Below are 57,071 nucleotides of genomic sequence, written 5' to 3'. Positions count from 1 at the left end.
TCTCTTTCTCGTCACCGACGGAGGGGAGCTCTTCAACTTCCTTTTTTCCCAGGGGATCGATCTCACCCGCGACGAGCACGGCTTGAAAGTGATAGAAGGTGTGGCCGATCACTACGGAATGAAGCTGAATGACTGGCAGCTGACCAAAGGGAGCAACCCCGAGGCACTTGCCCGCTCCATCCGGGAAGTCCTCGAAGCCGTCAAAGATGCTTCACTCCTGCTCTGGTATAAGCTGGACCAACGAAGCTCCCTCCATTAGGCCTTCATGACCGGGCCTTCTTGAGCCATCCAGATGCAGGCACCATCGCTGCAGATCCATGAAGATTCACGACCCGACGAGGGCTACCTTCCCGGCCGTCTACTGGGGCAGCGTGATGCTCAGGATGAGCTTGTCCGCATCCTTGCGGCGCAGTCGGATGAGCCCCTGGTGCTTGTGGATGATCATTTTGGCCATGGGCAGGTCCAGGGTCTTGGACCGTTCCGACTGGCTCGTAAAAGGATAGAAGAAATGATCGACATCGTCTTCGGACACCTGGACCCCCTGAAGGATCATTTCCAGGTGGACGTTGTTGTCTCCGGGCGCAGTGCGCACCTGCAGAGTGCTTTCCGGTTTGCAGACGTTCAGGAGGGCCTTCAATACATTTTCCAGGGCGGTTTTGAAGAGAACAGGATCCAGTGAAATGGGGCGAAGATCACTGGCCAGGGCCAGCTCAAAAACCACGGAATGCTCCTCGAAATAGGACTTTTGCTCTTCGAAAATCTGCATCAGGAGATCGTTGAGGGGGAATCGCTCTGAGATGATTTCGAATGGCTTGAGGTAAGCCAGCGTTTTTTCGAGAATCTTCTCCAGTCGGGCCACCTCCTGAACAATGATGCGCACCTTCGCCCGATGGGGATCCTCCTCGGGAAGCGTGTGCAGCAGACGGCGTGCAAACCCTCCCGCAGCCACCAGGGGGTTACGGATTTCATGGGCCAGCCGCGCAGAAACCTCGCTGAGCGTCTTCAATTCTTCCGTCTGAATGATCTGCTTCTGAAGGCAATACCTGTCGGTCACATTGACCAGGTAGCCATCCACTGTCTCCACATTTCCCTTTTCATCAAACACCGGCAGGGCGTGATCCAGCACATAAATGAGCTTCCCGTTGGTGTGGGTGATGCGGTATTCGGCCTTGAACTCCTGACCTTCCTGCAGGCAACGGTCCATGGCCGCCCAGACTCGGGGGCGGTCTTCTTCCCAGACCTTTTCTTTCCAAAAGTGGGGGGAGTCGAGAACCGTCCTGGCCGAGATCCCCATGATTTCTTCAATGAAATGATTGATAAAAATAGTCTTCCCATTCCCCAGGAGCCGATACACGGCCAACGGCACATTCTCCACGAGGGTCCGGTATTTCTCCTCGGACTCCCGCAGAGCACGGGTCCGCAGGTGGACCATCTTTTCCAGATTGTCGGTATAGTCCTGGATCTTTGCCTGGGAAAGCTTCAGGGAGACGAGCATTTCTTCGAGGGCATTGGCCAGCACCCGCAGCTCGCCCGATGGGGAGACCTTCAGAGAACGCACAAATTGCCCTTGAGCGATATCCCGGGCAAAAGTCACCATCTCGCCGATCGGTCTCGTGAAATAGGCGCTCAAGAGGTAAATGGCACCCACCGAGAGGACCATCCCCAGGATTCCCACTCCCAGCATGAGATTGCGGTAGTAGTCCATGACCTTCAGGGTCTGAGTCCGATCCACACAAAATTCCACCAATGCGATGGTTTTGCCCTTGTAATCCTGGACGGTGGCGAGCAACAGGGCGTAGGGGATCCCCGAGATCTCACGGCTGAGGAACCGGGGCGATCTATCTTTGAATACTTCGGCATACACGGGATCCACCCGCTCGAAATTTTCGGGGAAGGTGGTGGCAAAGCTGTAGAAGCCGGTCCCCTCGTCATTGGGATAAAGGAAGGAAGCCTGGACGCCGAACTGGTCTTTCAGCTTCTCCAGGAAAAAAGAGCCGAAATTGAAGCCGATTTCGACGGTTCCCACCATCTGTCCCTGATGGTAAATGGGAGCTACCCCTCGAATGCCATGCCCGGTGAGGCCGGTTTCCAGACCGAAGGTTTCCGTGCCCTTGGAAACGGCATCGAAAATCGTCTGACGGTAGTTCAGCGTGTCTCCAAATTCATAGAGCCTTTGGAGACGCAGAAAATTCCTGGGTGGCAACGTATGGAAATTGAACTGGCTGATGCCGTAGCGTTCTTTCATGAAGATGTAGGCGGGATAGCAGAGGTCGATCAGCCGCAGGCGATCTTTGGCCGCCATGGCGGCGGCTACTTCGGGATTGCGGCCGAAGCTCGACGCCAGGCTGACAGCCCACTTTCCCTGGGATTCCATGTTGTAAAGGAGGGCGCGGTTGTACCCGTTCAGCCTTTCCTGCTCTTCCTGCTGGATGATCTCCTTGCCGCTGAGGAGCGCCAGTAAATCCAGGGAAAAAGTGCCGAGAAAGGCGAGAAGGAAGAAGGGAATGCTCAAACGATACCGCAGGGGCATGTCACGGAGCTTAGCCGAAAGCCAATTCCTGTCTTTGTGCGTCACCATGTCCGCACCTCTGGAAAATGGCCGATGTTCGAGCGCCATATTGCTGCATTGACCCATTGTCGTCATTCCGGCAAAAGCCGGAATCCATAAAAACATAAACGCCTTGGACTCCGGTTTCCACCGGGGTGACGTCAAGTCAGCAACGGTAGCATCAGGTCACACCGACCACTGTTCGTCACTGCAGTTTACTGACTTTTCATGTGCTCCAGGGCGCGCTTCAGGCGTTTCAGAACCGTCTCTTTTCCCAGAACACCGATGATTTCAAAGAGGCCGGGACTCACCGTTCCCCCCGTCAAGGCCACTCGCACGGGCTGAGCGACCTTACCCAGTTTGAGCCCCATTTCAGTCACGACAATCTGATGGAAAGCCTTCTCCAGGTTCTCCTCGTTGAAAACCTCCATGGATTCAAAAACCGGTATGAGCCTGTCAAAAGCCTCCTGCATGGTCGGAGTCAGGAATTTTTTTGCGGCGGCAGGATCGTACTCCACGTCGTCAACGAGGAAGAATTTCATGCCGTCAGCCATCTCTTCCAGGGTGTGCACCCGGGTCTGCAGGGTGCGAACCGCTTCTCCGACATAGCCATCCGGTTTCGCGGGATATCCCCTCTTTTCCAGAAAAGGCTTCAAGAGCGGCACGAGGGTATGCGGCTCCGATTCCTTGATGTAATGGGCATTGAGCCACAGCAGTTTTTCCAGGTTGAACACACTGGGGGATTTACCAATATTTTCAAGGCTGAAATATTGGATGAGCTCTTCGCGGCTGAAGATCTCCTGGTCCCCGTGGGCCCACCCCAGGCGAACCAGTCCATTGACAAGGGCCTCGGGAAGAAATCCCATAGCCTTATACGCCATGACGGACGTGGCCCCATGGCGCTTGGACAACTTCGCCTTGTCCTGTCCCAAAATCATGGGGACATGGCCGAACTGGGGGAGTGGAGCACCCAGCGCCTGGTAAATGAGGATCTGCCGGGGGGTGTTGTTGACATGATCGTCTCCACGAATCACGTGGGTGATATTCATGGTGACGTCATCGATGACCACGACGAAATTGTAGGTGGGAATGCCGTCGCTGCGCTGAAGAACCAGGTCATCGAGCTCGGCGTTGTCAAAGAAGATGGGTCCTTTGATGAGATCGTTCAAAACCGTCGTCCCGCTGTCAGGACAGCGAAAACGGATCACCCGGTTGGGGCCGGGTCCCAGACCCCGATCCCTGCATCGCCCATCGTACTTGGGCTTGCGCCCTTCCGCCATGGCTTCCTTGCGGCGTGCGTCCAGTTCGTCGGGACTACAGTCGCAGTAGTAAGCGTGTCCCATATCCAGGAGCTTTTGGAGATATTCTTTATAGATATCCAACCGCTGCGTCTGATAGTAAGGCCCCTCGTCCCACTCCAGCCCCAGCCATTCCATCCCATCGAAAATCCCTCTGGTGGATTCTTCCGTGGAGCGTGCCACATCCGTGTCTTCAATGCGCAGCACGAACTTGCCGCCATGGTGGCGTGCGAAAAGCCAGTTGAAGAGCGCCGTCCTGGCGCCGCCGATATGGAGAGAGCCCGTAGGGCTGGGGGGAAATCGTGTAATGACCGTTTCCATGAACCATGTGCTCCTTCTTTTCCCGGCACTTTGGTCCCCTCAGGGAGCGAAGGCCACGGGTACGCAATATGAGTCATTCGCCACAAGATGAGCGGCCTTGAAAAGCTTGCCCCCTCGCTTGAGAGAATACACCCTTAACACACTCACCCCCCAAACTCAAGGAGCACAGTCAACCCATTGCCCTTTGGGCAATGAGGCACGGGGATTCAACGAAAGATAATTTTCTAGGCATGCCCCCATAGAAATCTTGCTCAATGGCCGCACCTCTGGCAGTATATCGCAACCGCGCGTGAGGGGAAAAGCGCCTCTGCCAGTGGGGATCACCTCTTCAACCCCGACGCGATCAAAAGCGCTTTTTCGGAACAGGATGGACATGCTCTGTCCCACAGAGAGGAAAGCGACCCATGAAAAACTGGAATAGCCTGGTTGCAGTGTGCCTGTTGATTTTCACCCTTCATGGGTGCGGCGCCACGCGGACACAGACTGAGGACGAGATGGGCACGGTTGTTCCCAAAACCGTCCAGGTCCGCGTCGTGGACGTATCCAACGACACGAAGGAAATCTTCGATGTAGATGCCATCGGCATGCTGTGGACCGCCCTCAATGAATCCTTAAAAAAGCAGGGCATGCTGTGGATGGGCAATACGGCCACCCCTGCGCTGCACCTGGAAGCACACATTACGGAGTACCAGAAGGGAAATATCCTCCTGCGCTACACGCTTCCCATGTGGGGCAAAACCGTCCTGGCCGTCAAGTGCACTATAAAGGAGGGAAGCCGCATCGTGGCAACGGCCGAAACCCGAAAGAGCATTTCCATTATCAACGAGGGAATGACCTTGTCGGCTTATAAAAAGATCTTCTCCCAGGTAGCCGACGAGCTCATCCGGGACCTGGCGAGGAAAATCTGACACCATGCCCCTTCACTTCCGTCTGTTTATTTAAAATCCCTTGACAGCCTATTCGAGATCTTTATACTTAGCAATTTACAAATTTACGCCAAAGAAACAGAGGAAAGTTATGCGGATACGGGTCGACGAAATTCCGGAATCAGGCCGGGTTCTCCATTTGCACTGGAATCAGGGCGAATTGAGCCGGTTCCTCCCCCCGGATGATCCTTTCGAGCTCTCGCTGCCCCGTCCATTGAATGTGGATCTGGAAATCAACAAGCTGGCCGACCACATTCGTATCCAGGGCATGCTTCAGGGGGTTCTCCAGATCAACTGCCACCGTTGCCTGGCTCCGTGCCTCTGGACCCTGGAAGAACCCGTGGACATCAGTCTCTTCAACGAGGCGGAGGCACCCGGGGACGAAGAATTGGAACTGGAGGCCGAAGAGCTGGATTTTGAGTTCTTTGACGGCGAGGTCATCCAAATCGACGACCTCATCGCAGAACAGATTTTCCTCGCTCTACCCTTCAAGGTCCTGTGCTCGGAAAGCTGCAAAGGCATCTGCCCCGGTTGTGGAGCCAACCTCAACGAAGAATTGTGCCGGTGCAACGCGGATGCCAAAGGCAACCCCTTCGCCAGGCTGGCTGAGCTCAAAGAGCGGCTGCCCCAGTGAGGTTTTTCGAGTGCGGAGGGAGCGGCACGACCGGCATGGAGCTCGGCTGAACAATCGGTTTCCCTCCTTCGGCGGGATTCAGATGATTGGAATGCACTATCAAGAAAGTCTTTAAAAACGACAAGTCAAGGAGAATGAAAGATGGGGGTTCCCAAGCGAAAAACATCCAAAGCCAGGCGCGACAAGCGAAATGCTCATAGAGCACTGTCCGTTCCTTCTCTGTCCCACTGCCCTCAGTGCAATGAGCTGCGTTTGCCCCACCGCGTTTGCCCCGGCTGCGGCTATTATCACGATCGCCTCGTTCTCGAATTCGAAGAAGAATAGCGAGAGCTTGCTCAGATCCTGGAAAAAGGATGCGGCGCTCCTCCGCACTTGTGTCAGGGAGGATGTCGCCGCATCTGCCGTGGACCTTCCGGATACGCCGTGGACCGGGGTTTTGAATGAGGGAGCTGAGCCGGGGCGGCCCGGCTCTATGCGATTGCGAATGGAAATGGGCGCAAGATTTTTGTCATAGCGAAGGATCCAGTGCCGGAGGTGTTTTGCCGACGATGGTGCGTACCCACAAAGACCTTTCTGAAACTCCCACAGGTTACCTCGGGGAAACATTCAAACTATCCAAACACACCATGGGAACGCAATTGAAAACGACGTGGGATCTCCACCTTTCAGCAATGACACGGCAGGGCGATGCACGACAGGATGCGTGACCAAAGCTTCCGCAGGCTGCCATTGCGGTTTATTGTCTCCCCGTCGGCATGCAACGGACACTTCAATATATAAAGCACCATGAGCGCATCAATATCGCTCTAAAATTCATACAGACGCGTCAAGAAAATTGCACATAAAGAATGCACGGGCAAGCGTTGGAACAAGGAGAAACCTAAAGTGGATTATTTTCTAACCGAAGAACAGCAGATGATCCAAGAACTGGCTGCGCAGATCACCAAAGAGAAAATTCGACCCGTACGCGCCGAACTGGATGAAAGCGAAGCATTTCCCTGGGAAATCATGAAGGTCCTGGCCCAGTCGGATCTGTTTGGACTTTACATCCCCGAAGCCTATGGCGGAATGGGTGGCGGCATCCTGGAGAATTGTCTGGCGATTGAACAACTGGCGCAGGGCTGTATCGGTATTGCCACCACTTTTGCCGCCAGCGGACTGGGGGCCTATCCCATCCTGCTGTTTGCCAATGAAGCCCAGAAGCAGGCCTATCTTCCCGATATCGCCAGTGGAAAACGCCTGGCAGCCTTCGGCGTCACGGAATCCGGAGCCGGCAGCGATGTTTCGGGCATCCAGACGACGGCGGTCCGCGACGGCGATTACTACATCCTGAACGGAACCAAGCAGTGGATCACCAATGGCGGCGAGGCCGAAATCTATTCCGTTCTGGCCATCACGGACCGCTCCAAAGGGCCTCGAGGCGCGAGCTTTTTTATTGTTGAAAAAGGAGACCCCGGCTTTTCCTTTGGCAAAAAGGAAAAGAAGCTCGGCATCCGGGCTTCGGCAACTCGTGAACTGGTGTTCCAGGATTGCCGCGTCCGCAAAGACCGCCTCATCGCCAAAGAAGGCATGGGGTTCATCGTCGCCATGAAAACCTTCGATAAGTCCCGGCCCGGCATTGGGGCACTCGGGGTGGGCCTGGCTCAGGGCGCTCTGGACATTTCCGTGGAGTACGCTCGCAAGCGAGTTCAGTTCGGAAAGCCCATCATCTCCTTTCAGGCCATCCAGCACAAGCTGGCCAACATGGCCACCAAGACGGAAGCCTCCCGCGCTCTGATTTATTGCATCGCCCGCCACATGGATGCCAATGACGCTCCCGATGCAAGCAAAGTTGCGGCCATGTGCAAGGTTTTCGCAGGGGACACGGCCATGGAGGTTGCCACCGAAGCGGTGCAGGTCCTCGGCGGCTACGGGTACATGCAGGATTATCCCGTGGAAAAAATGATGCGGGACGCCAAGATCCTGCAGATCTATGAAGGAACCAATGAGATCCAGCGCAATATCATTGGCCAGGAATTGAATAAGGAATACAGCCGATTGAAAGAAACTTTCTTTTAAAAGGAAAGATCCATGCATATTGCTGTATGCATCAAGCAGGTTCCAGATACGAAGAACGTGCGGATAGACCCTGACACCCATACCCTGGTCCGTCAGGGCGTTGAAAGCATCATCAATCCGTTTGACCTTTTTGCCGTGGAAGCGGCCCTGAAGATCAAGGACGAAACCCAGGCCACCATCACGGTTTTGACCATGGGCCCCCCCCAGGCGGACGAGGCCCTCCGGGATGCCCTCTCCCGCGGTGTGGACGATGCCGTGCTGTTGAGCGACCGGGCGTTCGCGGGATCCGACACCTGGGCCACCTCCACCACCCTTGCAGCCGCGGTTCGGAAAATGGGGGACGTAGACGTTGTCCTCTGCGGCAAGCAGGCAGTCGATGGAGATACGGCTCAAGTGGGCCCTGAAATGGCAACGTTTCTCGACATGCCTTATGCGACCTTTGTCAAGAAGATCGAAGTGCTCGACGGCAGCGCATTAAAAATTTCCCGTCAAACGGACGAAGGCGTCGAAATCTGGAAATTGCCCACCCCTTGCCTTCTGACGGTGATCAAGGAAGTGGGAGAGCCCCGGCTGCCGTCCCTCAGGCATAAAATGCGCGCCAAGAAGGCGACCATCCCGGTATGGGGAGTCGCCGACCTGGGATTGGCCCCCGAAAATGTCGGCCTCAGTGGCTCCTTCACCCAGGTCGTCCGGGTGTTCAGCCCACCCCGACGGACGGACCGCGTTTTGATCCAGGGCCCCATCGAGGAACAGGTGGAACAACTCTTCCGTCATCTCAAAGAATCCAAGGTGCCAGGTCTATGAAAGCCATTGTCGATCGTCAGAAATGCACGGTGTGCGGGGTTTGTACGGACGTCTGCCCCTTCGGTGCCATCTCCCTCAAGGAAACCTTCATCGAAATTTCCGATGAATGCACCCTTTGTGGCATGTGCGTGGATACCTGTGAGTTCGGGGCCCTCTCCCTCCCGGAAGTCGGAACGGGACCGGCGGAAGATCTGGCCTCCTACAAGGGTGTCTGGGTTTTCGCCGAATGGCGGGAGGGCACCATCCACCAGGTCAGCTACGAACTGCTGAGTGCCGGTCGTAAGCTCGCCGACAAGCGCGGCGTGAAGCTGTCCGCCGTTCTCCTGGGGCATCGGCTCGACCAGTCCATCCAGGAAGAGCTCGTCTCCTACGGAGCAGATGTCGTCTACGTGGTGGATCACCCCGAACTGGCCCATTTCAGGGATGAAGCCTATTCCAAGGCCGTCGTGGAGCTCATCCGGCAGAAGAAGCCGGAAATTCTTCTGGCTGGCGCCACTTCCATGGGGAGGTCCTTCATCCCCCGAGTGGCTGCCCTCGTGAAAACGGGACTCACCGCCGACTGCACGGAGCTCGACATCAGCGAGGAGGGCCTCATGCTCCAGACGCGTCCGGCTTTCGGTGGAAACATCATGGCCACCATCGTGTGCCCCAACCGTCGCCCTCAGATGGCCACCGTGCGCCCCAAAGTCATGAGACCGGAGAAGATGAAGGACCACCAGGGCAGAGTGGAAAGGATGGCTCTGCCCGAGGAGTGCTTCAAGAGCCGCGTCGAGGTCCTCCAAGTCATTCCCGAACAGGACCAGACGGCAAAGCTGACGGAAGCGGACATCATCGTTTCCGGCGGCCGAGGTCTGCGCAAGTCCGAAAACTTCTCCATCATCGAAGAACTGGCCCAGCTCATCAAGGGCGCGGTGGGAGCTTCCCGCGGGGCGGTGGAAGAAGGCTGGATCGCGCCTTCGCACCAGGTGGGTCAGACAGGGCGCACCGTGGCCCCGACCCTCTATATGGCCGTCGGCATCGCGGGGGCCATCCAGCATGTCGTGGGGATGCAGGGATCGAAAGTCATCGTGGCGGTCAACAAGGACCCGCAGGCTCCCATTTTCGATGTGGCAACCTACGGCGTCGTGGCCGATCTGTTTGAATTCATGCCGGCTTTCATACGCAAGATCAAGCAGGAGCGCGGCGAAAGCTCCTGACGAGCTGCCCGCTGCGCAAAACTCTGCCTTGCATCCGCAATGCAAGGACGAATCGCTTTTTCCCGTGCCGCCGTGCCCCCCATGCCCCCGCTCCGACGGGGGCGGCATTTTTTGAGGAACCCGGAGGCACAAGTCGGTCGCTGCAACGATCCCCTGCGTGCGACACCCCCTTGAGTCGAGGAACAGGAGCAAGTCATGAGCGAAAAACGCGTGGCTGTCGTCACGGGAGCCAGCCGGGGAATTGGGCGTGCCATTGCTGTGGCGCTGGCAGCTCCCGGTCGGGATATCATCGTGAACTACCATTCCAGCCCCCAGGCAGCGAAAGAGACTGCGGCCGCAGTGGCATCCAGGGGGGGTGTCCCCCATCTGCATCCCTTCGATATCGCCGATGCCGAGGGTGTGAAGGAAGCTTTCAAGGAAATCATCAAAGCCTACGGACGCGTCGACATCCTGGTCAACAATGCGGGAATCACCCGCGACAATCTGTTGGCCCTCATGAAGCCCGATGAATGGGATGTCGTGCTCAATACCAATCTCAAAGGGGCGTTCCTCTGCTCGCAAGCCGTGGTCAAGACCATGATGCGGCAGCGCTATGGCAGAATCATCAATGTGACTTCCGTGGTGGGAGTCATGGGAAACGCGGGACAGTGCAACTACTCCGCCGCCAAGGCCGGCATCCTCGGCCTGACACGATCCCTGGCCCGTGAGCTCGTTTCCAGGAACATTACCGTCAACGCCGTGGCACCGGGATACATCGAAACCGACATGACCCTCAGCCTGCCCGAAAAAGCACGCGAGCTTCTCCTCACTCAAATCCCGGCGGGTCGCGTCGGAGCGCCCGAAGAGGTCGCCGCTGCAGTGGATTTTCTCGCTTCCGACGCCGCAGGTTACATCACGGGCCAGGTGATTCATGTCAACGGGGGCATGTTCATGGGCTGAGCCTGGGACGCTTTTCGCCACGGCGCGACGGCATGAACCGCGAGTCGCGACGCGCAGCCCTCTTCGGCAGCCAGGCATCGTTCAGTCACTCAGGGAGAATTCTATGGTACCCAATACACAGCGTCGCGTAGTCATTACAGGAGTTGGCTTAGTCTCTCCCATCGGGGTAGGCAATGAAGAAAACTGGGCCAGCCTCATGGCGGGGAAATCGGGAATTGCGCCCATTTCGCTCTTTGACGCCACCAATTTTACCACCCGCATCGCCGGTGAGGTCAAAAACTATCATCCCGAGGAATTCATTCCCAAGAAAGAGCTCCGTAAAATGGATCCCTTCCTGCGACTGGCTCTCGGAGCGTCGCGCTTGGCGTTTGACGACGGCAAGCTGACCATTGCCCCGGAAATCGCCCATCGCGCCGGGGTGTTCATGGGCTGCGGACTGGGTGGTTTGACCACCATAGAAGAGTACCATAAGATTCTGCTGGAGTCGGGCCCCAAGAAAGTCAGTCCCTTTTTCATCCCCATGCTCATCGGGAATATGGCCCCCGGCCTCATCTCCATTTATCACGGCGCCAAAGGTCCCAACCTGGCCGTCCAGACGGCCTGCGCCGCCGGCACGCATGCCGTCGGACAGGCATTCCACATGGTGCGCAATGGCATGGCGGATATCATGGTGACCGGCGGGGTCGAATCGGTGGTGACCCCTCTGTGTGTGGCGGGCTTCAACGCCATGCGGGCACTTTCCACCCGCAACGATGAACCGGAAAAGGCTTCGAGACCCTTCGAACGGGATCGCGATGGATTTGTGCTGGGTGAGGGCGCCGCAGTCCTCATTCTGGAAGAAATGAGCATGGCCCTGGAGCGCGGCGCCAAGATCTACGGTGAAGTCATCGGCTTCGGGGCGTCCGGGGACGCCCACCACATGGCCGCTCCCGCTCCCGAAGGGGAAGGCGCTGCGCGCTGCATGCAGTCGGCACTGGACGATGCGGGCATCCAACCCGAACAGGTACAATATATCAATGCTCATGGGACTTCCACCGACCTCAACGACAAGTACGAAACTCAGGCCATCAAGAAAATCTTCGGGGATCATGCGTACAAGCTGGGAGTCAGCTCCACCAAGTCCATGACAGGGCACCTCCTGGGAGCAGCCGGAGGAGTCGAAGCCGCATTCACGGCGCTCACCCTGGAACGGCAGGTCATGCCCCCCACCATCAATTACGAGAACCCCGATCCAGATTGTGACCTGGACTATGTCCCCAATCATCCCCGGGAAGCGGTCATCGACATTGCCCTATCCAATTCCTTCGGGTTCGGCGGGACCAATGGAACCCTCGTCTTCCGCAGGTGGACGGGGCAATAAACCCCGGCAGGAGCACAGACTCCGACCGGCATCAAGAGCAGGTGTGTTTTATGAAGATCATTGTGGGATGTGACCACGGGGGCTATGAGCTGAAAGAAAAAGTCGTTCCCCATCTGAAAAGTCAGAATTATGATGTGGAGGACGTTGGGACCCACAGTATGGAATCGGTGGACTACCCCGTGTACGCCCTGAAGGTGGCCCGGGCCATTGCAGACGGCAGGGCCGACCGCGGCATTCTCATTTGTGGAAGCGGGATCGGCATGTGCATGACGGCCAACCGGGTTTCGGGGGTCCGCGCCATTCAGATTTCCGAGCCCTATGCCGCCAAGATGAGCCGCCGCCACAACGACAGCAATATTTTGTGCCTGGGAGGCCGTTTTATCGGTCAGGACCTGGCCTTTGAAGTGGTGGACACCTGGCTCAAGGAGCCTTTCGAAGGCGGTCGTCACCAGCGGCGCGTCGATTTGATGGATTCGCTCGCGGCAGAATCCATCAAAGAAGACCGCTGAACAAACATATGCATTGAAAGGTCAGCCTCTGCAGAGGGCTGCAGAGGGATCACACGCTCATTCATTCAGAAAGGTAAAGGGGATGTCGCAGCTCATGGCCGTCGATCCTGAAATTGCTCAATTGATTTCCCGAGAGGAAGATCGTCAGAAGAACAAACTGGAGCTCATCGCATCGGAAAATTTCGTCAGCAGCGCAGTGCGTGAGGCCCAGGGCTCCGTTCTGACCAACAAATATGCTGAAGGCTACCCCGGAAAAAGGTATTACGGCGGCTGCGAATTCGTCGATCACGTCGAGACGCTGGCGCAGGAGAGGGCAAAAAAGCTTTTCGCTGCAGAATACGCCAATGTCCAGCCCCATTCCGGCTCGCAGGCCAACATGGCCGTCTACTTTGCCGCCCTCGAGCCCGGCGACACCATCCTCGGCATGGATCTCAGTCAGGGGGGGCATTTGACACACGGCAGTCCTGTCAGCTTCTCGGGCCGGCTGTTTAAGGTCGTCTCCTACGGCGTGCGCAAGGACACCGAACAGATCGACTACGATCGACTGGCTCAACTGGCAGAACAGCACCGGCCCAAAATGATCATCGCGGGAGCGAGCGCTTATCCCAGGATCATCGACTTTCCCCGCTTCCAGGAAATCGCACGGGGCGTAGGGGCTTATCTCACGGTGGATATGGCTCATATCGCCGGCCTGGTGGGAGCGGGGCTGCATCCCAACCCCATCGATCATGCGGATTTCGTCACCACGACAACACACAAGACCCTCCGGGGTCCCAGGGGCGGTATGATCCTCTCACGCCAGGAATTTGGCAAAAAGCTCAACAGCCAGATTTTTCCCGGCATACAGGGCGGCCCCCTCATGCACGTCATCGCGGCCAAGGCGGTGGCATTCCATGAAGCGCTTCAACCGGAATTCACCAGCTATCAAAAGCGTGTCGTCGCCAACGCCGCACGGCTGGCTCAGAAGATGACGGAATCCGGCTTCCGCCTTGTATCGGGCGGGACGGACAACCATCTTATCCTGGTGGACCTCTCCCCCACCGGGCTGACGGGGAAAGTCGCCGAGGAGACCCTGGATCGGGCAGGCATCACCGTCAACAAAAACGCCATCCCCTTCGATTCCCAGCCCCCCCAGGTCACGAGTGGAATCCGCATCGGAACGCCGGCAGCCACCACCCGCGGCATGGATGAAACCCATATGGACGTGATTGCCGACTTCATCCACCGCGCCCTGAAAGCAGTCAGGGATGAAGCCGAATTGAAGGCGCTGAAAAGTGAGGTCGCGCAGTTCTGCTCCTCTTTTCCAATGTTTAAATAATGAATTGTCCACCTTCTTCTCGGACATCTCCGACGCTGTGGAAACCTCTTGAGTGACAAGACCATGAGCTCAACCATCGACTCCGACGTGGTTTTCATGCGAGAGGCGCTGCGGCTCGCTGCTCTCGGCAGGGGGTGGACCAGTCCCAATCCCATGGTGGGAGCGGTTGTCGTGGTGGACGGCACCATTGTCGGAAAGGGATACCACGAGAAGGTGGGAGGCCCTCACGCTGAAGTGCATGCCCTGCGGCATGCGGGAGCAGCGGCGCGGGGAGGAACGCTTTACGTCACCCTGGAGCCCTGCAACCATTACGGAAGAACTCCGCCCTGTACGGAAGCCGTGCTCCAGGCAGGGATCGCTCGGGTCGTCGTGGGTATGGAAGACCCCAACCCGCTCGTTGCGGGTGGCGGCATGGAACGTCTGAGATCCCGGGGCGTCGAAATCGTCTCACGTGTTCTCGAGAAGGAATGCCGCCTGTTGAACCAGGCCTTCATCAAGCATGTTATCACTGGCACCCCCTATGTGACCCTCAAAGCCGCCGCCACCCTCGATGGTCGCATCGCCACCGGAAGCGGTGATTCGCGATGGATCAGCAACGAAAGATCCCGGCGGTTTGTTCACCAGCTGCGGTGTGCCCTGGACGGAATTCTCGTGGGGATCGGAACGGCGTTGAACGACGACCCCGAGCTGACCGCCCGCATCTCTCGAAGGCCCCCCTTCCGCCAGCCGGTTCGGATCATCCTGGACACGCACTTGAGGCTTCCCCTGGAGAGCAAGCTCGTGAAGACCGCACGCCAGGTAGCGGTCTGGATCGCCTGTGGAGAGGACGCTCCCCGGGAGCGGGAAAATCGTCTCACGGAAGCCGGAGTCGAAGTCCTGCGCCTGCCCACCCAAGAGGGACGGATCGACTTGAAAGCCTTTCTCAAGGTTCTGGGCCAACGCCAGGTCTGCAGCCTCCTGGTGGAGGGAGGATCAAAGGTGTTAGGCGCCTTCCTGGAACAGGGCCTCGCGGATGACTTCCATTTTTTTTATGCTCCGAAGATTCTGGGGGATCCAGAAGGCATTCCCATGATCCAGGGCGGACATCGGGAAAAGATGTCCGAAGCCCTCCCGGTCTACGAGATGCGCACACGGCGTTACGCCGGGGATGTTCTGCTCTCGGGAAGATTCCACGAGCAGCTGTATTGAGACGGAGAATTCATGTTTACAGGATTGATCGAGGGGACGGGGACCCTGCTTCGCATCGACCGCCATGGACCCGATGCCAAAATGGTCCTTCAAGCCCGTTACGCCATGGAGAACCTGACACTGGGGGAAAGCATCGCCGTGGATGGAGCGTGCCTCACGGTGGTTTCTTTCGAGGGAACCGTCTTCACCGTGGACGTTTCGGCGGAAACCCTGAGCTGTACGACCCTCGGCCGCAAACAGCTGGGAAAACGGCTCAACCTGGAACGGGCATTGCGGCTGGGGGATCGCCTCGGCGGACATCTCGTGAGCGGCCATGTAGACGCCATCGGCATTTTGAAAGATCGAGTACGGGAAGGACGTTCCTGGCGTCTCGTTTTCGAAGTTCCCATAGAGATCACCCGGTACATCATCGAAAAGGGCTCGGTCGCCATCAACGGCATCAGCCTCACGGTAAACGGGTGCTCTGAAGGGCGGTTCGATGTCAACATCATCCCCCACACAGCAAAGGAAACCACCATCGAAGAGCTCCAGGTGGGGGACGCGGTCAATATCGAAACGGATCTCATTGGCAAATATGTCGAAAAGATGCTTCGCAGCTGGACTTCCTCGGAGGAGAAGCCTCCCAAAAAGAGCGCTATCGATGCGGCATTCCTTCAACAGCACGGCTTTTTATGAGCCTCTATTCCCTCCAGAGCCTGCGACCGGCTCCTTGTTAAAGGCCGATGTTCATGCTATAGAATCCAGGCTCAAGAATTTTCCCGAGGGCCTTCACGGCCCTCATCATTTTTTCATATGTATATAAGGAGTGCTGCAAAATGCCTGTGGCAAGCATCCCCGAGGCTTTGGAAGACATTCGCCAGGGCAAGATCGTCATTCTGGTGGACGACGAAGACCGTGAGAACGAAGGGGACCTCTGCATGGCCGCCGAGAAGGTCACCCCTGAAGCCATCAATTTCATGGCCAAACATGGGCGGGGGCTGATCTGCCTTTCCCTTTCCCCGGAGTATGTGGAGCGTCTCAAGCTTTCCATGATGGTCACCGACAACCGGTCTCCCTACCAGACCGCTTTCACGGTCTCTATCGAAGCCCGTCATGGAGTCACCACGGGAATCAGCGCGGCGGACCGCGCTCACACGATTCTGACGGCCATTGCAGACGATGCGAAGCCGGAAGACCTCGTGAGCCCCGGGCATATATTCCCGCTCCGCGCCCGAAAGGGCGGCGTGCTTTTCAGGACCGGTCAGACGGAAGGATCTGTTGATCTCTCCCGCATGGCAGGGTTGAGAGCGGCCGGGGTCATCTGTGAAATCATGAAAGATGACGGGACGATGGCCAGAATGCCCGATCTGGAGGTCTTTGCCGCCGAACATGATCTGAAGATCGTCACGGTCGCAGACCTCATCAACTACCGCATGCAGCACGAGATGTTCGTCCGCCGGGCTGCAGAGGCAATGCTGCCCTCAGCCTTCGGCGGTGAATTCCGGTGCATTGTCTACAACAACGCCATCGATGACTACAGCCATATTGCGCTGGTAAAGGGGGAGATCACGCCGGAAGACGAAGTGCTGGTCCGGGTGCATTCCGAATGTCTCACGGGGGATGTCTTCGGATCCCTCCGGTGCGACTGCGGGTCCCAGCTCCGGGCGGCCATGATGCAAATCGACCGGACCGGCAAGGGTGTGGTCCTCTATATGCGCAACCATGAAGGAAGAGGCATCGGGATTGTCAATAAGATCAAAGCCTACGCCCTTCAGGAACAGGGTTACGATACCGTCGAGGCCAACCGGGTGCTGGGCTTCAAGGATGATCTCCGGGATTACGGCATTGGAGCCCAGATCCTGGTGGATTTGGGGATCCGGAAGATGCGCCTCATGACCAACAATCCCAAGAAGATTGTCGGCCTGCAGGGTTACGGCATCACCGTCACGGAACGGGTTCCCCTGGAAATCCCGCCCAATGAATGCAACATCCAATACTTGACCACCAAATGCGCCAAAATGGGGCATCTCATCAGCTGCATTGAAGAAAGGGAAGCCAAGAAATGAAAATCTATGAAGGGAACCTTCTCGCCCAGGATCTTCGCTTTGGTATCATTGTCAGCCGCTTCAACGATTTCATCGGGGAGCGATTGGTGGGTGGGGCCATGGATGCCCTCAAACGCAGCGGAGCGGATGAAAAGGACATCGACCTGTTCAAGGTGCCCGGCGCCTTCGAAATACCCCTCGTGGCAAAAAAGGTAGCCAAGAGCGGTCGGTATGATGCCGTCATTTGCCTCGGCGCCGTCATACGCGGAGCAACACCTCACTTCGACTACGTTGCCAACGAGGTCTCCAAGGGCATTGCCCATGTCAGCCTGGAGACGGATATTCCCATCGCTTTCGGCGTCCTCACGACGGACACCCTGGAACAGGCCATCGAACGGGCGGGCTCCAAGGCGGGCAACAAGGGCTGGGACGCAGCCATGGCCGCCATCGAGATGGCCAACCTCCTCAGGGGCATCAACCCGTAGGGAAGTTTTTATACGCATTAAGGCTTGGAAACTCCCTTTTTGCAGGATGCCGCTCCTACAAAAAACAGGGAACCATCGAAGCGAAAGTTTTATACCTCATCGAGCATAGAAGTGTGTCCAAAAGCTTTTAATGACACACGATCACGATCGATCATGGCATGACGGAAGTCTTTGAAAGGGGTGGGCCTCCAGCCGCCCCTTTGGCTTCTTCGGGGATCAGGAAAAGTGAAATCTAAAGTGAGTCGCAGAAGGCGTTCCCGTGAAATCGCACTCCAGGTGCTATATGCCATGGAGATGAGTGAAACGCCTCCCGAGCAGGCCATGGAACTGTACTATCGACTTTTTGAGGATGACGAGGATCTCGACGTCGATATCCCCATGGAAGTGAGGCCCTTTGCCGAGAAGCTCATCATGGGGGTCGAGCTGCACCAGAGCGAATTGGACGCCTTGATTGGCTCTGCCTCACAGCACTGGCGTCTCTACCGGATGCCCGTGGTGGACCGTAATATTTTGCGTATCGCGCTTTTCGAGATGCTGCACTGCCCGGACATCCCTCCCAAGGTATCCATCAACGAGGCAGTGGAGCTGGGGAAACATTTCGGGAGCGAAGACTCCGGCGCTTTCATAAACGGCATCTTAGACCACATTCTGCCGGAACTGGATGACAAGCGGCCGAAGACCGCCCCCGACGAATAGCAGGGATCAACCGGGAAACTTGATGGTGACCGTCTCCCCTTCCTCGTCCTTCTCCACGTCCACAACAACCTCAAGGCTGCTGTCCCGAATACCGAGAGCCAGGGGAATGCTGCCTTTTTCACCCTCTAAATGAGTGATCCCCTTCACGGCTTCAAAAATCTTCTCACCTATTTCTGCACCCGGATCGGGCAATTCCGACCTGCGGTATTTGGCGACGACATTCACCCTCCCGTCAGACTTCCTGGTGATGGATATTCTTTTGGCATTGTCGTTGACCCCATGGAGAACCGCCAGAGCCAACCATTTCAATGCACCATCCGCCTTATCGGGTTCTGCTTTCACGACCGACATTTCCCTCAAAAAGTCCGTCGTGGCATAGCAATCACAGAATTCTTGAACCTTCTGATGTAAACCGCCCTTATCTTTCATGGATGTATCCCTCCTTTCAGATGGATTTCCAGAGTGTACTCGAGAAATGACAAATCACTCGGACTTTCGTTCATGTACTAAACGATAGGCACGTGACCGATCAAGTCAAGCGGGATGGACAAATTACAACCATGAAAGTCAAAGAGTTTCAATGGGCTGGAGCAGAAGAGCGTATGGGAAATGGGCAGATGCCCGGTGGGAATGCGGGTCTGGACCGACCCGGCCTGGCCAGCCGAGTCGGTCCTCCCTGGATGAGGCGCGGCCTCAACAGCCCCGTGCAACCCGGGTGCTGAGGCTTGGACAAACAAGCTTTAAGAAGGATTCCCGTCTCAAGAAGGCGGCTATTTCTTGTCCGCCTTGTAGCTTTCCTGGAAAACCTGCGGATTGACGTTGGGGGAGCCGGCACCACCGCACTCGGGGATATAGCAGGAGACATCCACGAATTCACACTTCTCTTTGCATGAAGGACAGGTTTCAGGGGGCGCCTGAACATCTATGGTATTGCCACAATTGTTGCACTTAAAAATAGCCATTTTTCGCTCCTTCTGTAAAAAAAGGGGGGGTTGAAAAGACTTCGGAACAGATGGTACGAGCTTCGGCCAAAATCCTAATGTAGAAGGCAATATAACTGCTTAAAGGAGAAAAAGCAACCGATCCCATCCAACACTGGGCACGGCAGCGTCCGGACCCTTTTTCCTTTCCTTTACCGTTCGATTCCATTACTTTCATCGGTTTCACACGGGGTAACACGGAACGCATGGTCACCGGCCGTCCGGCACCTGGACGCGTCGGCTTCATTCCCCGGAAGCAACATCTAAAATGGGTAGGTCCATCATGCAGCAACCGCATCTCGTCTTGACAATCTTCCTGGCTCTTTACCTGGCTCAGGCTCTTTTTTCCTGGTGGCTGGATCGACTGAATCTCCGCCACATGGAACGTTTTGGAAAAGGGGCTCCCCCCTGTTTCGAAGGGATGCTGGATGCCTCCAAACTTTCAAAAATCACGGCCTATACCCGCGCCAAAACGCGGCTTGGCATACTCTCGGATCTCACCGCCCAGGGGATACTTCTGCTGCTCATTCTTTCGGGCTTCATGACCGCTTTGGGAAACCGGCTGTTCAGTCATGAGGTGCACAGCATCCTCGCCGGGCTTCTTTTTTTTACCATCCCGGGCTTCCTGCTGTTCCTGGCGGAGCTCCCCTTCGATTACTATCACACCTTCGTCATCGAGGAGGCGTTCGGATTCAACCGCACGACACTCCGAACCTGGGTAGTAGATCATCTCAAGTCGGGACTGGTCTCCCTGTGTCTGTTCACTGTGATCCTGAGCGCCACACTGACGGTGGTTCAAAGCTCCCCCACCCGCTGGTGGCTGTGGGCTTTCGCCATTGTCTCCGGTATTCAGATCGTATTGGTCCTGCTGTACCCCGTCGTTCTTGCGCCCCTGTTCAACAAGTTTGTCCCGCTTCAGGATAATATGGAGCTGTCGGAGAAAATAGGTGCCCTGATGCAGCAGAACGGAATCCAGGTCAGAAAAATTTTGCAGATGGATGCCGGACGGCGGAGCCGCCACACCAACGCCTACTTCACCGGGCTGGGAAAGACGAAACAAATCGTGCTCTACGATACGCTCCTCGAAGCCCATTCCCGTGATGAAATCCTTTCGGTCCTGGCCCATGAGGTGGGGCATTACAAAGAGAAACATGTGCCCAAACAGCTCCTCTTCTTCGAGCTCTCCCTCCTGGCGGGCTTCTACCTGACTTACAGGATCATGGAATGGCCTGCCGTTTATGCCGCCTTCGGTTTTGAAAGCTCCCAAACCTACGCAGGGCTCTTTCTCGTCGGCATCGCCTGGCAGAAAGCGGGATTTTTTTTGCAGCCCTTTTACACGGGGCTTTCCCGGCACTTCGAACGGCAGGCGGACCTGTTCGCCGCACGCTTTCTGAAGACGCCGGACCATCTCGTGGCAGCCCTCAAACGCATGGCCCTCGACAATCTATCAAATCTCGCTCCTCATCCCCTCTATGTGCGGTTTCATTACTCCCACCCGCCCCTCGTGGAACGGATCACCTTCCTGGACACGGCCGGCCGGAGCAGTGGAGCAGAAAAAACAGGTTCGACCCTGGAAAGGAGACACTGAATATGGTAGGCACCCTCATCAACGCGGGGACGATTTTGGCCGGAAGCCTCCTGGGCGTGACCATCGGCTCGCGGCTTTCGGAAAAGATGCGCGACACGGCGCTCCAGGGCCTCGGACTCGTCACGGTCCTGGTGGGGCTGCAGATGGCCCTGGAAACCAAGAATATCCTCATTGTCCTGGGAGCCATTCTGACCGGTTCCATCCTGGGAGAAATCCTCAGGATCGACGATGCGCTGAAAAAGCTCGGAGCCCTTTTGCAGTCGGCACTGTCCCGCGGCAGCAAAGGAAACACCGCTCGCAATATCAGTGAAGGCTTTGTCATGGCCAGCCTTGTTTTCTGCGTGGGTCCCATGGCCATCCTGGGCTCCATTCAGGACGGTCTGACGGGAGACTACCGGACGCTGGCCGTGAAATCCATGCTGGACGGCTTTGCATCCATCGCCTTTTCCGCGAGCCTCGGCTGGGGGATTTCCCTCTCGGCCCTCAGTGTCCTGATTTATCAGGGGGGATTGACCCTCTTCGCCGGCATTTTCGCCAAGGTCCTCACGGACCCCATGATCGCCGAAATGACGGCCACCGGGGGACTCATCATCGTGGGAATCGGGCTCAAGCTCCTGGACCTCAAGGAGCTTCGCCTGGCGAACTTCCTGCCGGCCCTGGCCATGGCCCCCCTCCTTGTCGCCCTCGTGCCCTTCATTCGATCCTTTTTCTGACTCCAACTGAGGACCAAAAGCCGTCCAGCATCCCAGCGCCATACCGGCAGGCTTTCCTGTGAGGGTCCGACATTCAGGACCCTCGTTCAGGCTCAAACAGTTTCCTCACCGCTGTCAGAGGCTGCGAGGCGAAGCCCGCCCCCCCGGCCGTCTCCATTTTGCAGGGACTGGAGGTGAGAATAGAGCCCGCCCCGGGCCATGAGGTCTTCATGGGTTCCCTGCTCCACGATACGCCCGTGGTCCATGACGAGGATGCGTTGGGCACGCCGTATGGTGGAGAGGCGATGGGCGATGACGATGCTCGTACGGTTCGCCATGGCCGCCTGGATGGCCTGTTCGATGAGCATCTCCGTTTCGGTGTCGACGTTGGCCGTGGCCTCGTCCAGCACGAGGATGCGGGGGTTGCGCGCGAGGACCCGCGCAAAGGCCAGCAGCTGCTTCTGGCCCGCGGAAAAATCCATGGCGCCCTCGCCGATCTTCGTGTCCAACCCCCGGGGCAGGTTCTTCACCAGCTCCGACAATTGTGAAAGGCGAACGATGCGATCCAGCTCTTCCTCGGGCATGTGACGGTCCAGGAGGATATTCTCCCGGATACTCCCAGGCACAATGAAAACGTCCTGCATGACCAGGCCGATTTGATCCCGGAGCCAGCGAAGATCCAGCCGGCGCAGATCCGTTCCGTCAAGGCGGATGCTTCCCTCCAGGGGGTCGTACAGCCGCTCCAACAGGTTGATGAGCGTCGTCTTGCCGGAGCCCGTGGCCCCCACGACAGCCAGGGTTTCCCCCGGCTGCACTTCGAAAGAAAGGTCTTTCAACACGGGCCGGCCCGCCTCATATTCAAATTCCACTCCCTCGAAGGCGATATGCCCGTTCACCCTCGCCGGGGAAAGAGGCTCGGGAGGAACAGGCAGCATCTCCCTCGTTTCCAGCAGATGAAAGATGCGCTCCGCCGACGCCATGGCCGACTGCACGATGGAATACTTCTGGGAAAGCTCCCGCAGGGGCTGAAAGAAAAGGCGCATGTAGGAAATGAATGCCGTCAGGACACCCAGGGTCATGTGCTCGCGCAGGATTTCCCCGCCGCCGTACCAGATGATGAGAGCCAGAGACGCCGAGCTCATGACTTCAATGAGGGGAATGAAAATCCCGAAAATCCGGATCTGGTAAAGAGCCGACTGATAGTAGCGGTCGTTCAGTTGCCGGAACTGGCCGTGAGCGTCTTTTTCCCTCAGAAAAATCTGGATCACCGAGATCCCCGAAACGATCTCCTGGATGTAGGCATTGATGCCGGCCAGATGCGTACGGATCCGCCGGAAGGCATCCCGGCTCAGCCGGCCGAAATACACCGTGATGACGAGCATGATGGGGAACGTCAGGCTGAGGATCAGCGCCAGCCGCCAGTTCATCCAGAAAAGGATGCCCAGGATTCCTGCAAGCTTCACACCGTCGTTGAATAAGGTGACGATGACGGACGTGAACATTTCATACATATTTTGAATGTCATTGGTCAGGCGGGTCACCAGCCGACCGACGGAATGCCTGTGAAAAAAGGAAAGGTTCAGCTGCAGGATGTGTTGGAAAAGATGCTGCCTCAGAGCGTGCATGATGCGCTGGCCCGTCCATTCCAGAACCATCACCTGGAAGAAATTCACCACGAATCCCGCCAGCACCACTGCCAGAAAGATTCCACCCAGCCGCGCCAGACCTTCGATCCGCTCATCCGTGCCGAGACTGCTGTCGATGATATAGCGGTCCATCCCCAGCTGGACAAGGCGCGGCAGGAGCAGTGTCGATGCGGTGATCCCCAGGGCCAGAATCACCGCCAGTGCGATCCAGCGCCACTGGGGAAGGATAAACACCAGGAGGTTCCGCCAGAGCTTGATGTCCCCGATCCGCCCGATCTGATCCTCTTCGAAATACCCGTACTCGTGATTCATATGACCTGTCCCACCCGGCCGGCCCTACGCCCGCTCGGTTTGCTGGCGGTAAATGGTGGCGTAAAAGGGGCTGTGCTCCAGGAGGTGTGCATGGCTCCCCCGTTCCACGATGCGTCCTCCCTCCATGACGACAATCTCCTGGGCGTCCGCCAGGGGAGCGACCCGGTGAGACACGACGATGCAGGTGCGCCCTTTCAGATAGCTCGCAATGGAGCCGATGATGGCGTGCTCGGTCTCCATGTCCACGGCGGAAAGTCCGTCATCGATGATGAGAATGGGCCGGTCCAGGAGGAGTGCCCGCGCTATGGCCAGCCGCTGACGCTGCCCCCCCGAAAGCTTGACTCCTTTCTCTCCGATGCGGGTCTCGTACCCGTTGGGCATGGCCACGATTTCATCGTGGATGGCTGCCGCCCGCGCCACGGTCTCGATTTCCGCCGGAGTCGCCTCGGGCTTTCCCATGGAGATGTTGAAGGCAATGGTGTTGGAAAACAGGACGACCTCCTGGGGCACATAGGCGATGGCGCCTCGAACGGTCGAAAACGGCACGGTGTTCACATCCATGCCGTCAAAGAAAATGGTCCCATCCTGCACGGGATAGAGCCTGGCCAGGAGATGACACAGCGTTGTCTTGCCCGAGCCGGTCTTCCCGACGATACCGAGGAAAACACCGGGAGGGATGTGAAGATCGATCCCGCGAAGCACCTCTCCCTGATCCTCATGGCCGAGATAGGAAAACGACAACCCCCGCAGGGAAATTTCCCCTCGGGAGAGGGAAACGGGCCGGGGGAAGACAGGATCCTTCAACTTCGGTTCTTCCAGCAACAGCTCCTGAATGCGGGCCAGGGAGGTGATGCCCCGCTGGAAAAGGTCAGTCACCCAACCCAAAGCCATCATGGGCCAGGTCATGAGAAAAAGATAGGTGATGAAGGCCACGAAATCGCCCACGGTAATGCGGCCCTGGATCGTCATGCGACCTCCGAAGAAGAGAACCAGCAGCATGCTGATATTCCCGACGAACCCCGACACGGGAAAGAGGGTTCCGTAGATTTTCGCCAGCCGCAGGTTGTCCGTCACGTAGGCTTCCCCCAGGGCGTTGAAGCGGGACGCCTGGTAGCTTTCCTGGTTGTACGCCTTGATGAGGCGAATGGACGCAAAGGTGGAGCGCACAAACTCCGTCATGGACGAAAACTGCTCCTGTACTTTGCGGAACCGGCGATGCAGGCGGGCGGAGAGAAAGCGGGTGAGGAGGGCCAGCACCGGCATGGGAGCGATGGCGATGGCGGTCAGAAGGGGATCGATGTATGCCATGAAGGCGATGGCCGCCATACCCATGAAGACGGCATCCACAAAGGCCACCAGCCCCATGCCGCCGGCCAGCTGGACGGATGAAAGATCGTTGGTGGCGAGGGCCATGATTTCACCGGGAGGCTTCCGCTGGAAGAAAGCCCGGTCAAGGGAAAGGATGTGTGAAAACATGCGATTGCGAAGGTCGGTTTCCAGCAGCCGCGAGAACCCCAGGAGCAGATTCCTCCAGAGAAACCGCATGGCCGCGATGAGAAGAGCCAGCAGGACGATGAAGGCCCCGTAATCAAGGAGCCTGGAGGGGGTTGCGGTGCCCTCCTGCAGGGAATCCACCGCCACTTTCACGATGCGGGGAATGACCAGCTGAAGGAAATCGACGGCAATGAGGGTCAAAAACCCGAAAACCACCCGTGGCGCATGCTGTTTGAAATAGGGCAGCACGATGCGGAAAGCCCCCCACGGGTTCTTTTCCCCTGCGGCTCCCTTCTGCCCTGAAGAGTGTGATGTAAAAAGTCTTTTCACCCGATGAACTGCCCTTACCCCTTCCCCCCGTCTTGAACCGCTCCAGCGAAATCGCGTCCAGCTTCGTAGGCTTTCTTAAGATAATCGGGATGTTCGAGGATATCCCCCTCGAAATCCATTCCTCGATAAAGCAAGGATTTCCAGAGCTCCATGTCAAGGGTATCGAAGAAATACTTGAGTGTCAGATGAACACCGTCGAAGAGCTTTGGCCCTTTCGTTGCCCCGACGGAAATGAAAAGCCCTTTGCGCGTGGGTTGGGTCTTCCCAAAAACCGCGCCGTCGATCCAATACTTCTTGACCCACAGGGACTGGCATCGGTCCATGAGGATTTTCGTGTGGGCGCTGACCGTGTAAAAGAATATGGGAGAGGCGAGCATCAAGCCGTCGCAGGCCACCAGGCGATCATAGACCCCCTGGAAATCATCCTGAATGGCGCAGCGTCCGGTGTTTTTGCAGCCGTAGATCTCCAGGCAGGGAGACATTTTCAAGTCTCGCAAGACGATCTCCTCCACCTCGGCCCCGGCATCCCGGGCGCCCTGCACGGCCTCTTTCAGCAGTCGCGATGTGTTCCCCTTACGACGGGGGCTTCCGTAAACGGCAAGGATCTTCCCCATGTCTTCTCCCTCTATCTGGACGATTCCGGTTGCAGCTTGCTCTACTCTCCCCTGTTCATTCCCCATGCATCTTGGCTTCATTTGCTTTTTTTCGTCAAGTGCAATAAAGAAACGTTCCTAAGATCTCCCAAATATAGTAGTTTGATCAAACTGCTTGTGGAACATTCGCGTTTGAAGCAGTGGATCCCTGCAATCCCCAGACGAACCTCGAAGATAAGAACTTTAAAGATCAAGGAGGGTATTCGACTCATGGACTACCGAATCATCCTGCCCGAAAAAGAAATGCCCCACCAATGGTACAACGTGCTCCCCCATTTACCGGAGCCCCTGCCTCCACCCTTGAACCCGGAAACACTCGAGCCCATTACCCCCGAGCAACTGGCCCCCATCTTTCCCATGTCCCTGATAGAGCAGGAAGTCTCTCCCATTCCCTGGATTCCCATTCCGGAACCGGTCATGGACATCTACCGGCTCTACCGCCCCACCCCTCTCGTCCGGGCTCACCGCCTGGAGGCGGCCATCGGAACCAGGGCCAAGATTTATTATAAGAATGAATCCGTTTCACCGGCAGGCTCCCACAAGCCCAACACCGCCATTCCGCAGGCATACTACAACAAAATGGAAGGGGTTCGCCGTCTCTCTACGGAAACCGGTGCGGGGCAATGGGGCACGGCACTCTCCTTTGCCTGCCAGATGTTCGGGCTCCAATGCACCGTTTACATGGTGCGGTGCAGCTATGAGCAAAAGCCCTACCGGGGGATCCTCATCAGGGCCTACGGCGCGGAGGTTTTCGCGTCTCCCTCGGAGCGCACTCAATTCGGGCGCCACATGCTCGAAACCGACCCCCATTGCGGCGGCAGCCTGGGGGTCGCCATCTCCGAAGCCATCGAGGATGCGGTCTCGCGGAGAGACACCAAGTATTCGCTGGGAAGTGTCCTCAACCACGTGGTCCTGCATCAGACCATCATGGGGCTGGAAACCAGAAAGCAGTTGGAAATAGCCGGAGAAAACCCCGATATCCTCATCGGATGCGTAGGCGGCGGCAGCAACTTCGCCGGGTTGATCCTGCCCTTTGTGCCCGATAAGCTCTCGGGCAAGTCCATGCGCTTCGTCGCCGTGGAGCCCCAGGCCTGCCCGACGCTCACACGGGGTGAATACCGCTACGATTACGGCGACGTGGCCCGCCTGACTCCGCTCCTGAAAATGCACACCCTCGGCCACAACTTCTTTCCCCCTCCCATCCACGCCGGCGGGCTGCGCTATCATGGAGAATCCCCCATTCTGAGTCATCTCGCGAAGCTGGGACTGATCGAAGCCCGAGCCTACTATCAGACGCAGGTCTTCGAAGCCGCCAAGCTCTTCCTCCAGACGGAGGGTTTTCTGCCGGCGCCGGAAACCTCCCATGCCATCAAGGCGGCCATCGACATGGCGCGCGATGCGGCCCCGGGAACAACCATCATCTTTCTCTACTCGGGACACGGATTTCTGGATCTTGGCGCCTATGACACTTATTTGCGGGGCGACCTGAAAGACGAAGAGTATTCCGCGGAAGCCATCCAGGAAGCTCTGAAAGCCTGCCCGAACGTCGGATTTTGAGGCGGATGGCGGGAGGGTATCTCACGACGAGCCCTCCCGCTTTTCCCACATGAAATGACGATGGATGCTCAAGGAGGCAGCAATGAAAAAACGATTCAGTATGCTCCTCATCCTCATTCCTCTCCTGGCCTGCCCCGGCTGTGCGGGGAAGGGCTCCTCCATTTTGCCCATGGGAGCCGGAAGCGAGCCTAAGACCTTCTGCCATGTGGTGAGTCCGCCAAATCCTCTCCTCATGGGCGGATGGCAGATTGTCTATGTCCGGACGACGGAGACGGGGGATTCCGACGCCAACCCCGTCAAATACTGGCTCGTCAAACATGGGGACCAATACGCCCTCTATTTTGACCGCGTCACGCGCGGCGGCAAGAAGCGCTTCATGGGGTGGAAAGATTGGACCATCTACGGGGATGAAATCTCTTCGGACACCGGCGTCAGGATTTTTGTGGAAAACGGTGCGGTGTATTATTCCTGGCAGGGGCAGCCACCAGGAAAGATGAAGCGCATTGAAAAGTAGACCGGCGAAAACAGGGCTGCAGGCTGCTGCGGCACAGGGTAACACATGCATCAGAAATGGATGTTCATTCTTGCCGGATCCATCATCGCCATCGGAATGATCGGATGGACACGCACGGCGTATCATCTCATCACGCATCCGCCCCAAACCGTTGCCCAGGAAGCAGGGAGCTCCATGGACAAAACGGGAGCCGATCAGGCGGCCACTTCTGCGGGCGGAGCTGCCGCTCCGTCGCAGGAGAGGGTGCTGGAGCAGGCCCGTGAAGATTTGGCAGGCCGGCTTTCGGTGGAAAAGGGCGGGATCGAGCTCCTGGAGATGCGACGGGTCACCTGGCCCGACGGCTCGCGGGGATGCCCCAAACCCGGCATGGCCTACACACAGGTGCTGGAGGACGGTTGGCTCATCCGCCTTAAAGTAGGGGACCGCATCTACGAGTATCACAGCGGCTCCGACAGCTCCCCCTTCCTTTGTGACCCGCCCGCCGGGAAAAAATAGTCGTGATTGAGGATATGGGAAAGGACACTTGGAGCACGCCTGACTGGATACATCTAACAGAACTTATTTCAGGAGGGGATTTTATGAAAAAGTTATTGCTTGTGTCGTTTTTGTCGATCGTCATAGCCTCTTTTTGCTTCATCTCGGTGCCGAGCCTCTCCTCTGCGGAGGAGATAAAGCTCAATTATTCAAGCTTCTTTCCCGCACCTCACAAGAACAGTCAACTTTCCGAAGCCTGGTGCAGGGAGGTTGAAAAACGCAGCAACGGCAAAGTGAAAATCACCTTCTTTCCCGGCGGCACCCTGACGCCGGCCGCCCAGACCTATGACGGTGTCGTCAAAGGCATCGCGGACATCGGACAGAGCTGCTTCGCCTATACCCGGGGCAAGTTTCCCCTCATGGAAGTGACAGACCTTCCGCTGGGATACAAGAGCGGGGTCCAGGCAACAAACCTGGTCAACGCTTTCTACGCTAAATTTCGGCCAAAAGAATTGGATGAAGTGAAGGTGCTCTACCTTCATGCCCATGGACCAGGCATCCTCCACTCCAAGACTCCCATCACAACACTTGAGGAACTGGCCGGCAAGAAGATTCGAGCAACGGGTCTGGCAGCCAAAATCGTCACCAGCCTGGGAGGTGCTCCTGTTGGCACGGCCATGCCTGAAACTTATGACGCCCTGCGCACGGGAGTGGCCGAAGGTGCCCTGGCGCCCATCGAATCGCTCCAGGGATGGAAATGGGGGGAGGTCATCACCTCCACCACCACCAACTACGGCTCCGCCTATACCACCGGCATGTTCATTATCATGAACAAGGCCAAATGGGACGCACTGCCTCCGGATGTACAGAAGGTTTTCGAGGAAGTAAGCCAGGAATGGATCTCCAAGCAGGGACAGCTCTGGGATGAGATCGACAAGGAGGGCATGGAATTCACCAAGGCCAGAGGCAACAAGATCCTTGCGCTTTCTCCGGAGGAGGACGCCAAATGGACTGCCAGGGTAAAACCCCTCCTGGATGAATATGTTGCGGGTGCGAAAGAAAAGGGATTACCGGGTGACGAGTCACTCAAGTTCTGCCTGGATTTCCTGAAGCAGTAAACAGTCCATTGGAATGTGAATGAACCGGAAGGGGTGACACCATGCACCCCTTTTTCATTGTATGACCCTGGAATGGAAGGCCGACCAGTCCCTTTGCGGAAGAAGCGGATGAGGAACGATTTTCCCCTGTGGGTCCTGGCGGGAGCAGGTATGGCAGGCTATCTGAAATTTTTGGAAAAATTGTGCATGCTGATGAATGTCATTGCAGGAACGGCTCTGACCTTCATCATGCTGTTGACCGTATCGGATGTAGTCTTGAGGTATTTTGGCAGGCCCATCGTCGGAACCTTCGAGATGGTCGGTTTGGGTGGGGCCATCGCCATCGGTTTCGGCATTCCCGTTACCTCCTTTTACAGAGGACATATTTTCGTCGATTTTTTTGTGCAGCGTTTCCCTAAAGGGCACCAAAAGTTGGTGCACCTCGTCACGAGAACCGCCAGTTGCACTCTCTTCCTCTGGATCGGTTATAACCTCTTCATTTATGCCAACGACCTCTTCCAATCGGGCGAAGTCTCCCTCACCCGGCAGATCCCCTTTTATCCCATTGGATACGGGATCGGTCTGTGCTGCCTGGTCCAGTGCCTGGTGTTCATCGGGGACGCGATGAAAATTTTAGGGGGGCAATATGAGTGAGGTAACGGTTGGATTGCTGGCTTTGATCATCACGCTGGTGTTGTTCTTTACAGGAATCGAACTGGCGTTCGCCATGATCATCATGGGGTTTCTCGGGTTTGGGTACCTGGTTTCATGGAATGCCGCGTCAAATCTTTTGGCTAAGGACTTTTACGATGTCCTCACCTCCTACGGCTTCAGCGTGATTCCCCTCTTCGTTCTGATGGGGCAGATTTCATTCAACTCGGGGATCGCCAAACGTCTCTTCAATGCGGCCCATAAGTTCATCGGCCATATCCCGGGCGGGCTGGCGATGGCCACCGTCGGGGGGGCGACGGTTTTCAAAGCCATCTGCGGCTCTTCACCCGCCACCTCGGCGACTTTCGCCTTTGTCGCGGTCCCCGAAATGGACCGGTTCCACTATGACAGGAGACTTTCGACGGGTGTGGTGGCGACTGTCGGCACCCTCGGGATCCTCATGCCGCCGAGTGTTACCCTGATCGTTTACGGCATCATCACGGATCTATCCATCGGAAAGCTTTTTTTGGGCGGCATCTTGCCGGGGCTCATGATCGCCATTTTCTTCCTGTGCGTCATCTACGGGTGGTGCAAGCTCAACCCGTCTCTGGGGCCCAAGAGTGAGAAATTCTCCTGGGGCGAGCGTGTCAAAACCCTGCCCGAAGTGATGATCGTACTTTTTATCTTCTCCCTCGTCATCGGCGGAATCATGGGCGGTTTTTTCACCCCGACCGAGGCGGCCAGTGTCGGCACCTTCCTCGTCCTGGTGCTGAGCCTCATCAGAAAAGACATGGATATCAAAGGCTATATCCAGTCCACTTCTGAATCCGTTCGATCCGCCTGCATGGTCATCATGCTCATCGTCGGCTCCACGGTTTTGGGTCATTTCATCACCGTGACAAAAATACCGATGATCACGGCGGACTGGATCGTGGGACTGAATGCGCCTTCCTGGTTCATCCTGATCATGATCTCTTTTATCTACCTGATCGGCGGATCCTTCATCGACGATCTGGCCTTCATGATTCTCGCAACCCCTATTTTCTACCCGGCCATCATCAAGCTCGGCTACGACCCCCTGTGGTTCGGGATCATGATCGCCATCACCGTCATGATCGGGGTCGTCATTCCACCCATGGCCATTTGCGTCTTTGTCGTCAAACAAATCACCAAGACCCCCTTCAGCATCGTCTACTCGGGCGTCTACCCGTTTTTGATCAGCCTGGTGCTCGGCGGGATCATCGTGTTTTTCTTCCCGGGACTTGCCACATGGCTTCCGTCCGTCCTGATGCCCGGGTAACCCCTGCTCATTCACAGAAGCGATGGGCATTCAGTTTGGAATAACCATCAAGCGTCATGAGGGTCCGTTGCAACCCGTCTCCTCCCAAGAAGAAAGGTTGGATCATGTTGACAACGATTAAAACCATCTTGTTTGCGACGAATCTTTCGGAAACCTGCAGGCAGGCTTTTGATTTTGCAGTCGTTCTGGCGACTCGATTTCAGGCATCCATCGTCCTGCTTCATGTCCTGGAAAAGGTGCCGGAGTCTGCCGCAGGGTATTTGAAGTCAATCGTCGGTGATGCGCGTTGGAAGGAGACCGTGGACTCACAGGAGAAGGACGCACACCAGACCCTCATGGGGATGAGATCGTCCGCCGCATTGATTCATGAAGCCCTCAGTCGGTTTTGCACCGAGGCGGGAATCGATGATGCGGCCTGCGGCTATGCGTCACGGGAGATCATCATCAGTGAGGGCGAAATTGTGGAAAACGTGATCCGCTGCGCCGAAGAGCATGGTTGCGACCTCATCATCCTTGGCACCCGGGAAGGATTTCTTTCCCACAACACCATCGGTCCGACGATTAAAGCAATTATGAGAAGGTCCAAAATTCCGGTGCTCGTCGTCCCACCCAAGGCATGAAATCGCTCGTCCACTCTGGATGAGGGTTTTTGCGGAGCCTTGTATCCGCAAAAACCCTCACAGGCTGTCAGAGGACCGCTCGCAGGCTCTCTGAGAATGACGAATTCTTCTTCCTCTCCCTCGAGGGAGAGGGCTGGGGTGAGGGTGAGAGGGAGTTTTCAGACAGCCTCTCATGGGCAATTCACGATTGGTAATGGAGTGGCTGCCTTAATTTGCCGGTTTTCTCAGTTCGAAGCGCTTGATCTTCCCCGTGGCGGTCTTGGGGAGCTCGTTGAGGAAGACGATCCAGCGGGGAAACTTGTAGTGGGCCAGCTTCGTCTTGACATACTCCTTCAGCTCCTTCTCCAGCTTTTCATCTGCGGTGTAGCCGCGATCCAGGACGACAAAGGCTTTGGGCTTGATGAGGTTTTCACTGTCCGGGGCGCCGATGACGGCACATTCCAGGACGGCGGGATGTTCGATGAGGCACGCTTCGACATCGATGGGTGAAACCCAGATGCCACCCACCTTCAGCATGTCGTTGGTTCGCCCCACATAGAAGTAGTAGCCGTCAGCGTCTTGGTAGTACTTGTCGTCGGTATTCAACCATTCACCGAGGATGGTGGCTTTCGTTTTCTCGTGCTTGTTCCAATACCCCGCACAAATACTGTCCCCTTTGACCAGGAGCGTTCCCACTTCCCCATCGGGGACATCCTGGAAATTTTCATCCACGATCCGTGCTTCATAGCCGGGGACCAGCTTGCCCGAACTCCCCGGTCTGATGTCGTCGATGCGATTGGAAATGAATGTCTGGCAGGCTTCCGTGGAGCCAATGCCGTCAATGATCTTGACACCATGACGCTCCACCCATCGTTTGAAAATGTCGGCAGGCAACGCTTCACCGGCAGAGACACAAACCCGGACCCCATCCATGCTTCCCTCTGCCGCCAGCATGCTGCCGTAGAGTGTGGGAACACCGTAAAATACCGTCGGCTTGTAGCGGCGGACCGTCTCGTACACCGATTCGGGGGTCGGCCGCACCGGGAGATAGACCGCCGTGGCACCGACACTCATGGGGAAATAGAGCGAGTTGCCCAAGCCATAGGCAAAGAACAGCTTTGCCGCCGAGAAACAGACGTCGTCCTCCCGAACCCCTACCACCTGTTTTCCAAAAGTTTCGGCACAGTAGACCATGTCGTGCTGCAGGTGAATCGCTCCCTTGGGCATTCCCGTGGATCCCGAGCTGTAGAGCCAGAAGCAGGAGTCATCCGGGGTGGTGGGGGCCGCTTGAAGCTCCACGGATTTTCCGGCAATGAAATCGCTGAAGGCAAGGGTACCGTCCGGGGCAGGCCCATTCGCCACAACAATGTGCTCCAGGAATTTGAGATTTTCTTTGACTTCCTGAATGTTGCTCAGCAGGGTCGCGTCGACGATGAGGACCCTTGCCCGGCCGTCGTTGAGGAGATACAGATAGTCCTTGGGACGCAGGAGCGTATTGAGACAGACGGGCACGGCCCCAATTTTGACGGCCCCGAAGAATGCCTGGGGAAAGATCTCCGTGTCCAGCATGAGAAGGGCTACCCGCTCTTCCAGCCTCACGCCGAGCCCCTTGAGGGCGTTGCCCACCCGGTTCATACCGGCCTGGATATCGGCGTATGTGAAGGAACGATCCTCACAGATCACGGCAGTCTTCTGGCCCCGGCCTTCCCGCACATTGCGATCCACGAAGTAATCTGCCGCATTGAAGAGCTCCGGAATCTTCAAGTCCAGTTGCATTGTCTTTCTCCTTTCCATCTCCCATGGGATGCCGGATGACATCGGCTCACTCCTTGGAAAATCCATGGTTCAAGTGCCTCAAATCCAACAGCGTGGCAATAGGGAAACGCCCCCCTTCGCATGTTGTTAAATGCCCAAAACTCAACTATCTTGAGAGCCGATAGCGGTTTAGGCTTGTGGCAGGAAATAGACCTCCGTCCTGCCTGCAATCATCTGTGCTTGAGGGGCAGTCATTGGCCGAGCACGAGAGCGAAACATCCTGTTTCCGAATTCAAGCGAGAGCGGGGAGAAGATACCGATGGCGATAGACAGGGCACTGTCCGACGAGCAGACAAAAAGGTACAGGAGGCAAATCCTGCTGCAGGGCGTTGGAGAGGAAGGCCAGTTGAAGCTTCTGCAATCAAGGGTCCTCCTTGTGGGCGCCGGCGGACTGGGCAGCCCCATTGCGCTCTACCTTGCCGCAGCCGGCGTCGGTGCATTGGGAATTGTCGATTTCGACAGGGTGGATCTGAGCAACATCCACAGGCAGATCCTCCATGGGACCGGCGATGTGGGCAGACCCAAAACCGAATCGGCCATGGCGACGCTGCTCCGCACCAACCCGGATATGGCCGTCACTGCACACCAGGAGCGTTTCACCCCGGCCAACGCCCTGAGCCTGGTTGACGAATACGACGTGGTCGTCGATGGAGCGGATAACTTCGAAACCAAATTCCTCCTCAACGACGCGGCCTACTTTGCAGGAAAGCCCTACGTCTTCGGAGGAGCCGTCGGGTTCGACGGCCAGGCGAGCCTCTTTTTTCCCAAAGGGGGCGGTCCCTGCCTCCGATGCATGATTCCGGAAATCCCCCCACCCGGTACGGTTCCGCCCTGCGACGAAGTCGGTGTCCTCAATGTCCTTCCCGGACAGATCGGGCTGATCCAGGCCGGTGAGGTCCTCAAATTCATTCTCCGCATCGGCAAGAGCCTCCTGGGCCGATTCCTGGTCTACAATTTCCTGGAAGGGGATTTCAGAACCATCACCGTGCCCAGGAACCCCAGGTGTCCCCTATGTGGGGAAAACCCGACCATCACCGACCTTTCAGGGGGCTACACGGGAGCGCCGGAGTGCATCACCCCCCCATCTCCAGATGAATGACTTCCACATCATCCCCTTCCCTCAGGAGCGTAGCGGAGTAGTCGTTGAGATGCACGAACTTCCGGTTGAGCTCTACGATGACATCGGGCCGGACGGTCTCTTCCAGGATATCGAGAAGCTTTTCCAGCGTCGTTTCGCGCGGGACCTCCATCTCAAAGCCGTTTGCAGTGATTTTGATTCCGTGCACCTTTTCTCCTCGAGGGCCGCATGCCCCCTTCCGGCCTTGGCTCCATGAAAACGGTAGAGCCGGACCGGAGGGAGGCGCTTGCATCCAGCACCCTAGATTTTATTTTTTTGCTTATATTCCTTGAGGGCCTTGTGTACCCTCTCAGGATTCAATGGAAGCTCGTAAATCCTGACTCCGACGGCATCGTACACAGCATTCAAAATGGCGGGGATGGTAGCCATGATGTTGCCCTCCCCCACTTCCTTCGCCCCGAAAGGCCCGTTGGGCTCGTTGCTTTCCACAACGATGACCTCCGTCGGCGGCATATCCAGGGCAGAGGGGATCTTGTATTCCGCCAGGTCGGCATTGAGGATGCGCCCCCTGGCGTCAAACTTGACTTCCTCGAACAACGCCTCCCCCATGCCCATGGAGAGCGATCCCTGCATCTGTCCTTCAACCGATGTGCGGTTGATGGCCCTCCCGCAGTCGTGGGCATCCACCATTTTATCGATGATGATCCTTCCCGTTCCTTCATCCACGGTGAGCTCCACGATCTGGGCGGAACAGCCGTATGCAGGAGAAGTCCCCACGGCGGCGCCCTTGAATTTTCCTCCCAGCTCGGGTGGCTTGTATTTGCCGGTGCCCACGATGCTTCCCCTGGCAAGATAGGCGATACGGGAAGCCTCCCGGAAGGAGAGCTCATCCTCTGCGCCCGGGTTGTCGACCCAGCCTCGGTGCTCCTTGATGTAGCGGGTTCTCAGTCCGCTGAAATCGGGCTTTTCCTTCTTGAAGACGATGAGGCCCTTTTTGATATCCATGTCCTCCATGGGAACATTCAGTTCTTTGGAAAGGACTTCAAGCACCTGGCGTTTGACATCTTCCGCCGCTTCCTTCGTGGCATGACCCGTCATGAGCGTCTGGCGACTGGAATAGGCCCCCAGGTCCACGCCGAAGTCCGTATCGCCGGACTCAAGCCTCACCATTTCCAATGGAATTCCCAGCGCTTCTGCCGCGATCATGGCAAAAGCCGTGTCCGAGCCCTGCCCGATTTCGGCCGAGGCCGTATAAACCAGGGCGGTTCCACCGTCCTCGGTGAGCTTGATCACCACCGTGCCGTGAAAGGTGTCGGAGCGATAGATGGGATAGCCGGCGCCGGACACGAAGAACCCGCAGGCCATGCCTATGCCCTTGCCTCTGGGGAGCTTGCCCTTTTTATTTTTCCACTCGGAGGCGTCCCGCACCGCCTCGATGCACTCCTTCATGCCGAGACTGCTCATGTTCAGGTCGTTGCAGGTGATGTCACCGGCGGTCATGATATTCTTCAGGCGCAATTCAACGGGATCCATACCGAGCTCTTCGGCAATCATGTCCAGCTGCTGCTCCCAGCAGCCACGGGCGATAACGCCGCCATGCCCGCGCTGTGCGCCGCAGGCGGGAAGATTTGTGGCGATCCGGTACCCGTCGTATTTCATGTTGGGCATTTTGTACGGCCCGCCCAGCAGGGATCCGGCATAGTAGACCGTTGCGATTCCAAAGCTCGAATAGGCGCCGCCGTTCATATAGCATTCATGCTTGAGGGCCAGGATGGTGCCGTCGCGCTTCACTCCCGTCGTCATCGTATGAAAGAACTGGTGCCTCGAGCGGCCGTGGTAGAAGACCTGCTCCCTTTCGAAGTTCATTTTGACGGGCTTCCCGGTTTTCATGGACATCAGGCACGCCGCCAGTTCCATATGGTTCGCCGAGGCCTTGGCTCCGAACCCGCCTCCCACGTAGGGCTTCACCACCCGGACCTTTCCTATGGGCATTCCCAGCACCATGGCCACACTGCGCTGGGTATAATGGGGGACCTGCGTGGAGGAGTAGAGGGTCAGGGTTCCGGAATGGTCGTAATAAGCGATGCATCCCTGAGGCTCGATGAAGGCGCAGTCCTGGCGTTTGTTGACCAGGGAGGTCATCTTGATGAGGTCGCATTCCTTGAAGGCCGCCTCCACGTCACCGAACTCGTTGTGCACCTCCGCACTGATATTTCGAGGATAAATGTCGTGCACGAGAGGCGCGCCTTCAGCCATGGCCTGTTCGATGGTGAAGACCGCGGGAAGATCCTCGTAATCCACCTTGATGAGAGAAACGGCCTCCAGGGCGGTTTCCAGGTCGACGGCCGCCACCGCCGCCACATTGTCGCCCACGTGACGGACCTTGTCATGGCAGAAGATGGTCTCATCGTACCGTGCGGGGCTCACCCCATACTTCACCAGGCCCGCGTCTTCCCAGGTGACAACGGATTTCACCCCCGGCAATTGCTTCGCGGCGGAGGTATCGATGCCGCGGATCCTGGCGTGAGCCAGGGGACTCTGCAGCAGCGCGCCGTAAAGCATGCCCGGCATGGTCATATCATCTATGAACAGGGCCCGCCCGGTGGCTTTGTCGGGGGCATCGATTCTGGGTGCTTCCGTACCGATCACATCATATCCGCTCATTCATATCTCTCCTTGCATGCTGTCGCTTGCCGCCCGTGATGCGGCGGCAGACTGTTTGCAACCCAGGACAACGCTATTTACCGACAGATTTCACTGCATCGACAATCTTCTGGTAGCCCGTACACCTGCAAAGATTCCCCGATATGCCTGCCCGTATTTCCTCCTCGGTGGGATTTGGATTTTTGTCCAGCAGGCTCTTGGAGGAAAGGATCATACCCGGCGTGCAGAAGCCACACTGGATGGCGCCTTTTTCCACGAAGGCCTTCTGTATCGGATGCATCCCCTTTTCCGTCTCCAGCCCTTCGATGGTGGTGATTTTCCTTCCATTGGCCTGCATGGCCAGAACCAGGCACGAATTGACCGGGATACCGTCCATGATCACCGTACACGACCCGCAGTCCCCCACCTCGCATCCCTTTTTGGTCCCCGTCAGCCCCAGTTCATATCGAAGCATATCCGTGAGCGTCTGATTGGGCTCGACAGCCACTTCATATTCTTTATCGTTGATCGTCAGTTGAATGATTCTTTTCATGAACCGTCTCCTTGATGAATGATCCCTGATCATGGTCAGCCGCAAAGGGGCCGATGCGCCATGGCTAATGCCCCAAAGCCTCCTTCCAGGCCAGATGGAGCGTCCTGCTGGTCAGCACTCCCACCATGTCTTTTTTGTATTCGGCCGAGGCCCTGGATTCCGCGGAACCCCGGGGGGCCGCTTCCTGCATGGCTGCCTCGCCGGCTCTGGCAAAGAGCGTTTCACTGGGCTTCTCACCCACCAGGAGCTTTTCCGCAGACACAGCCCTCAAGTCCGTCGACCCCACGCAGCCCATGACGATTCTGGCGTTCTTGATGAACCCGTCAGGCCCGTCCAGGGTAATGAAGGAGGCGACGTTGACCACGTTGCAATCCCGACACTTGCGAATGCCTTCGTTGATGTAGCCGGCGCCGGAATAGAGGGGAGGCGCATCGATCTGAATTTCCGTCAGGATTTCATCGGGAGCGATTTCCGTCAGCCCCGCACCGAGAAAAAAATGATCCAGGGATACAACCCGTTCTCCGGACGTCTTTTTCAAGACAACCCTGGCACCGTAGGCAATCAAGGAAGGGGGCAGGTCGGCCGACGGACTCGCCGTCACAACATTGCCGCCGATGGTTGCAAGGTTTCGGACCAGCGGGTTCCCCAGGGCTTTCGCCCCCGCACAGAGGGCGCGCCATCTTTTTACGATGGCCTCCGAGGCCGCCACATCGGCGACTGTGAAACAGGGACCGAGCTTCAAGCCGTCGGGAGAGGTTTCGATCTTTTTCATTTCTTTGATTCTTGTGATGGAAACGACCTGTTTAGGGGTGCTCAGCTTCTTCTTCATATCCACCAGCAGGTCCGTCCCACCAGCAAGGACTTTGGCCCTGGTGCCGTACTCCGCCATGATCTGACAGGCTTCCTCGAGCGTTGCCGGTTCATGGAAATCAAACTTGGGCAGGAGCATTGTGTTTCTCCTTTCACGTGATAAAGTAAAGGTTTGATAGAAACTTTACATTTCAACAAAATCTCCGGGGAATGGCGCAGCAGGCCACGCATGCAGGGTTGCGTGATGGAACGGCAATGAGAAACAGGAGGCTTGGAGTGGCAGAAAAAGAACCGGGCTCATTGGCAGCGGCTTTCCACGAGGGCATGCGCACTCGATCTTCCCAAATTGGCGGAGGTACCGGCAACCTTTTTCATGTGTATGAACCGTCATGCAATAAATTCACTGAATTGAATCGAGATTCGCTTTGATTCTATTCGTAACCGAAGATTATTGTCAACAAAAAAGGTTTGCATTATGTATTTAAAAGCATATATTAAGCATCGTATCCACATGGAAGCCCTCTGAGCTGAATCAGATTCTATCATATTGATTTATATTAATAAATATTTTGAATTCCAGAAGATGCATGGCAGATAGCAAATGACAGAGGCTTCAGACGGTTCCTTTTTACCCCATGATGAGTGGTAAAATTTTACCGGGAATTCGTTGGATCAAAGAGCCACGGCCGGGGTTGTTTTTTGTATCCCTCCATCCCATTTTTTCGCTATACTGAATTTTTGAAAAGTGAAGCCCCTCACAACGAGCAATGGTAGGTAATACGCTAATGCCCAAACAAGACCGCATTTCTCAGCAAAACGGATATCAAGCTCCGGCAGTTCACAAAGCGTTCCAGCTCCTGCGGACAGTCGCGGAGGCCCCGCACGGTTTGCGGCTCGTCGAGCTCGCCGATCGGCTGGGATACAGCAGGAGCACTACTCACGGTCTGGTTCACGCACTGTTGCGGGAAAAGGCCCTCATCCTGGGCGATGATGCCCATGAGCTTTTTCTTGGCCCGACGGTCGCGGATTTGGCTTTCGCCGATTGGAGGTACGGGAAGGTCAACAGGCTCGCTCAGCCCATCCTCAACGAGATCCGCGATCGGACGGGCGCAACCGTTTTCTTGGGGGCTCGCATCCGGACGCGCGTCATGATCACTGCCTCGGCAGAAGCTGTGGAGTCTTTAAAAATTTCAGCACCGATGGGAACAACCCTGCCTCTGTTTGCCGGTGCGGTCTGGAAAGTGATTTTGGCCCAGGAGACGCAAGAGTCTATACTTCAGCTTGTCAGTGAAAAGGGGCTCCCTCGCTTCACCTCCAAAACCATCACGGATGTTGAGAATTATCTTGCCGAATTGGAGCAGATTCGTGCCCAGGGGTATGCCACGGATGATGAAGAGTACATTTCAGGAGTTTGGGCAGTTGCAGTGGCGGTGAACAATAAGCGAGGGCTGCCTCTGGCCATCTGGGTCGTGGGAATATCGAGCGACATGAGCTCCGAAAAATTCAGCCAAATCGCTGAAATTGCCACAATCGCAGCCAAGGACCTGAGATTGCGACTGAAAGAGGCCATGGAGAGCAGATCGAGATCCACGGAGCCAAAGCCCGAAGACCTGCAGTATGTTCCACCGGGGAAAGATGGAAACGCGTTGTCATCCGCCAGTCCCTGAGGAACAGTTTTTTGATCCGTCATCCACAAAAAGACTGCAGCCGGGATGCGTGTTGCAACGCCCTGCAGCAAGCTCTCGATTGCGGCGCCCAAGCATGCATGGAAAGGAACGGGAATGCCCCGCGAAGTCATCGATGTTCATACTCACTGCTTCACATCACCCAAACATACCGACCGCGTCCGAGAGGGACTCGCCGCGGCCATGGCTGAGGGGCTCATCCGGATGGTCGTGGTCGGGCTCGTCAACACGAAGCTCGACGCGGAGCAGATGTGGGGGTTGATCCCACGGTACGTGGACAATCGGGGAGATCCCCTTTTCCATGAAGTGGATAACCTCCTGACCCTCGCCCGGGAGCACAGGCCGACACTTTTGCCCTTTGTCGACACCCGTCACCTCTGGGGCGGCGACGTGAAGACCCGCCTCTCGGACTACATGGAGCGGGGTTTTCGGGGACTCAAGGGGATTTACCTCGCCGACGACGCCAACGACATGAAGCTGCAGAGCGTTCCCGAAGCCCTCGGAATCTCCCTGAAAGCCTATCACGAGCGCGAATGGGAGATCTTCGGTTACGCAGAGACACACCACCTGCCCCTGGTTTACCACATGGATGTGCAGCATTACGCCGACGTGGCCTCAGCCCTGCTGAAAGACTTCCCGAACGTTCGGGTAGACTTCCCTCATTTCGGGATCAGCCGCAAGGGACTGGGCAAGCTCCTGGACCGGTACCCCAACGTCTTCACCGACCTGGCCTCCATGCTTCCCTACATTCGGAAATCGCCCAAAGGCTACCGGGAATTCATCCTGCATTACCCCGAACAGGTCTGCTTCGGTTCGGATGCATTTCTTTACGAAGCCGAGACCATCGTGGAGTACATTCGGGTTGTCGAAGAGCTCGAGCTTCCCCGGGAAGTGGAGAGGCTCGTTTTATCCCAAAACCCCCGTCGTTTCCTGGGAAAGGCCTTCGGGGACTGAGCCACGGCCCTTCACGGGCTTCGGACGCACGATCATGAAACTTCCCACGGTGTCAGCCCGCCAACCTGCGGAAAACCGACGACAGCCTGCCCTGCCATGGATGCTGCCCATCGCCCTTTTGCTGTGCTTTCCCGGTGAGGCCCTCGCCCTGCAGGTGCATGGCGAGCCCGAAGGGCTTTATGTCCATCAGATGGCGCACCTCCATTTCATTTTCGCCCTCGGCTATTTTTTCCTGGATATTCGCCGCACCGGCTTCAGCGGCAAAGGTTGGCTTTTTCTGCAGTTTTTCTGTGGAGTCATGGTTCTCTGGAACCTGGTGGCGTTCATCGGCCATCAGGCCGAGGTCCTCATCACGCCCGATCAATTCGCCCACAGTGAAGACTACCTCCGGATGCGCCTCCTCGGCCCCCTCTCCCTCCAGAAGGTCATCTACTATCTGACCAAGATGGATCACCTGGTGATTGTCCCGGGCCTGCTCCTGCTCTTCCTCGCCATGCGCTCGTTCTACAAATCCATTGAAAACGAGCCCACCGGGAGGAAAAAATGAACAGCATCCCCCTCCTCCCCACCATCGCCATCGACATGATCGGTTCGATGGCCAACATTGTCTTTTCCTTTCTCGCGGCCTACTACGCTTATAAACTCACCAGGAAGCAGCCGGACAACTTCCTCTGGAGTTACCTGTTCTATGTCACCCTGGCCATCGCTGCCTTCTGCATTTCCAGGGCGGCCGGCCACCTTCTCAAGAATATCCTTTACGTCCTCGGCAACCGCGACCTCTGGAAGGTCTTCGCCCCCTATTCGGGAGGGTTCAATACCCTGTGCATGATTTCCGTGTCTGCGGTGATGATTTTTTATCACCAGGGAGTCCAGGCCTACGAGGCTGTGGAGCAGAAAGCGGCCAAGCTGCAGCAGTCGAAGATACGGCTGGCCCGGGCTGCCCGTGCGTTGAAGGAGCTCAATCTCCATTTGGAGGAAAAGGTCGAGGAGCGTACAGCGGAACTTTCCGAATCTGAGAAAAAATTCCGGCACCTCTTCACGGCATCGAAAGACATGGTCTTCTTTGCCGACACCTATCATGCCATTGTGGAGATGAACCCGTCAGGCTGGGAGATGCTCGGCTATACCCACGAGGAGATTGCCGCGCTCTCCCTCACACGGATCTTCAAAAATGAAGGCGATGTCGCCACTTATGCGTCCATATTGGAGAGAGACGGCTATCTCATTGATTTCGAGGCTGAATTTGCCAAGAAAGATGGGTCGGTCATCGACGTGCTGCTCTCCGCCACCGCCCTCTATGACGAAAAGGGAGCCGTGATCGGCTCCGAAGGAATTGCCAAGGATCTCACCCGTCTGAAGACCATGATGGAGCAGCTCGTATCCAGTGAGAAAATGGCTTCGGTGGGGCAGATGGCGGCGGGGGTCGCCCATGAGATCAATACGCCCCTGGGAGTCATCCTGGGATATGCTCAGTTGATGATGGATGACTTCGAGCCTGATTCTGAAATCTACCAGAATCTGCAGGTGATCGAGAGGCAGACGAAAGCAAGCCGCAAGATTGTCGCCGATCTGCTGAAGTATTCACGGCAGTCGGGCAGCGTCAGGGAAAACCTCGACCCCAACGAGATTGTTTCGGATGTGGTGGCCGTCACGGGACACAATTTGAACCTCAACCATATCGACGTGCACCTGGAACTGGCCGAGGGAATCCCGACGATCACCGGCGATGCCGAAAAGCTGCGGCAGGTCGTCATGAATCTCGTCAATAACGCCCAGCAAGCCATGGAATCCCAGAAGGGAGGCGATCTCTACTTCACAACCCGCTATGATGCACGGCGCTCCAGGGTCCTCATCGAAGTCCGGGATACCGGCAAGGGCATACCTGAAAAGGTCAAAGCCAGGATCTTTGACCCCTTCTTCACCACCAAGCCCGTGGGCAAGGGCACGGGCCTGGGGTTGTCGGTCTCTTACGGGATCATCCAGGAGCATGACGGCGTCATCGAGGTTGAAAGCCCGGTGAGGATGCCCGACAATACGACCGTGCCGGGAACCCTCTTTCGACTCGTGCTGCCGGCGGCCCGGGAAAACGCCGTCCCATCCTTCAAACCTGAGTGATCTTTTCCCTGATTTCCTTGAACTTCCTGCTGATTGTCTCAGTGTCGGCCACTATTTCCATAAACCCGGCCTGCTCTTCATAGACATCTTGAGGGATGTCGTTTTTCACTTCGGATTCCAGGATATGATACACGGGAAGTCTCAACGAGACTCCTGCCAGTGGACCTGCGAAACTGGGATCTCCCAGGGTGACGGTCTCCGCCGTGACCTGAGCCACTTCCGGATCGACCGCCCCGATGACCACCACCAAATCTTCGACGCCTCTCTCATCCACCAGTTTCTTGATGATGGTCTGCTTTTCCATGTCCACCGCGCCCGCCGCCGTTCAGACGAAGCATTCCGTCGCGGCGAAAACCACCTCCGCGCCGGCCGCTGTCACGCACTTTTCAATGGCCGGGGCCGGCACCCCGTCCCGGTCTCCGAAAATGATCACTTTTTTCCCTTTGAGCATCGCAGTCATCCTCTTCTCTTTGCGAGTTTGGTTCAAGGCTTCCCGGTCGTTCAAGCCTTGCCGGGATTCTTTTCGAGCAAAAAAGACAATCCATCCGAAAGCTGGGTCATCCTGCCGAGAAAGAGGCTGCCGCGAGCGATGAACATGGCATTCTCCATTTCCCCTTTCCTTATGGCGTCAATGGCATGGCCCAGGAAGGGAACCGCCGCCGGGATGTGCCCCTGGGTGGGGGAAAACCCGGGCATGCCGTGATCCATTACAAACCGGTCGATCTCTTCCCGCTTGAGCTCTTTTCGCAATACGCCCAGGGCTCCGATCATCCGGTAATTAGTCAGCGGCACATTGCCGCTCCCCGCCGGCACGGTGACTTCCGGGTTCTGGAGCTCCGTTGCGTACTTATCGACTTCCGTGACCTTCTTTCCCAACTTATCCAGGGGTTTCAGGACGAGGGATTCCATGATGCTCTGTTGAGAAGAGCCGGAACCGATGTCATGCCTGCCAATACTGTCCAGGCGGATAATGGGGCTCTCCCCATCGTTCCCGGTCACCAGAAAAGCGAGTCCCCCCAGCACATCCTCCAGGATGGGCATCCCCTTGGAAACATGTCCCTTGAATTTCATCCCCAATTTGGCCATGGATCCCCCGCCCACCACGGCCACTCTTTGGAACAACCCTGCCTTGACCAGGGCCGCGGCATGGAGAATGGCATACAGGGGCCCCACACAAAAAGCTTTGATATCACAGCCCGTCGCGTGAGCACAGCCGCACATCTCCCCAATGGCTTTGGCCAGTCCTCCGCCCCCACGGTTGTATCGGTCGCCGACCGCTTCCTCGGAACAATTGAGGATGAAATCGATCTCGTCCGGCCGCAGCTTTGCATTGTTCAGGAGATGCGTCAAAGCGAGAGCACCCGAAGTTTTGGCCAGAAGATTTTCCATCAGGACGTGGGCCTTGAGGGTATCGTCCTGCTCGTGGTGCCTGTGGACGCAGCCCACCACCCGGCCGTCGCGATAGAGGGGAAGCGATCCATGATGCTGAATGCGCTCGTCGATCCGCCCCCGTTCCATTCCGGCATCGACTTTTTTCAGGTCGGAATCCTTCCAGAGCGGATTTGACCGTAAAGCTCCACTCAAGATCGGCGCCGTCTCCTTGTCGAGCCACACGAGGTCGAAATCGTCCGCGAGCTTCATCAAAGCCAGGAGCTCATCTTCCGGCATGCTCTCACCATAGGGTCCGCAGCGGGAAGCACCTTCGAGAGGGTGGCCGTACCACGGCTGCTCCATGTCGTTCAACCGGTCTGGGTGGAGATTGCCGATGTAGACCTGGTTGGGAGCATAGGCAACGGCCTCCTGGAAGGTCCTGAGGTGGCTTTCGATACTCGGCAAGACGGCATCCGGATCGTCTGCGATCTCCCGCATCGGCTTGGATCCATACCGGACGAAATTCGGAGCATGAGCCAAAATATAGGAACATGTTTTAATGATGGGATCAGGCATGACACTCCTCTCAGAAAACCGTTTGCTCGTCAATCTTGGTTTCCAATGCACGCAGCGCCTTTTCTACCAGGGCTCTGCGCAGGGTTTTCTCCTCATCTCGGGTCCGGGTGGGATCACCCAAGGGATGGGGAATGGCGATGGCGGGCACGATCCGGTTTGCTCCCACTGTCCTGGAGATGGGAACGATGCTGCAGATGTGAACCGCCGGGATGCCCGCTCTTTCAATTTCTTTGGCCATCGTTGCGCCGCAACGAGTGCAGGTCCCTCAGGTGGAGCTGATGAGGACAGCCCCCACACCATCCCGCACGAGGTCTTTGGCGATTTCCCGGGCGAACTCCCTGGCCCTGGCCACCGATGTGCCGTTTCCCACCGTGGCATAGTAGTACGGATAAAGTTTTCCGATGGCTCCCTCCTGCTCCAGGTCTCTCACCACATCCAGGGGGAGCACGCGGTGAGGGTCCTCGTTGGCATAGGTGGGGTCGTAGCCCCCATGGGCCGTTTCATGGGATTCGGGTGACAGTCGCTTCAAGCCGCCGATGTTATACTTCCCGTATTTCGTCGCACTGGAGGATTCCACTCGGTCCGGATTGCCTTTGGGAACAATCCCGCCGCTGGTGATGAGGGCCAGGGTGATCTCGTACATGCGCTCCACAGGAGGCAGGGGGGCCACGCGATCGAAAACCGGCATGGGGTATTCAGTGACATAGTCCTCGCCTTTCAACTTGCGCAGAAGCATCGCCACAGCCCTCGCCGCACCGGTCTCCGAGGCAAAGGTGTTCCGGCGGATCCCCCTCGGCAGATATCCTTCCTCGCCGGGAGCCCCAAGCGATTCTTTTCGAGCAAGCTTGAGGGCAAGGCGGGTCATGAGCTGGGCGGCGTCCCGCATTCCGGCGGTGGTGGCCTTCGTTTCCACGATGGTGACATCTTTGCGGTAAGATTCGACGCCCGGATTTTCAGGAAACATCCCCGTCACAACAGGAATCCCCAGCCGCTTCGCCACAGCGGCACATACCGCACCGCAGGCCATTCCATACCTCCCCGCATTGAAGGCGGGGCCGGCCACCACCACGTCGGGGCGATAACCCTCGATGATCGCCAGCACCGCTTCTGCTGCGTCATCCATGTGCTCTCCGAAATAATTGTCCCCGCAGATGACCGTGGCCGTGATCTCGACTTCCCCACCGAAGAGCTCCTGGAAAAGGACGCCGGGACCTATGGGACCCGCTTTGACCAGAGGCTCCACATCGGCCTTGTCTTCTCCCCCGATCTGCCCGAAAAATTGATTGAGATAGTGGATTGCCTTCAGCTTTTTTCCCATGAAATCCCCCTATTCTCCCCGAGCGTACAAGGTTTCGAAGCCCAGTTCATTGGTTGCTCCCATGACGACCTGGAGCTCGGCTCGGATCTCACCCTCGACAAGACAGCCGGACTGTCCTCCCGCCATTTTTTCAATGACTCGGATATCGCCGATCACCTTCCCCATGGGTGGCAGGATGATCTGTTCATTGGCGTTTCCCACACTCACGACGGCATCGGCCCTGGGAGTCGTATCGGCAAGGGACTGAGACGCTCCATCGATTCCCGCAAACTCGTCGGTGAGCAGAACGGTGCGAATGCCTCGCTCTTCCAATTTGGAACAGGTCATCATGGCATCCGCATCGGGATTGCCAAAACCTTCCTTGGAGAGGACCGCTCCGTCGGCTCCAAGCATTTCCAATAGTTTGACGGCATATTCCGAAGACCGCATCTTGTCTCTGAGGGTCACATTGGCGTTGGTGACCACGGTCCCGACATACTGCAGATCGATGCCGTCCCTCGCCATGAGCTCCTGGATGATGGGATTGTTCTGATGGTGATAGGTGGTGTTCTTATCGCACGCTGAAACGCAGTTTCCGCTCACAATGGCCCCGTCCATGACTTCGGTGGGCAGGATGAGGGTAGGAAGGAGCATCTTCACATCGCGCCCGTAAAGATACGTATCATGCAGCAGGCCCTGGCTCAGGAGCATATAGACATAAGCCACCCGGGGAAGATCCGTGGCGGGGGGCTTGGCTTCCAAAAGGCGGCGCACCTCGAAACGCTCCACCCGGGCCGGATCAACATGACGGCCCGCTTCTCCCAGGTAAGCGGCAGCGCGCAATCCCGCCAGCCGAAGTGCTTCTTCGTGGTCGTGCCGGGAGATGCCTTCTTGAACGTCCACCACCAGGACTACGTTCAGCAGCCTGGAAAAGGAAGTATAGCGGGCACCCGGACCGGTCATGTCGATCATCCCTTCCTGGAACCCCACGACCTGCCCAGCAGTGACGACGGAGCATCCCTGGAGGACATGGGTCCTTCCCGTCCCCACCGTTTCCACGCCCGAAACCAGGCCGGGAAAGATCCCACCCTTTCCCTGGACCTTGACCCGGGGCTCGACGACATCCTTCACGGGAATGATCCGCACACTCTCCCCCGGCCGGGCGATGTCCACCTGCACCCCCGTGATACGGGAGTCTCCCTGCCTCGCCCTTTCCAGAAGCTCCTGCCGGTTGATGTGGAGAACCGTCCCTTCGATGAGGGTTTTCGCCCCCCACTCGATGGCCTCAATGGGTATGCGCCCCAGTTCCAGAACCATGATGCACCCTCCTTCCGACAGCGGGAAAGCTCCGGCAGTGGTTCGAAGCATCCCTTCTGTTTGCATATGGGCTTTGACTCGAAAAACGATTTTTTTTCATTCTAGCATTTTTTGCCGCTACGATTGTACAGCTTCGTCAGGATTCATTCCCTGGAGCCGTCCTTGAGCAATCTCTTATCGCTTCACTAATTTTCTCAGAACTGGTAAATAGGAATCAAGAAAGCAGCGTCGAATCCAGCCACAGCCGGCTGGAACGGGGAACCCGGGTATCTGGGGCGCATCGCCTTCAGGCGTAGGACAACCTCATCGGTCCGAGCCCTACAGCTAACCTCGTAGACGTCGATGGGGAGAGACCTTCCGGACCTGTTGCCCGGAGGCGTGACCTCCCGGGAAGAAATGGTTTGGAGGAACTCCATGAGCGCATCTTCGACCTCAGGGGCGGAGCAGTCGCCTCAATCCGTCTCGGCAGAACCTGTCTCGCCATCCCTTCACGGAGAATCAAGCGGAAATTCCCCTATCAAAAGGAAACTGGTCCTGGCTCTGGGAGCACTGGGAGTGGTTTTCGGCGACATCGGCACCAGCCCGCTATACACCGTCAAGGAATGCTTCCACGGCCCCCACGCCATGACCATTACCCCCGATAACATTCTGGGCGTCATGTCCCTGATTTTTTGGTCCCTGACGATGGTGGTGACCGTCAAGTACGTCATGTTCATCTTGAGGGCCGACAACCATGGAGAGGGCGGGATTTACGCCCTGGCCGCACTCTTTTTGAGCAAGGGCAGGAACAGTGTCGCTCCCCAGCGGGTGAACCTGCTGGTTCTCCTGGCCATCTTTGGGGCTGCCCTCCTGTGCGGTGAAGGGCTCATCACTCCCGTCATCTCCGTGCTCTCGGCCATGGAAGGGCTCAATGTGGCCACGACGGCCGCCGAGCCTTTTGTTCTGCCCATCTCCTGCGGCGTCCTGCTGGGCCTCTTCCTCGTCCAGAGCCAGGGCACGGAGCGTATCGGCAAGATTTTCGGCCCCATCATGATCTTTTGGTTTATTGCGCTGGGTTTCCTGGGTTTCATGCAGGTCGTGCGCTCGCCGGGAATCCTGGCTGCCCTGGACCCCCGCCACGCCGTCCACTTTTTTGCAGTCAATGAGCTGCACGGTATCGTGGTGCTCGGTTCCGTGGTGCTGTGCATCACGGGATGCGAAGCCCTCTACGCCGACATGGGGCATTTTGGGCGCGGTCCCATTCGGCTTTCGTGGGTCGTTCTGGTCTTTCCCGCCCTCCTGCTGAACTATTTGGGGCAAACCGCCCTCGTGCTCGAAGATCCACAGGCGGCTGTCCATCCCTTTTATGGGCTGGTGCCCCGGCTGCTCCTCTATCCCATGGTGGCCCTGTCTACCATTGCGGCGGTCATCGCCTCCCAGGCCATGATCTCCGGCGTATTCTCCCTCATGCAGCAGGCCATTCAGATCGGCTACTGCCCCCGGCTGCGCATCATACACACCTCGGGCGAAACCAAGGGCCAGATTTACATGCCCTGGGTCAATTCCATGATGATGATCGGATGCCTCGGCCTGGCTCTGGCCTTCAAGAAATCCAGCAATCTGGCCGCAGCCTACGGCATCGCCGTGACAGGCACCATGTGCATCAGCACGCTCATCTATTTTTACGTCACCCGCTACAACTGGGGCTGGCCGCGCTGGAGGTCCTTGCTCCTTGCCGTCGTCTTCCTGTGCTTCGATCTGTCTTACTTCGGGGCCAACCTCCTCAAGTTTTTTGACGGCGGCTGGTTTGCAGTGAGCGTCGCGGTCTTCCTGTTCATCATGATGGTCACCTGGCGGGACGGCCGGGCCATTCTCCGGAAGCGTTTCGAAGAGGCCCAGGTTCCCCTCGATGTTCTCATGTACGACATCACGACCTACAAACTGGTGCGGACTCCCGGTACTGCATTCTTCCTCTCGGTATCGCCGACGGGTACTCCCCTGGTGCTGCTGCACCTGTTGAAGCATAACGAAGCCCTTCCCGAAAGAGTGTTCATCCTCTCCATTGGCACGACGGATACCCCTTATGTCCCACGGGAGAAACGACTTGAAATCACCGACAAGGGGCTGGGGTTTTACCGCATTGTGGCTTCCTACGGCTTCATGGAAACCCCCAGAATGCCGGAGATCATCGATCTGGCCAATGAGCAGGGCATGGATGTGGATAGTTTTGCCACTTCCTTTTATTTGGGTCGTGAATCCCTGCTGACCACCGGTCCCAGCAAGATGGCCCGCTGGCGGAAGGGACTCTTCGCCTTCCTCTCCCGCAACGCATGGAATGTGTCCACCTTTTTCGGTATCCCCCCTGGGCGCGTGGTGGAGTTGGGGAGTCAGGTAGAGATTTAATCGTCTTCAGACAAGAGACCGCTGCCATGGCTGACTTCGACGGCTGTTTCCCGTGAAAACCCTTCGTTCGAAAATATTCCTGGGCTACGGCGCAGGCATGGTGATCGTGGCGCTCATCCTGGTGTTGGCCATTGCCCTCCTTTTGCGCCTGGGGAGGGCCTCCGACGCTATTCTCCAGGAGAATTATCTCAGCACCCTGGCTGCTGAAAACATGATCAACGATATCGAGCGCCAGGATTCGGGTGTCCTCCTGATCCTCCTCGATTTCAAGGAGCTCGGCATCAAGGAGCTCCATGAGAGCGAAGTGGGCTTTCTGCAATGGCTGGGCCGGGCCAAGGACAACATCACTGTCCCGGGTGAAAGAGAGGTGGTGGAAGCCATCGAAAAGCATTACACCGCCTACCTGCAGGACGTGTCCCAACTGCGGCTCACAAGGGAAATGGATCGGGATCACGCTGTCGCACTCTATCATGACCAGATTCTACCTCGGTTTCGGACGATCCGCGATACCTGCATTCAACTTCGGACGCTGAATCACGAGGCCATGTACACTGCCAGCAGGCAGGCGCGGCACCTGGCGGGGCAGGCGGTCCTGTTCATATCCCTCATTGGCGGCGCGGCTATCCTCGTCGGCATGACTTTCAGTCTCTTGCTTTCGCGCCTCATTTCCCGGCCGGTGACGGAGCTGAAGAACGCAGTATCACACCTCGCCGAAGGGGATTACTCAGTCCACGTGCCGGTGCACGGAGGGGGAGAACTGAGGCTCCTGGCCGAGGCGTTCAACGACATGGCCGAGAAGCTGAAGCATTTTCACAACATGAACATCGATCAGATGCTCGCCGAAAAGCGCAAAAGCGAGGCTATCATTCGCAGCGTGGACGACGGCCTCGTGGTGGTGGACGAAAAGCTCCTCATCACCAACCTGAATCCCAAGGCGACGGCTATTTTCCAGGTAGATCCCGAGGACGCCCTCGGCAAGCACGTCCTGGAGGTCGTGAGGGATGAGAGCATCTTTCAGGGACTGAAGGCTGCCCTTGAATCCGGTCAGCCTCCGCACCTGACGGATGAAGAGAACGTTTTGCCCGTCCCCAAAGACGATGGAGACCAGCTCTTCCAGGTGGCGATCCTGCCCATGCGCTCGCGCGCGGGCGTCATCCCGGGAGCCGTGCTGGTCCTGAGGGACATCACGCGAATGAAGGAACTGGAGCGCCTGAAAAGCGAGTTTGTCATGACCGCGTCTCATGAGCTGCGCACCCCCTTGACCAGTATCGGCATGTCGGTGGGGATGCTCATGGAATCGGCCGCAGCCAAGCTCACCGATCAGGAGCGGGAGCTCCTGGGCGTCTGCCATGAGGAAGTGAATCGCCTCAAGACGCTGGTGAACGATCTTCTGGATTTGTCCAAGATCGAAGCCGGCAGGCTGGAGATCTCCCTGGAGCCGGTAACGCCCGCTTTCCTGAGCCTGCAGGCGAGTACAATGATCAAACCGCAGGCTGAAGCTGGAGGAATCGCCCTCACGGTGGAAGTGCCGGAGGACCTGCCGGAAGTCCTGGCCGATCCCAACAAGATCGTTTGGGTCCTGGTGAATCTATTGGCCAATGCGGTGCGCTATACACCCTCTGGAGGCCATGTCCGGCTTCTGGGTGAAAGAGTCGGAGATGCGGTCCACATGAAGGTTCAGGATGACGGACCTGGGGTGCCTCGGGAGATGCAATCCCGCATTTTCGATAAGTTTGTTCGGTTGGATCAGGGCGAGGCCAGCGGGGGCAGCGGCCTTGGCCTGGCCATCAGCAAGGAGATTATCCGAGCCCACCGGGGGGGCATCTGGCTGGAATCCGAGCCCGGCCGGGGCAGTACTTTCACGTTCACTCTGCCTCTAGCCGGCAGGGTATGAGGAGCTTAGAGCAAAAATGGGAGCGCCACGTATTCTCATTGTGGATGACGAGCGGAACATCCGGCTGACACTGAAAGCTGTTCTGGATGCCATCGGACTGGAAGCGGACGCTGTCTTCCAGGGAGAGGAAGCCCTTCAAAAGCTGGCCGAAAAGACTTACGCCGTCATGATCCTGGATTTACGCCTGCCGGGAATGGACGGGCTGACCGTTCTGCGCCGGGCTGCCGAGCGGCTTTCCGAGACGAAAGTCATCATCATCACCGCTTACGGCACTGTGGAGGCAGTGGTTGAGGCCATGAAGCTGGGGGCGGTGGACTTCCTCCAGAAGCCCTTTGAACCTACGGAAGTGAGGGAAATCGTTGGCCGGGTGCTGGCCATCTCCGAAGGCGGACCCACGGCCTTTACCTATGAAAATTACCTCGACCTGGCCGGGAAAAGCATCGCCGAGAAAAAATTCAGCGCGGCCTTCGTGTATGCGCACAAGGCCATTTTTATCGATCAGCATCGGCCGGAGGCCTTCAATATTCTGGGAGGGTTGTACGAGATCCGGGACCAGCGGAAAGAGGCCGTCACCCATTACCAGGTGGCCAGGAAAATTGACGGGGCATACGCGCCGGCCCAGCAGAACCTGGAGCGCGCGACGGGAAAGCCCTACAGTAAAGTGGGAATTGTGTGGGGGTAGTGAGGAACCTGTCGAGCGCCTGTCATTCTATGAACACCACACAGGAGATCACCGTGGCGTAACAGCCCTTTTTGCCCTTGGTCACACAGGGAAAGGAAAGGGATTCAACGACTTTTCCGCTCATCTGGTAGATTTCACGTCGCTCGTCGTAGTCTTTATCGGGATCGAACTCGACACCCAGGGTCGTGGCCAGCATCGTTGACGCAAGGTCTTCAGCAAAATCGCCGAGCTCCATTTCCTCCTTTCCGTAGGAATGATATTCACTGATGTAGCCGTACTGATTTCTATCCGAAGGGAATGCAATCCCGACAGATGCGCCGATGATTCTGCCGTATTCATTCGTACTCAGCCTGGCCATGACGCAAAAGGTGATCTGCCCCGGCATGAGCAGGCTCAACCCTTCCTCCAGACTGATGATCTCGCAGTTCGGCGGGAAAATACTCGAGACGCTCACGATGTTTTGCTTTTCGATTCTGGCATCCCGAAGAGCCAACTCGTAGGACTGCAGCTCATTCTTGTGAAACCCCACACCCCTGGTCAGAAAAGCCTTTTGGGGAACGATCATGCGTATGCTCCTGTATCAATTCAAATGACGACACCTGCACATGGAAGTCGAGAATTGTCTGAAGCTGGGGAAGAGGGTTTGAAGGCCCCAAAAAACGAGTACAAGGGACAGGCGTCGGCTGACGCCGCTGCCTGCCCCTGCCGTTTTCTGCCAAGCGGATCTCCAGGAGACCGAGATCCGCCATTTGGACAAATTTCCTTATCTTCTCAAAACATGATTCCCACCTGGCCGCCGGCCCTGAAGTTGGAAGCACTCACGTCTGTATCGATGCCTCCCAGCTCGATGTCATCGGTCCACTGGTATTTGACATTGACGCCTGCAAACCATGGATCCATTCTGAAATTCAAGTCGGCGAAAAGTTGTCCGCCGAACAGCCAGTCGTCCTCACTGTCAGAGTACCTGTAACCATCCACATTGATATTGAAATAGTTGGCCGAAAGGCCGGCACCGACACCAAAATTCATAATGGGATCGATGGGAAAGACATACTTGACATTGAATTCGATCGGCACATAGTCCACATCCACATCCGTCTTGTACCGCCATCCATCGTAATAGCCGGTCGTATCGCTCGACGTCCCCGCCCATCCGGTTTCCATACCCAGGTAGAGATTGGTATCGAGCAACGCCACATAACCTTCAATTCCGATATAGACGCCGTTTTCAAGATCCAGATCCTCCAGGTCACTGTCTGTAAACCTGAAATAATCGACCTTCAGAGCGAGATTCCCAAAACCGAGCGGGAAGCTCCGTTGTGCGTAGACAGAGGGTGTGACAAACAGCACAGCAACAAGAATCGAGAAAAGTATCAATCTTTTCATAGCATTTCCTCCTCCTGGTTTTTTCTCGTTTTCAAAAAGTTCACTACTGGAAGGGTGGCATTGGACGCCATGGTGACCGCATGCCCCGACAAGCACGCCAAAGCCCTGCATGTAATTCTCCCCTCCCATTCCTGGGTGCATCATACCGGCAATGCGTCCGACAAAGCAACCCTCAAGATCACGCCCCTCGGCCGTCTAACAGACACCTGCGACGGTCGAACCTGATTCGAGGCATTTTCGCCCCTCAAGTCTTACACAGATCGGGGCAATCGCATGTAAGCCGTAAACCCGGAATCGCTGCCGGGCTGAAAGCTGCTCGGATCGATTTCTTTGTATGAGAGATATGGGAAGCTCCCCATGAAAAATAGTTGTATTCGATAAATGCTTCAGCCATTGGAAACGACAGGACCCCGACTGCTTCTCGAGAACACACGACCTGCCTGAAAAAAAAGGGGACAGCGATGGAGCACATGATCCAATTTTTCAAGAACGACAGATTTGCGGAGCGCGTCGGCATCGAGCTGCTTGAAGTGTCGGAGGGCAGCGCCCGGGCAAGAATGGAGGTCAAGGACCACCATCTGAACTCTGTCAACATCGTCCATGGAGCGGCTATTTTTTCCCTGGCGGACCTGGTATTTTCGGTAGCGTCCAATTCCCATGGAACCGTGGCTGTAGCCGTCAATGTCAACATCACGTTCATGAAAGCGGCTTCAAAGGGGACTCTTTTCGCCGAGGCGACGGAAGTTTCCAGGAATCCCAAACTGGCCTCATATACGATCCGCGTCACCGATGAAGCCGGTGAGCTCATCGCTCTTTTCCAGGGAATGGTTTACCGCAAGAAAGACAAGATTTTTCCATGAGGCTGCAATGAAATTCGCTGTTAAAATCCAGGGAGTTCACTACGGCTGGATCATCGTTGCCACGGGCATGCTGGTCCTGTTTTCCTGCCTCGGGCTTGCCCGTTTCGCCTATGCGATGCTTCTGCCGGGCATGCAGGCAGCGCTGGGTCTGCCTTATGAACGGATGGGATTCATCGGCACGGCGAATTTCATTGGATACCTCACGGCGGTCCTGCTGGCCCCTACCTTCATTTCACGCTTCCGCCCCCATCCGACCATCGCTGCCGCGCTCCTGCTGATTGCCTTCAGCTTGTCCGGCGTGAGCTGCAGCGGGAGCTTCTACCTCATCGCCTTCCTTTATACATTGACGGGCATCGGAACGGGATTCGCCAATATCCCCATGATGGTCCTGCTGACCTACTGGTTCCGCAGCGAGCAGAGGGGCAAGGCGGCCGGGATCGTCATTGCCGGCAACGGGGTTGGGATCATTTTTGCCGGCTTTCTCATTCCTCTGCTCAACCGCATCTTCGGTGACAACGGCTGGCGCCTGGGATGGCTGGCCATTGGAGGCATCGCCCTGGTGACCGCCGTCTGTGCGATGCTCCTGCTGCGCAGTCATCCTTCGGATCTGGGCCTGGAACCGGTGGGGCGCCCTCGCCCGGCCCCACACGACCCCATGGAGCCCCTCTATAAGCCCGCTGCGGGATCGATTCTCGTGCGTCTCGGCATTCTCTACCTGGTTTTCGGGGTCACTTTCATGATCTATGGGACCTTTATCGTCACGACAATGGTCAGGGAGTATGGATTCAGTGAGCAACAGGCGGGATTTTACTGGTCCTGGGTCGGTTTCTTCAGCCTGTTTTCAGGAGTCGGGTTCGGCACCCTCTCGGACACCATCGGGCGTAAACGAGGGCTGGCCCTGGTGTTCGCGGTGCAAACCACGGCCTACCTCCTGGCAGGTCTGAAGCTCGGCAGCGTGGCGTTGATGGCCTCCATCGTCCTCTACGGCCTGGCGGTCTTTGCCATCCCCACGATTATGGCTGCCGCCGTGGGTGATTATGTCGGCATCTCCAGGGCGGCCAGTGCCTTTACGACCATTACCCTCTTTTTCGCCGTGGGCCAGGCCATCGGTCCCGGAAGCGCCGGGCTCATTGCCGGGGCCACAGGCAGCTTCACCCTCACCTACCTCGTCGCCTCACTCCTGACCGCAGGTGCAGCCGTACTCGCCCTGACCCTCCCGTCACCCTCCGACACCCCATCGTGATTTCCTCCTGCCCCTTTGGCTGCACCTGCGATTCATTCCCTCACGGCAAATCGCAATAAGACTGGATTTCCAAAGCGTTATTGGAAAAAATCGTAACTTCTCAATAAGTGTAGGTGGGATCAACAATTGGACGAAAGAATGAGCATGGTGCCGGCTATCAGAACCAGCAGGGACTCCGTGGTTTTTCCGGAATGGATATATGCCAATCATTCTGAAGTG

At 56.9% G+C, this 57,071-nt stretch carries 54 protein-coding genes and 1 riboswitch (1 of these 55 running past the window's edge); of the genes, 36 read left to right on the top strand and 18 right to left on the bottom strand.

Going from position 1 to position 57,071, the window contains the following annotated elements; genetic code table 11:
* On the top strand, positions 1-259 hold the 3' portion of the coding sequence (locus MWC30_RS11690; protein ID WP_244084363.1) for a hypothetical protein. It extends 158 nt beyond the left edge of the window; the window shows 259 of its 417 coding nt (coding positions 159-417); its start codon lies beyond the left edge, outside the window; the stop codon is at positions 257-259.
* A gap of 99 nt (positions 260-358) precedes the next feature.
* Here the strand turns inward: MWC30_RS11690 and MWC30_RS11685 are convergent, their stop codons facing one another.
* Together MWC30_RS11685 and gltX are read right to left on the bottom strand one after the other, a co-directional pair.
* Positions 359-2,578: a cache domain-containing protein gene (locus MWC30_RS11685; protein ID WP_244084362.1), complete on the bottom strand. Its 2,220-nt coding sequence runs from the start codon at positions 2,576-2,578 to the stop codon at positions 359-361.
* Between the two features lie 185 nt (positions 2,579-2,763).
* Positions 2,764-4,167: a glutamate--tRNA ligase gene (gene gltX / locus MWC30_RS11680; protein WP_244084361.1), complete on the bottom strand. Its 1,404-nt coding sequence runs from the start codon at positions 4,165-4,167 to the stop codon at positions 2,764-2,766.
* 404 nt (positions 4,168-4,571) lie between these two features.
* On the opposite strand from gltX, the gene MWC30_RS11675 reads away from it, so the two are divergent.
* From MWC30_RS11675 to nusB, 15 genes are all read left to right on the top strand, one after another.
* Positions 4,572-5,075 (top strand): hypothetical protein, encoded by a 504-nt coding sequence (locus MWC30_RS11675; RefSeq protein WP_244084360.1) that lies wholly within the window; start codon positions 4,572-4,574, stop codon positions 5,073-5,075.
* 109 nt (positions 5,076-5,184) lie between these two features.
* On the top strand, positions 5,185-5,727 hold the full coding sequence (locus MWC30_RS11670) for a DUF177 domain-containing protein (RefSeq protein ID WP_244084359.1): 543 nt from the start codon (positions 5,185-5,187) through the stop codon (positions 5,725-5,727).
* A 141-nt stretch (positions 5,728-5,868) separates the two neighbouring features.
* A complete protein-coding gene (rpmF, locus tag MWC30_RS11665; RefSeq protein WP_244084358.1) occupies positions 5,869-6,051 on the top strand; it encodes a 50S ribosomal protein L32 in 183 nt (60 codons plus the stop codon).
* Positions 6,052-6,612: 561 nt separating this feature from the next.
* Positions 6,613-7,785, top strand: coding sequence for an acyl-CoA dehydrogenase family protein (locus MWC30_RS11660; RefSeq protein WP_244084357.1), 1,173 nt, complete (start codon positions 6,613-6,615; stop codon positions 7,783-7,785).
* Between the two features lie 12 nt (positions 7,786-7,797).
* The gene (locus MWC30_RS11655) at positions 7,798-8,589 is read left to right on the top strand and encodes an electron transfer flavoprotein subunit beta/FixA family protein (protein WP_244084356.1); all 792 of its coding nucleotides are present in this window, start codon (positions 7,798-7,800) and stop codon (positions 8,587-8,589) included.
* A complete protein-coding gene (locus MWC30_RS11650) occupies positions 8,586-9,785 on the top strand; it encodes an electron transfer flavoprotein subunit alpha (protein ID WP_244084355.1) in 1,200 nt (399 codons plus the stop codon). The genes MWC30_RS11655 and MWC30_RS11650 overlap by 4 nt, the downstream gene beginning before the upstream one ends.
* Before the next feature lie 195 nt (positions 9,786-9,980).
* Positions 9,981-10,724: a 3-oxoacyl-[acyl-carrier-protein] reductase gene (gene fabG, locus MWC30_RS11645; protein ID WP_244084354.1), complete on the top strand. Its 744-nt coding sequence runs from the start codon at positions 9,981-9,983 to the stop codon at positions 10,722-10,724.
* Positions 10,725-10,827: 103 nt separating this feature from the next.
* Positions 10,828-12,084, top strand: a complete 1,257-nt coding sequence (fabF, locus tag MWC30_RS11640) for a beta-ketoacyl-ACP synthase II (protein ID WP_244084353.1) — start codon at positions 10,828-10,830, stop codon at positions 12,082-12,084.
* 50 nt (positions 12,085-12,134) lie between these two features.
* Positions 12,135-12,593, top strand: coding sequence for a ribose 5-phosphate isomerase B (rpiB, locus tag MWC30_RS11635; protein WP_244084352.1), 459 nt, complete (start codon positions 12,135-12,137; stop codon positions 12,591-12,593).
* Positions 12,594-12,675: 82 nt separating this feature from the next.
* The gene (gene glyA, locus MWC30_RS11630; protein WP_244084351.1) at positions 12,676-13,911 is read left to right on the top strand and encodes a serine hydroxymethyltransferase; all 1,236 of its coding nucleotides are present in this window, start codon (positions 12,676-12,678) and stop codon (positions 13,909-13,911) included.
* Between the two features lie 48 nt (positions 13,912-13,959).
* Positions 13,960-15,099 (top strand): bifunctional diaminohydroxyphosphoribosylaminopyrimidine deaminase/5-amino-6-(5-phosphoribosylamino)uracil reductase RibD, encoded by a 1,140-nt coding sequence (gene ribD, locus MWC30_RS11625; RefSeq protein WP_244084350.1) that lies wholly within the window; start codon positions 13,960-13,962, stop codon positions 15,097-15,099.
* A 12-nt stretch (positions 15,100-15,111) separates the two neighbouring features.
* The gene (locus MWC30_RS11620) at positions 15,112-15,774 is read left to right on the top strand and encodes a riboflavin synthase (protein ID WP_244084349.1); all 663 of its coding nucleotides are present in this window, start codon (positions 15,112-15,114) and stop codon (positions 15,772-15,774) included.
* Positions 15,775-15,914: 140 nt separating this feature from the next.
* Entirely contained in the window at positions 15,915-17,144 is a 1,230-nt protein-coding gene (locus MWC30_RS11615; protein WP_244084348.1) for a bifunctional 3,4-dihydroxy-2-butanone-4-phosphate synthase/GTP cyclohydrolase II, read from the top strand.
* Positions 17,141-17,608, top strand: coding sequence for a 6,7-dimethyl-8-ribityllumazine synthase (gene ribE, locus MWC30_RS11610; RefSeq protein ID WP_244084347.1), 468 nt, complete (start codon positions 17,141-17,143; stop codon positions 17,606-17,608). Before MWC30_RS11615 ends, ribE begins: the two co-directional genes overlap by 4 nt.
* A gap of 225 nt (positions 17,609-17,833) precedes the next feature.
* A complete protein-coding gene (gene nusB, locus MWC30_RS11605) occupies positions 17,834-18,304 on the top strand; it encodes a transcription antitermination factor NusB (protein ID WP_244084346.1) in 471 nt (156 codons plus the stop codon).
* A 6-nt stretch (positions 18,305-18,310) separates the two neighbouring features.
* Here the strand turns inward: nusB and MWC30_RS11600 are convergent, their stop codons facing one another.
* Both MWC30_RS11600 and MWC30_RS11595 read right to left on the bottom strand, forming a co-directional pair.
* Positions 18,311-18,733 (bottom strand): hypothetical protein, encoded by a 423-nt coding sequence (locus MWC30_RS11600; RefSeq protein WP_244084345.1) that lies wholly within the window; start codon positions 18,731-18,733, stop codon positions 18,311-18,313.
* Positions 18,734-19,074: 341 nt separating this feature from the next.
* Positions 19,075-19,266, bottom strand: a complete 192-nt coding sequence (locus tag MWC30_RS11595; RefSeq protein WP_244084344.1) for a hydrogenase maturation nickel metallochaperone HypA — start codon at positions 19,264-19,266, stop codon at positions 19,075-19,077.
* Between the two features lie 286 nt (positions 19,267-19,552).
* Here MWC30_RS11595 and MWC30_RS11590 point away from each other — a divergent pair, with 286 nt between their 5' ends.
* On the top strand, positions 19,553-20,872 hold the full coding sequence (locus MWC30_RS11590) for a M48 family metallopeptidase (protein WP_244084343.1): 1,320 nt from the start codon (positions 19,553-19,555) through the stop codon (positions 20,870-20,872).
* A 2-nt stretch (positions 20,873-20,874) separates the two neighbouring features.
* Positions 20,875-21,585 (top strand): DUF554 domain-containing protein, encoded by a 711-nt coding sequence (locus tag MWC30_RS11585; RefSeq protein ID WP_244084342.1) that lies wholly within the window; start codon positions 20,875-20,877, stop codon positions 21,583-21,585.
* A 92-nt stretch (positions 21,586-21,677) separates the two neighbouring features.
* Here MWC30_RS11585 and MWC30_RS11580 read toward each other — a convergent pair whose 3' ends face one another.
* The 3 genes from MWC30_RS11580 to MWC30_RS11570 are packed head-to-tail and all read right to left on the bottom strand — an operon-like array spanning position 21,678 to position 26,041.
* Complete coding sequence (locus tag MWC30_RS11580) at positions 21,678-23,522, bottom strand: ABC transporter ATP-binding protein (protein WP_244084341.1); 1,845 nt, start codon at positions 23,520-23,522, stop codon at positions 21,678-21,680.
* A gap of 24 nt (positions 23,523-23,546) precedes the next feature.
* Positions 23,547-25,346 carry an ABC transporter ATP-binding protein gene (locus MWC30_RS11575; RefSeq protein ID WP_244084340.1) on the bottom strand — a complete coding sequence of 600 codons (1,800 nt, stop codon included), beginning with the start codon at positions 25,344-25,346 and terminating at the stop codon, positions 23,547-23,549.
* Between the two features lie 14 nt (positions 25,347-25,360).
* Positions 25,361-26,041 (bottom strand): flavodoxin family protein, encoded by a 681-nt coding sequence (locus MWC30_RS11570; protein WP_244084339.1) that lies wholly within the window; start codon positions 26,039-26,041, stop codon positions 25,361-25,363.
* Between the two features lie 168 nt (positions 26,042-26,209).
* On the opposite strand from MWC30_RS11570, the gene MWC30_RS11565 reads away from it, so the two are divergent.
* From MWC30_RS11565 to MWC30_RS11535, 7 genes are all read left to right on the top strand, one after another.
* On the top strand, positions 26,210-27,556 hold the full coding sequence (locus MWC30_RS11565; RefSeq protein WP_244084338.1) for a TrpB-like pyridoxal phosphate-dependent enzyme: 1,347 nt from the start codon (positions 26,210-26,212) through the stop codon (positions 27,554-27,556).
* 82 nt (positions 27,557-27,638) lie between these two features.
* Positions 27,639-28,070 (top strand): hypothetical protein, encoded by a 432-nt coding sequence (locus MWC30_RS11560; RefSeq protein WP_244084337.1) that lies wholly within the window; start codon positions 27,639-27,641, stop codon positions 28,068-28,070.
* A 45-nt stretch (positions 28,071-28,115) separates the two neighbouring features.
* Positions 28,116-28,565 (top strand): hypothetical protein, encoded by a 450-nt coding sequence (locus MWC30_RS11555; protein ID WP_244084336.1) that lies wholly within the window; start codon positions 28,116-28,118, stop codon positions 28,563-28,565.
* An 83-nt stretch (positions 28,566-28,648) separates the two neighbouring features.
* On the top strand, positions 28,649-29,662 hold the full coding sequence (locus MWC30_RS11550) for a TRAP transporter substrate-binding protein (RefSeq protein ID WP_244084335.1): 1,014 nt from the start codon (positions 28,649-28,651) through the stop codon (positions 29,660-29,662).
* Between the two features lie 108 nt (positions 29,663-29,770).
* Positions 29,771-30,295: a TRAP transporter small permease gene (locus MWC30_RS11545; protein ID WP_244084334.1), complete on the top strand. Its 525-nt coding sequence runs from the start codon at positions 29,771-29,773 to the stop codon at positions 30,293-30,295.
* Positions 30,288-31,592, top strand: coding sequence for a TRAP transporter large permease (locus tag MWC30_RS11540; protein WP_244084333.1), 1,305 nt, complete (start codon positions 30,288-30,290; stop codon positions 31,590-31,592). The genes MWC30_RS11545 and MWC30_RS11540 overlap by 8 nt, the downstream gene beginning before the upstream one ends.
* 104 nt (positions 31,593-31,696) lie before the next feature.
* Entirely contained in the window at positions 31,697-32,212 is a 516-nt protein-coding gene (locus tag MWC30_RS11535) for a universal stress protein (RefSeq protein WP_244084332.1), read from the top strand.
* 207 nt (positions 32,213-32,419) lie between these two features.
* Here MWC30_RS11535 and MWC30_RS11530 read toward each other — a convergent pair whose 3' ends face one another.
* A complete protein-coding gene (locus MWC30_RS11530; RefSeq protein ID WP_244084331.1) occupies positions 32,420-33,967 on the bottom strand; it encodes a benzoate-CoA ligase family protein in 1,548 nt (515 codons plus the stop codon).
* 298 nt (positions 33,968-34,265) lie between these two features.
* On the opposite strand from MWC30_RS11530, the gene MWC30_RS11525 reads away from it, so the two are divergent.
* Positions 34,266-35,105, top strand: a complete 840-nt coding sequence (locus tag MWC30_RS11525) for a ThiF family adenylyltransferase (RefSeq protein ID WP_244084330.1) — start codon at positions 34,266-34,268, stop codon at positions 35,103-35,105.
* Here MWC30_RS11525 and thiS read toward each other — a convergent pair.
* The 4 genes from thiS to MWC30_RS11505 all read right to left on the bottom strand — a co-directional run bounded on the left by thiS (position 35,080) and on the right by MWC30_RS11505 (position 39,229).
* The gene (gene thiS / locus MWC30_RS11520) at positions 35,080-35,292 is read right to left on the bottom strand and encodes a sulfur carrier protein ThiS (RefSeq protein ID WP_244084329.1); all 213 of its coding nucleotides are present in this window, start codon (positions 35,290-35,292) and stop codon (positions 35,080-35,082) included. The two genes, MWC30_RS11525 and thiS, sit on opposite strands and share 26 nt — an antisense overlap.
* A gap of 92 nt (positions 35,293-35,384) precedes the next feature.
* Entirely contained in the window at positions 35,385-37,748 is a 2,364-nt protein-coding gene (locus MWC30_RS11515; protein WP_244084328.1) for a xanthine dehydrogenase family protein molybdopterin-binding subunit, read from the bottom strand.
* A 73-nt stretch (positions 37,749-37,821) separates the two neighbouring features.
* Positions 37,822-38,280 (bottom strand): (2Fe-2S)-binding protein, encoded by a 459-nt coding sequence (locus MWC30_RS11510; RefSeq protein ID WP_244084327.1) that lies wholly within the window; start codon positions 38,278-38,280, stop codon positions 37,822-37,824.
* A gap of 64 nt (positions 38,281-38,344) precedes the next feature.
* Positions 38,345-39,229: a xanthine dehydrogenase family protein subunit M gene (locus MWC30_RS11505; protein ID WP_244084326.1), complete on the bottom strand. Its 885-nt coding sequence runs from the start codon at positions 39,227-39,229 to the stop codon at positions 38,345-38,347.
* Positions 39,230-39,875: 646 nt separating this feature from the next.
* On the opposite strand from MWC30_RS11505, the gene MWC30_RS11500 reads away from it, so the two are divergent.
* The 4 genes from MWC30_RS11500 to MWC30_RS11485 all read left to right on the top strand — a co-directional run bounded on the left by MWC30_RS11500 (position 39,876) and on the right by MWC30_RS11485 (position 43,844).
* Positions 39,876-40,757, top strand: coding sequence for an IclR family transcriptional regulator (locus MWC30_RS11500; protein WP_244084325.1), 882 nt, complete (start codon positions 39,876-39,878; stop codon positions 40,755-40,757).
* A gap of 114 nt (positions 40,758-40,871) precedes the next feature.
* Positions 40,872-41,729, top strand: a complete 858-nt coding sequence (locus MWC30_RS11495; RefSeq protein WP_244084324.1) for an amidohydrolase family protein — start codon at positions 40,872-40,874, stop codon at positions 41,727-41,729.
* 34 nt (positions 41,730-41,763) lie between these two features.
* Positions 41,764-42,276, top strand: coding sequence for a hypothetical protein (locus tag MWC30_RS11490; protein ID WP_244084323.1), 513 nt, complete (start codon positions 41,764-41,766; stop codon positions 42,274-42,276).
* Positions 42,273-43,844: a nitrogen regulation protein NR(II) gene (locus MWC30_RS11485; RefSeq protein WP_244084322.1), complete on the top strand. Its 1,572-nt coding sequence runs from the start codon at positions 42,273-42,275 to the stop codon at positions 43,842-43,844. Before MWC30_RS11490 ends, MWC30_RS11485 begins: the two co-directional genes overlap by 4 nt.
* Here MWC30_RS11485 and grdA read toward each other — a convergent pair.
* From grdA to MWC30_RS11465, 4 genes are read right to left on the bottom strand one after another with little or no spacing between them, the layout of a single operon-like run.
* Positions 43,831-44,295 carry a glycine/sarcosine/betaine reductase complex selenoprotein A gene (grdA, locus tag MWC30_RS11480; RefSeq protein WP_244084321.1) on the bottom strand — a complete coding sequence of 155 codons (465 nt, stop codon included), beginning with the start codon at positions 44,293-44,295 and terminating at the stop codon, positions 43,831-43,833. The genes MWC30_RS11485 and grdA overlap by 14 nt on opposite strands.
* Positions 44,296-44,345: 50 nt before the next feature.
* Entirely contained in the window at positions 44,346-45,791 is a 1,446-nt protein-coding gene (gene grdC / locus MWC30_RS11475; RefSeq protein ID WP_244084320.1) for a glycine/sarcosine/betaine reductase complex component C subunit beta, read from the bottom strand.
* Positions 45,792-45,801: 10 nt separating this feature from the next.
* On the bottom strand, positions 45,802-47,109 hold the full coding sequence (gene grdB / locus MWC30_RS11470; protein WP_244084319.1) for a glycine reductase complex selenoprotein B: 1,308 nt from the start codon (positions 47,107-47,109) through the stop codon (positions 45,802-45,804).
* Between the two features lie 9 nt (positions 47,110-47,118).
* Positions 47,119-48,405, bottom strand: coding sequence for a glycine/sarcosine/betaine reductase component B subunit (locus MWC30_RS11465; RefSeq protein WP_244084318.1), 1,287 nt, complete (start codon positions 48,403-48,405; stop codon positions 47,119-47,121).
* Between the two features lie 216 nt (positions 48,406-48,621).
* Positions 48,622-48,759, top strand: a riboswitch (cyclic di-AMP (ydaO/yuaA leader).
* A 60-nt stretch (positions 48,760-48,819) separates the two neighbouring features.
* Between MWC30_RS11465 and MWC30_RS11460 the strand changes: the two genes are divergently transcribed.
* From MWC30_RS11460 to MWC30_RS11450, 3 genes are read left to right on the top strand one after another with little or no spacing between them, the layout of a single operon-like run.
* Positions 48,820-50,787 carry a potassium transporter Kup gene (locus MWC30_RS11460; RefSeq protein WP_244084317.1) on the top strand — a complete coding sequence of 656 codons (1,968 nt, stop codon included), beginning with the start codon at positions 48,820-48,822 and terminating at the stop codon, positions 50,785-50,787.
* A gap of 52 nt (positions 50,788-50,839) precedes the next feature.
* Entirely contained in the window at positions 50,840-52,681 is a 1,842-nt protein-coding gene (locus MWC30_RS11455; protein ID WP_244084316.1) for an ATP-binding protein, read from the top strand.
* Between the two features lie 16 nt (positions 52,682-52,697).
* Complete coding sequence (locus MWC30_RS11450) at positions 52,698-53,363, top strand: response regulator (RefSeq protein ID WP_244084315.1); 666 nt, start codon at positions 52,698-52,700, stop codon at positions 53,361-53,363.
* A 22-nt stretch (positions 53,364-53,385) separates the two neighbouring features.
* On the opposite strand, the gene MWC30_RS11445 is transcribed toward MWC30_RS11450, so the two are convergent.
* Both MWC30_RS11445 and MWC30_RS11440 read right to left on the bottom strand, forming a co-directional pair.
* Positions 53,386-53,928, bottom strand: a complete 543-nt coding sequence (locus MWC30_RS11445; RefSeq protein ID WP_244084314.1) for a pyruvoyl-dependent arginine decarboxylase — start codon at positions 53,926-53,928, stop codon at positions 53,386-53,388.
* Positions 53,929-54,134: 206 nt separating this feature from the next.
* Entirely contained in the window at positions 54,135-54,749 is a 615-nt protein-coding gene (locus MWC30_RS11440; protein WP_244084313.1) for an outer membrane beta-barrel protein, read from the bottom strand.
* A 69-nt stretch (positions 54,750-54,818) separates the two neighbouring features.
* On the opposite strand from MWC30_RS11440, the gene MWC30_RS11435 reads away from it, so the two are divergent.
* The 3 genes from MWC30_RS11435 to MWC30_RS11425 all read left to right on the top strand — a co-directional run bounded on the left by MWC30_RS11435 (position 54,819) and on the right by MWC30_RS11425 (position 56,852).
* Complete coding sequence (locus MWC30_RS11435; protein WP_244084312.1) at positions 54,819-54,974, top strand: hypothetical protein; 156 nt, start codon at positions 54,819-54,821, stop codon at positions 54,972-54,974.
* Between the two features lie 236 nt (positions 54,975-55,210).
* A complete protein-coding gene (locus MWC30_RS11430; protein WP_244084311.1) occupies positions 55,211-55,609 on the top strand; it encodes a PaaI family thioesterase in 399 nt (132 codons plus the stop codon).
* A gap of 7 nt (positions 55,610-55,616) precedes the next feature.
* A complete protein-coding gene (locus tag MWC30_RS11425; RefSeq protein ID WP_244084310.1) occupies positions 55,617-56,852 on the top strand; it encodes an MFS transporter in 1,236 nt (411 codons plus the stop codon).
* The last annotated feature ends 219 nt before the right edge of the window (positions 56,853-57,071 follow it).

The sequence above is a fragment of the Desulforhabdus sp. TSK genome (genome assembly GCF_022836495.1).
Lineage (GTDB): Bacteria > Desulfobacterota > Syntrophobacteria > Syntrophobacterales > Syntrophobacteraceae > Desulforhabdus.
This window is presented reverse-complemented; position numbering and strand designations above follow the sequence as displayed.

Bases quoted from the DNA above. Each gene is read 5' to 3' on its own strand.
- MWC30_RS11685 (WP_244084362.1), bottom strand. From the start codon at position 2,578: ATGGTGACGCACAAAGACAGGAATTGGCTTTCGGCTAAGCTCCGTGAC.
- gltX (WP_244084361.1), bottom strand. From the start codon at position 4,167: ATGGAAACGGTCATTACACGATTTCCCCCCAGCCCTACGGGCTCTCTC.
- MWC30_RS11675 (WP_244084360.1), top strand. From the start codon at position 4,572: ATGAAAAACTGGAATAGCCTGGTTGCAGTGTGCCTGTTGATTTTCACC.
- MWC30_RS11670 (WP_244084359.1), top strand. From the start codon at position 5,185: ATGCGGATACGGGTCGACGAAATTCCGGAATCAGGCCGGGTTCTCCAT.
- rpmF (WP_244084358.1), top strand. From the start codon at position 5,869: ATGGGGGTTCCCAAGCGAAAAACATCCAAAGCCAGGCGCGACAAGCGA.
- MWC30_RS11655 (WP_244084356.1), top strand. From the start codon at position 7,798: ATGCATATTGCTGTATGCATCAAGCAGGTTCCAGATACGAAGAACGTG.
- MWC30_RS11650 (WP_244084355.1), top strand. From the start codon at position 8,586: ATGAAAGCCATTGTCGATCGTCAGAAATGCACGGTGTGCGGGGTTTGT.
- fabG (WP_244084354.1), top strand. From the start codon at position 9,981: ATGAGCGAAAAACGCGTGGCTGTCGTCACGGGAGCCAGCCGGGGAATT.
- fabF (WP_244084353.1), top strand. From the start codon at position 10,828: ATGGTACCCAATACACAGCGTCGCGTAGTCATTACAGGAGTTGGCTTA.
- rpiB (WP_244084352.1), top strand. From the start codon at position 12,135: ATGAAGATCATTGTGGGATGTGACCACGGGGGCTATGAGCTGAAAGAA.
- glyA (WP_244084351.1), top strand. From the start codon at position 12,676: ATGTCGCAGCTCATGGCCGTCGATCCTGAAATTGCTCAATTGATTTCC.
- MWC30_RS11620 (WP_244084349.1), top strand. From the start codon at position 15,112: ATGTTTACAGGATTGATCGAGGGGACGGGGACCCTGCTTCGCATCGAC.
- MWC30_RS11615 (WP_244084348.1), top strand. From the start codon at position 15,915: ATGCCTGTGGCAAGCATCCCCGAGGCTTTGGAAGACATTCGCCAGGGC.
- ribE (WP_244084347.1), top strand. From the start codon at position 17,141: ATGAAAATCTATGAAGGGAACCTTCTCGCCCAGGATCTTCGCTTTGGT.
- MWC30_RS11600 (WP_244084345.1), bottom strand. From the start codon at position 18,733: ATGAAAGATAAGGGCGGTTTACATCAGAAGGTTCAAGAATTCTGTGAT.
- MWC30_RS11595 (WP_244084344.1), bottom strand. From the start codon at position 19,266: ATGGCTATTTTTAAGTGCAACAATTGTGGCAATACCATAGATGTTCAG.
- MWC30_RS11590 (WP_244084343.1), top strand. From the start codon at position 19,553: ATGGGTAGGTCCATCATGCAGCAACCGCATCTCGTCTTGACAATCTTC.
- MWC30_RS11585 (WP_244084342.1), top strand. From the start codon at position 20,875: ATGGTAGGCACCCTCATCAACGCGGGGACGATTTTGGCCGGAAGCCTC.
- MWC30_RS11580 (WP_244084341.1), bottom strand. From the start codon at position 23,522: ATGAATCACGAGTACGGGTATTTCGAAGAGGATCAGATCGGGCGGATC.
- MWC30_RS11570 (WP_244084339.1), bottom strand. From the start codon at position 26,041: ATGAAGCCAAGATGCATGGGGAATGAACAGGGGAGAGTAGAGCAAGCT.
- MWC30_RS11565 (WP_244084338.1), top strand. From the start codon at position 26,210: ATGGACTACCGAATCATCCTGCCCGAAAAAGAAATGCCCCACCAATGG.
- MWC30_RS11560 (WP_244084337.1), top strand. From the start codon at position 27,639: ATGAAAAAACGATTCAGTATGCTCCTCATCCTCATTCCTCTCCTGGCC.
- MWC30_RS11555 (WP_244084336.1), top strand. From the start codon at position 28,116: ATGCATCAGAAATGGATGTTCATTCTTGCCGGATCCATCATCGCCATC.
- MWC30_RS11550 (WP_244084335.1), top strand. From the start codon at position 28,649: ATGAAAAAGTTATTGCTTGTGTCGTTTTTGTCGATCGTCATAGCCTCT.
- MWC30_RS11545 (WP_244084334.1), top strand. From the start codon at position 29,771: ATGAGGAACGATTTTCCCCTGTGGGTCCTGGCGGGAGCAGGTATGGCA.
- MWC30_RS11540 (WP_244084333.1), top strand. From the start codon at position 30,288: ATGAGTGAGGTAACGGTTGGATTGCTGGCTTTGATCATCACGCTGGTG.
- MWC30_RS11535 (WP_244084332.1), top strand. From the start codon at position 31,697: ATGTTGACAACGATTAAAACCATCTTGTTTGCGACGAATCTTTCGGAA.
- MWC30_RS11530 (WP_244084331.1), bottom strand. From the start codon at position 33,967: ATGCAACTGGACTTGAAGATTCCGGAGCTCTTCAATGCGGCAGATTAC.
- MWC30_RS11525 (WP_244084330.1), top strand. From the start codon at position 34,266: ATGGCGATAGACAGGGCACTGTCCGACGAGCAGACAAAAAGGTACAGG.
- MWC30_RS11515 (WP_244084328.1), bottom strand. From the start codon at position 37,748: ATGAGCGGATATGATGTGATCGGTACGGAAGCACCCAGAATCGATGCC.
- MWC30_RS11510 (WP_244084327.1), bottom strand. From the start codon at position 38,280: ATGAAAAGAATCATTCAACTGACGATCAACGATAAAGAATATGAAGTG.
- MWC30_RS11505 (WP_244084326.1), bottom strand. From the start codon at position 39,229: ATGCTCCTGCCCAAGTTTGATTTCCATGAACCGGCAACGCTCGAGGAA.
- MWC30_RS11500 (WP_244084325.1), top strand. From the start codon at position 39,876: ATGCCCAAACAAGACCGCATTTCTCAGCAAAACGGATATCAAGCTCCG.
- MWC30_RS11495 (WP_244084324.1), top strand. From the start codon at position 40,872: ATGCCCCGCGAAGTCATCGATGTTCATACTCACTGCTTCACATCACCC.
- MWC30_RS11490 (WP_244084323.1), top strand. From the start codon at position 41,764: ATGAAACTTCCCACGGTGTCAGCCCGCCAACCTGCGGAAAACCGACGA.
- MWC30_RS11485 (WP_244084322.1), top strand. From the start codon at position 42,273: ATGAACAGCATCCCCCTCCTCCCCACCATCGCCATCGACATGATCGGT.
- grdC (WP_244084320.1), bottom strand. From the start codon at position 45,791: ATGCCTGATCCCATCATTAAAACATGTTCCTATATTTTGGCTCATGCT.
- MWC30_RS11465 (WP_244084318.1), bottom strand. From the start codon at position 48,405: ATGGTTCTGGAACTGGGGCGCATACCCATTGAGGCCATCGAGTGGGGG.
- MWC30_RS11460 (WP_244084317.1), top strand. From the start codon at position 48,820: ATGAGCGCATCTTCGACCTCAGGGGCGGAGCAGTCGCCTCAATCCGTC.
- MWC30_RS11450 (WP_244084315.1), top strand. From the start codon at position 52,698: ATGGGAGCGCCACGTATTCTCATTGTGGATGACGAGCGGAACATCCGG.
- MWC30_RS11445 (WP_244084314.1), bottom strand. From the start codon at position 53,928: ATGATCGTTCCCCAAAAGGCTTTTCTGACCAGGGGTGTGGGGTTTCAC.
- MWC30_RS11440 (WP_244084313.1), bottom strand. From the start codon at position 54,749: ATGAAAAGATTGATACTTTTCTCGATTCTTGTTGCTGTGCTGTTTGTC.
- MWC30_RS11435 (WP_244084312.1), top strand. From the start codon at position 54,819: ATGGTGACCGCATGCCCCGACAAGCACGCCAAAGCCCTGCATGTAATT.
- MWC30_RS11430 (WP_244084311.1), top strand. From the start codon at position 55,211: ATGGAGCACATGATCCAATTTTTCAAGAACGACAGATTTGCGGAGCGC.
- MWC30_RS11425 (WP_244084310.1), top strand. From the start codon at position 55,617: ATGAAATTCGCTGTTAAAATCCAGGGAGTTCACTACGGCTGGATCATC.